Origin of the sequence: Sulfuritalea sp. (genome assembly GCF_031426875.1) — a bacterium.
GTDB lineage: Bacteria > Pseudomonadota > Gammaproteobacteria > Burkholderiales > Rhodocyclaceae > Sulfuritalea.
This window is the reverse complement of sequence record NZ_JASJPC010000012.1, coordinates 106,754-162,468: the sequence shown is the minus strand read 5'-3', so window position 1 is coordinate 162,468 and position 55,715 is coordinate 106,754. Positions and strand designations below refer to the sequence as shown.

At 64.9% G+C, this 55,715-nt stretch carries 55 protein-coding genes (2 of these 55 running past the window's edge); 27 read left to right on the top strand and 28 right to left on the bottom strand.

What is annotated here, in order from left to right; translation table 11 throughout:
- The 8 genes from RMO95_RS06420 to RMO95_RS06385 form a co-directional block, all read right to left on the bottom strand.
- On the bottom strand, positions 1-154 hold the 5' end (the start) of the coding sequence (locus RMO95_RS06420) for a VOC family protein (protein ID WP_310449769.1). It extends 284 nt beyond the left edge of the window; the window shows 154 of its 438 coding nt (coding positions 1-154); it begins with the start codon at positions 152-154; its stop codon lies beyond the left edge, outside the window.
- A gap of 53 nt (positions 155-207) precedes the next feature.
- Positions 208-567, bottom strand: coding sequence for a DNA-binding protein (locus RMO95_RS06415; RefSeq protein ID WP_310449768.1), 360 nt, complete (start codon positions 565-567; stop codon positions 208-210).
- Between the two features lie 239 nt (positions 568-806).
- Positions 807-1,130: a hypothetical protein gene (locus tag RMO95_RS06410; RefSeq protein WP_310449767.1), complete on the bottom strand. Its 324-nt coding sequence runs from the start codon at positions 1,128-1,130 to the stop codon at positions 807-809.
- A complete protein-coding gene (locus RMO95_RS06405) occupies positions 1,117-1,410 on the bottom strand; it encodes a toxin (RefSeq protein WP_310449766.1) in 294 nt (97 codons plus the stop codon). The genes RMO95_RS06410 and RMO95_RS06405 overlap by 14 nt, the downstream gene beginning before the upstream one ends.
- A gap of 353 nt (positions 1,411-1,763) precedes the next feature.
- Positions 1,764-2,177: a hypothetical protein gene (locus RMO95_RS06400; protein ID WP_310449765.1), complete on the bottom strand. Its 414-nt coding sequence runs from the start codon at positions 2,175-2,177 to the stop codon at positions 1,764-1,766.
- A gap of 139 nt (positions 2,178-2,316) precedes the next feature.
- Positions 2,317-3,681: a hypothetical protein gene (locus tag RMO95_RS06395; protein ID WP_310449764.1), complete on the bottom strand. Its 1,365-nt coding sequence runs from the start codon at positions 3,679-3,681 to the stop codon at positions 2,317-2,319.
- Between the two features lie 78 nt (positions 3,682-3,759).
- On the bottom strand, positions 3,760-4,494 hold the full coding sequence (locus RMO95_RS06390; protein WP_310449763.1) for a hypothetical protein: 735 nt from the start codon (positions 4,492-4,494) through the stop codon (positions 3,760-3,762).
- A 1,662-nt stretch (positions 4,495-6,156) separates the two neighbouring features.
- Entirely contained in the window at positions 6,157-8,640 is a 2,484-nt protein-coding gene (locus RMO95_RS06385; RefSeq protein WP_310449762.1) for a glycogen/starch/alpha-glucan phosphorylase, read from the bottom strand.
- Between the two features lie 158 nt (positions 8,641-8,798).
- On the opposite strand from RMO95_RS06385, the gene RMO95_RS06380 reads away from it, so the two are divergent.
- The 7 genes from RMO95_RS06380 (at position 8,799) to RMO95_RS06350 (ending at position 20,646) form a co-directional block, all read left to right on the top strand.
- The gene (locus RMO95_RS06380; protein WP_310449761.1) at positions 8,799-9,509 is read left to right on the top strand and encodes a flagellar brake protein; all 711 of its coding nucleotides are present in this window, start codon (positions 8,799-8,801) and stop codon (positions 9,507-9,509) included.
- Positions 9,510-10,121: 612 nt separating this feature from the next.
- Positions 10,122-11,291, top strand: a complete 1,170-nt coding sequence (locus RMO95_RS06375; RefSeq protein WP_310449760.1) for a CheR family methyltransferase — start codon at positions 10,122-10,124, stop codon at positions 11,289-11,291.
- Between the two features lie 157 nt (positions 11,292-11,448).
- Entirely contained in the window at positions 11,449-12,465 is a 1,017-nt protein-coding gene (locus tag RMO95_RS06370; RefSeq protein WP_310449759.1) for a chemotaxis protein CheW, read from the top strand.
- Between the two features lie 15 nt (positions 12,466-12,480).
- Entirely contained in the window at positions 12,481-13,953 is a 1,473-nt protein-coding gene (locus tag RMO95_RS06365; RefSeq protein WP_310449758.1) for a methyl-accepting chemotaxis protein, read from the top strand.
- 146 nt (positions 13,954-14,099) lie between these two features.
- Positions 14,100-16,331: a response regulator gene (locus RMO95_RS06360; RefSeq protein ID WP_310449757.1), complete on the top strand. Its 2,232-nt coding sequence runs from the start codon at positions 14,100-14,102 to the stop codon at positions 16,329-16,331.
- The gene (gene cheB, locus RMO95_RS06355) at positions 16,328-17,401 is read left to right on the top strand and encodes a chemotaxis-specific protein-glutamate methyltransferase CheB (protein ID WP_310449756.1); all 1,074 of its coding nucleotides are present in this window, start codon (positions 16,328-16,330) and stop codon (positions 17,399-17,401) included. The genes RMO95_RS06360 and cheB overlap by 4 nt, the downstream gene beginning before the upstream one ends.
- Complete coding sequence (locus tag RMO95_RS06350; protein ID WP_310449755.1) at positions 17,398-20,646, top strand: response regulator; 3,249 nt, start codon at positions 17,398-17,400, stop codon at positions 20,644-20,646. Before cheB ends, RMO95_RS06350 begins: the two co-directional genes overlap by 4 nt.
- Positions 20,647-20,684: 38 nt before the next feature.
- Here RMO95_RS06350 and RMO95_RS06345 read toward each other — a convergent pair whose 3' ends face one another.
- Positions 20,685-21,170, bottom strand: coding sequence for a DNA-deoxyinosine glycosylase (locus RMO95_RS06345; protein ID WP_310449754.1), 486 nt, complete (start codon positions 21,168-21,170; stop codon positions 20,685-20,687).
- A 181-nt stretch (positions 21,171-21,351) separates the two neighbouring features.
- On the bottom strand, positions 21,352-23,295 hold the full coding sequence (gene htpG, locus RMO95_RS06340; protein WP_310449753.1) for a molecular chaperone HtpG: 1,944 nt from the start codon (positions 23,293-23,295) through the stop codon (positions 21,352-21,354).
- A 187-nt stretch (positions 23,296-23,482) separates the two neighbouring features.
- On the opposite strand from htpG, the gene RMO95_RS06335 reads away from it, so the two are divergent.
- On the top strand, positions 23,483-24,763 hold the full coding sequence (locus RMO95_RS06335; RefSeq protein WP_310449752.1) for a cation:proton antiporter: 1,281 nt from the start codon (positions 23,483-23,485) through the stop codon (positions 24,761-24,763).
- A 299-nt stretch (positions 24,764-25,062) separates the two neighbouring features.
- On the opposite strand, the gene RMO95_RS06330 is transcribed toward RMO95_RS06335, so the two are convergent.
- Positions 25,063-25,719 (bottom strand): ABC transporter substrate-binding protein, encoded by a 657-nt coding sequence (locus RMO95_RS06330; protein WP_310449751.1) that lies wholly within the window; start codon positions 25,717-25,719, stop codon positions 25,063-25,065.
- 273 nt (positions 25,720-25,992) lie between these two features.
- Here RMO95_RS06330 and RMO95_RS06325 point away from each other — a divergent pair, with 273 nt between their 5' ends.
- Positions 25,993-26,628: a response regulator transcription factor gene (locus RMO95_RS06325; RefSeq protein WP_310449750.1), complete on the top strand. Its 636-nt coding sequence runs from the start codon at positions 25,993-25,995 to the stop codon at positions 26,626-26,628.
- A 10-nt stretch (positions 26,629-26,638) separates the two neighbouring features.
- Positions 26,639-27,073, top strand: coding sequence for a response regulator transcription factor (locus tag RMO95_RS06320; RefSeq protein WP_310449749.1), 435 nt, complete (start codon positions 26,639-26,641; stop codon positions 27,071-27,073).
- A 7-nt stretch (positions 27,074-27,080) separates the two neighbouring features.
- Here RMO95_RS06320 and RMO95_RS06315 read toward each other — a convergent pair whose 3' ends face one another.
- Positions 27,081-28,475 carry a CHASE3 domain-containing protein gene (locus RMO95_RS06315; RefSeq protein WP_310449748.1) on the bottom strand — a complete coding sequence of 465 codons (1,395 nt, stop codon included), beginning with the start codon at positions 28,473-28,475 and terminating at the stop codon, positions 27,081-27,083.
- Positions 28,476-28,648: 173 nt separating this feature from the next.
- Here RMO95_RS06315 and RMO95_RS06310 point away from each other — a divergent pair, with 173 nt between their 5' ends.
- Positions 28,649-28,957 (top strand): hypothetical protein, encoded by a 309-nt coding sequence (locus tag RMO95_RS06310; protein WP_310449747.1) that lies wholly within the window; start codon positions 28,649-28,651, stop codon positions 28,955-28,957.
- A gap of 104 nt (positions 28,958-29,061) precedes the next feature.
- Positions 29,062-29,376 (top strand): BON domain-containing protein, encoded by a 315-nt coding sequence (locus RMO95_RS06305; RefSeq protein WP_310449746.1) that lies wholly within the window; start codon positions 29,062-29,064, stop codon positions 29,374-29,376.
- Between the two features lie 323 nt (positions 29,377-29,699).
- Here the strand turns inward: RMO95_RS06305 and RMO95_RS06300 are convergent, their stop codons facing one another.
- Positions 29,700-30,179 carry a VOC family protein gene (locus RMO95_RS06300; RefSeq protein WP_310449745.1) on the bottom strand — a complete coding sequence of 160 codons (480 nt, stop codon included), beginning with the start codon at positions 30,177-30,179 and terminating at the stop codon, positions 29,700-29,702.
- 743 nt (positions 30,180-30,922) lie between these two features.
- On the opposite strand from RMO95_RS06300, the gene RMO95_RS06295 reads away from it, so the two are divergent.
- Entirely contained in the window at positions 30,923-31,192 is a 270-nt protein-coding gene (locus RMO95_RS06295) for a hypothetical protein (protein ID WP_310449744.1), read from the top strand.
- A gap of 112 nt (positions 31,193-31,304) precedes the next feature.
- Here the strand turns inward: RMO95_RS06295 and RMO95_RS06290 are convergent, their stop codons facing one another.
- From RMO95_RS06290 to RMO95_RS06255, 8 genes are all read right to left on the bottom strand, one after another.
- Positions 31,305-34,061 (bottom strand): molybdopterin-dependent oxidoreductase, encoded by a 2,757-nt coding sequence (locus RMO95_RS06290; RefSeq protein ID WP_310449743.1) that lies wholly within the window; start codon positions 34,059-34,061, stop codon positions 31,305-31,307.
- Complete coding sequence (gene nirD, locus RMO95_RS06285; protein WP_310449742.1) at positions 34,061-34,369, bottom strand: nitrite reductase small subunit NirD; 309 nt, start codon at positions 34,367-34,369, stop codon at positions 34,061-34,063. The genes RMO95_RS06290 and nirD overlap by 1 nt, the downstream gene beginning before the upstream one ends.
- Positions 34,353-36,842 (bottom strand): nitrite reductase large subunit NirB, encoded by a 2,490-nt coding sequence (gene nirB, locus RMO95_RS06280; RefSeq protein WP_310449741.1) that lies wholly within the window; start codon positions 36,840-36,842, stop codon positions 34,353-34,355. Before nirB ends, nirD begins: the two co-directional genes overlap by 17 nt.
- Positions 36,843-36,853: 11 nt before the next feature.
- Positions 36,854-37,642, bottom strand: coding sequence for an ABC transporter ATP-binding protein (locus tag RMO95_RS06275; RefSeq protein WP_310449740.1), 789 nt, complete (start codon positions 37,640-37,642; stop codon positions 36,854-36,856).
- Positions 37,643-37,644: 2 nt separating this feature from the next.
- Positions 37,645-38,547, bottom strand: a complete 903-nt coding sequence (gene ntrB, locus RMO95_RS06270) for a nitrate ABC transporter permease (RefSeq protein WP_310449739.1) — start codon at positions 38,545-38,547, stop codon at positions 37,645-37,647.
- Between the two features lie 31 nt (positions 38,548-38,578).
- On the bottom strand, positions 38,579-39,892 hold the full coding sequence (locus RMO95_RS06265) for an ABC transporter substrate-binding protein (RefSeq protein ID WP_310449738.1): 1,314 nt from the start codon (positions 39,890-39,892) through the stop codon (positions 38,579-38,581).
- Between the two features lie 482 nt (positions 39,893-40,374).
- Positions 40,375-40,950 carry an ANTAR domain-containing response regulator gene (locus tag RMO95_RS06260; protein ID WP_310449737.1) on the bottom strand — a complete coding sequence of 192 codons (576 nt, stop codon included), beginning with the start codon at positions 40,948-40,950 and terminating at the stop codon, positions 40,375-40,377.
- Positions 40,951-41,209: 259 nt separating this feature from the next.
- Positions 41,210-41,536 carry a TusE/DsrC/DsvC family sulfur relay protein gene (locus RMO95_RS06255; protein WP_310449736.1) on the bottom strand — a complete coding sequence of 109 codons (327 nt, stop codon included), beginning with the start codon at positions 41,534-41,536 and terminating at the stop codon, positions 41,210-41,212.
- Between the two features lie 112 nt (positions 41,537-41,648).
- Between RMO95_RS06255 and RMO95_RS06250 the strand changes: the two genes are divergently transcribed.
- Positions 41,649-42,068 carry a helix-turn-helix domain-containing protein gene (locus RMO95_RS06250; RefSeq protein ID WP_310449735.1) on the top strand — a complete coding sequence of 140 codons (420 nt, stop codon included), beginning with the start codon at positions 41,649-41,651 and terminating at the stop codon, positions 42,066-42,068.
- A 2-nt stretch (positions 42,069-42,070) separates the two neighbouring features.
- Positions 42,071-42,301, top strand: coding sequence for a hypothetical protein (locus RMO95_RS06245; RefSeq protein WP_310449734.1), 231 nt, complete (start codon positions 42,071-42,073; stop codon positions 42,299-42,301).
- A gap of 19 nt (positions 42,302-42,320) precedes the next feature.
- Here RMO95_RS06245 and RMO95_RS06240 read toward each other — a convergent pair whose 3' ends face one another.
- The 4 genes from RMO95_RS06240 to RMO95_RS06225 are packed head-to-tail and all read right to left on the bottom strand — an operon-like array spanning position 42,321 to position 43,946.
- Positions 42,321-43,022 carry a VIT family protein gene (locus RMO95_RS06240; RefSeq protein ID WP_310449733.1) on the bottom strand — a complete coding sequence of 234 codons (702 nt, stop codon included), beginning with the start codon at positions 43,020-43,022 and terminating at the stop codon, positions 42,321-42,323.
- Positions 43,019-43,462: a hypothetical protein gene (locus RMO95_RS06235; protein WP_310449732.1), complete on the bottom strand. Its 444-nt coding sequence runs from the start codon at positions 43,460-43,462 to the stop codon at positions 43,019-43,021. The genes RMO95_RS06240 and RMO95_RS06235 overlap by 4 nt, the downstream gene beginning before the upstream one ends.
- Positions 43,431-43,586: an SRPBCC family protein gene (locus RMO95_RS06230; protein ID WP_310449731.1), complete on the bottom strand. Its 156-nt coding sequence runs from the start codon at positions 43,584-43,586 to the stop codon at positions 43,431-43,433. Before RMO95_RS06230 ends, RMO95_RS06235 begins: the two co-directional genes overlap by 32 nt.
- A 33-nt stretch (positions 43,587-43,619) precedes the next feature.
- Positions 43,620-43,946, bottom strand: a complete 327-nt coding sequence (locus RMO95_RS06225) for a hypothetical protein (RefSeq protein WP_310449730.1) — start codon at positions 43,944-43,946, stop codon at positions 43,620-43,622.
- 184 nt (positions 43,947-44,130) lie between these two features.
- Here RMO95_RS06225 and RMO95_RS06220 point away from each other — a divergent pair, with 184 nt between their 5' ends.
- The 4 genes from RMO95_RS06220 to RMO95_RS06205 all read left to right on the top strand — a co-directional run bounded on the left by RMO95_RS06220 (position 44,131) and on the right by RMO95_RS06205 (position 46,450).
- A complete protein-coding gene (locus RMO95_RS06220; RefSeq protein WP_310449729.1) occupies positions 44,131-44,955 on the top strand; it encodes an alpha/beta hydrolase in 825 nt (274 codons plus the stop codon).
- Between the two features lie 221 nt (positions 44,956-45,176).
- Positions 45,177-45,650 carry a CHRD domain-containing protein gene (locus RMO95_RS06215; RefSeq protein ID WP_310449728.1) on the top strand — a complete coding sequence of 158 codons (474 nt, stop codon included), beginning with the start codon at positions 45,177-45,179 and terminating at the stop codon, positions 45,648-45,650.
- 24 nt (positions 45,651-45,674) lie between these two features.
- Positions 45,675-45,833, top strand: coding sequence for a DUF3309 family protein (locus tag RMO95_RS06210; protein WP_310449727.1), 159 nt, complete (start codon positions 45,675-45,677; stop codon positions 45,831-45,833).
- The gene (locus RMO95_RS06205; RefSeq protein WP_310449726.1) at positions 45,830-46,450 is read left to right on the top strand and encodes an alternative oxidase; all 621 of its coding nucleotides are present in this window, start codon (positions 45,830-45,832) and stop codon (positions 46,448-46,450) included. Before RMO95_RS06210 ends, RMO95_RS06205 begins: the two co-directional genes overlap by 4 nt.
- Here RMO95_RS06205 and RMO95_RS06200 read toward each other — a convergent pair.
- Positions 46,423-48,777, bottom strand: a complete 2,355-nt coding sequence (locus tag RMO95_RS06200) for a PAS domain S-box protein (protein WP_310449725.1) — start codon at positions 48,775-48,777, stop codon at positions 46,423-46,425. The two genes, RMO95_RS06205 and RMO95_RS06200, sit on opposite strands and share 28 nt — an antisense overlap.
- A 228-nt stretch (positions 48,778-49,005) precedes the next feature.
- Between RMO95_RS06200 and RMO95_RS06195 the strand changes: the two genes are divergently transcribed.
- From RMO95_RS06195 to RMO95_RS06180, 4 genes are read left to right on the top strand one after another with little or no spacing between them, the layout of a single operon-like run.
- Entirely contained in the window at positions 49,006-49,530 is a 525-nt protein-coding gene (locus tag RMO95_RS06195; RefSeq protein ID WP_310449724.1) for a hypothetical protein, read from the top strand.
- A 51-nt stretch (positions 49,531-49,581) separates the two neighbouring features.
- Positions 49,582-50,652 carry a flavodoxin family protein gene (locus RMO95_RS06190; RefSeq protein ID WP_310449723.1) on the top strand — a complete coding sequence of 357 codons (1,071 nt, stop codon included), beginning with the start codon at positions 49,582-49,584 and terminating at the stop codon, positions 50,650-50,652.
- A gap of 33 nt (positions 50,653-50,685) precedes the next feature.
- Positions 50,686-52,017 carry a sorbosone dehydrogenase family protein gene (locus tag RMO95_RS06185; protein WP_310449722.1) on the top strand — a complete coding sequence of 444 codons (1,332 nt, stop codon included), beginning with the start codon at positions 50,686-50,688 and terminating at the stop codon, positions 52,015-52,017.
- Positions 52,014-52,763 (top strand): MBL fold metallo-hydrolase, encoded by a 750-nt coding sequence (locus RMO95_RS06180; protein WP_310449721.1) that lies wholly within the window; start codon positions 52,014-52,016, stop codon positions 52,761-52,763. Before RMO95_RS06185 ends, RMO95_RS06180 begins: the two co-directional genes overlap by 4 nt.
- Positions 52,764-52,775: 12 nt before the next feature.
- Here the strand turns inward: RMO95_RS06180 and RMO95_RS06175 are convergent, their stop codons facing one another.
- Complete coding sequence (locus tag RMO95_RS06175) at positions 52,776-53,663, bottom strand: dihydrofolate reductase family protein (protein ID WP_310449720.1); 888 nt, start codon at positions 53,661-53,663, stop codon at positions 52,776-52,778.
- A 103-nt stretch (positions 53,664-53,766) separates the two neighbouring features.
- Between RMO95_RS06175 and RMO95_RS06170 the strand changes: the two genes are divergently transcribed.
- The 3 genes from RMO95_RS06170 to RMO95_RS06160 all read left to right on the top strand — a co-directional run bounded on the left by RMO95_RS06170 (position 53,767) and on the right by RMO95_RS06160 (position 54,962).
- Positions 53,767-54,177: a hypothetical protein gene (locus tag RMO95_RS06170; protein ID WP_310449719.1), complete on the top strand. Its 411-nt coding sequence runs from the start codon at positions 53,767-53,769 to the stop codon at positions 54,175-54,177.
- A gap of 8 nt (positions 54,178-54,185) precedes the next feature.
- Complete coding sequence (locus RMO95_RS06165) at positions 54,186-54,389, top strand: hypothetical protein (protein ID WP_310449718.1); 204 nt, start codon at positions 54,186-54,188, stop codon at positions 54,387-54,389.
- 120 nt (positions 54,390-54,509) lie between these two features.
- Positions 54,510-54,962 (top strand): hypothetical protein, encoded by a 453-nt coding sequence (locus RMO95_RS06160; RefSeq protein WP_310449717.1) that lies wholly within the window; start codon positions 54,510-54,512, stop codon positions 54,960-54,962.
- Here the strand turns inward: RMO95_RS06160 and RMO95_RS06155 are convergent.
- Positions 54,945-55,154 (bottom strand): hypothetical protein, encoded by a 210-nt coding sequence (locus RMO95_RS06155; protein ID WP_310449716.1) that lies wholly within the window; start codon positions 55,152-55,154, stop codon positions 54,945-54,947. The genes RMO95_RS06160 and RMO95_RS06155 overlap by 18 nt on opposite strands.
- A 191-nt stretch (positions 55,155-55,345) precedes the next feature.
- Between RMO95_RS06155 and RMO95_RS06150 the strand changes: the two genes are divergently transcribed.
- On the top strand, positions 55,346-55,715 hold the start of the coding sequence (locus tag RMO95_RS06150; protein WP_310449715.1) for an ATP-binding protein. The gene runs 1,553 nt beyond the window's last position; 370 of the gene's 1,923 nt are visible here — the first part of the coding sequence; it begins with the start codon at positions 55,346-55,348; the stop codon falls past the right edge of the window.

Below are 55,715 nucleotides of genomic sequence, written 5' to 3'. Positions count from 1 at the left end.
AGTACTGGATGTGGGAATCGCCGCCCAGGGTGAATGTGTTCTTGCGAAAGCCCAGCGCCTGGATGAAGACGCGGTCGTAGAACGTCTCCGATCGATCCAGGTCGGCGACTGCGATGAAGATATGGTCGATGCCGGTGACTTCGGTCATGGTCATGCAGGCTCCACTCCGCTTCCGCTCACCGGATTCACTTTGCCGCTTGCCGGCGGTCAAGCCGCGGACTTCATCACGAAGTCCGCGCGGATTTCATCGAAGGGCACAACGAGTTTGCCGTCGTCCGTTTTTTCCACCATGCCGATCTCGACCATCGCCGAGGCGTCGTCATGAACCCGCTTCACATCGCGGCCCAAGGCACGCGCCAGGGCACGCACACCGAGCGGTCCGGTGTTTTGCAGGCACTCGATCAGTTCCCAGCGCTTGGGCGTGAGAACGCGGAACAAGGCGGCAGGCGATTCGAAATCGAAATGCTCGCCCTTGTATTTCCCGCTGTTCCAAGCCGAAAGGAAGCCGGCAGGCACCGCCTTCAGCGACGCGTCGGCCTTGCGGATACGGATGCTTGCGGTCCTCATCGTCCTGCCCTCCAGTCTTCGACCTCACGCAAAAAATCGTCAATCAGCTTTTCGCCGTGTCGCCAGCGCCAACTCTTGACCCGGCTCAGCCCAGCGGATGCGGCACGGCCTCGACGTTGCAGATGGTTCTCGCATACTGGCCTATGGTGCGACCGGAGGAGAACTGGCCCATGCCGGCGACGTTGAGGATAGCCTTCTGCACTCAGGCCGCAGTGTTGGGCGTCAGTACCAAAGCCAATTCAGCTACCAGACGAAACGCGGCGCTTTGTTGCGGAGCGACTGGATTGCTTGGTGGCGCTCGGTTCAGCCAGACGGCCCGTAACGTACTTGTGGAGGACGCTGGCGATAAGCGTTTGGTACGGCACACCTTCTTCGAGCGCCTTGACTTGAATGTCGCTCAAATCGCCAGACGACAGGCGAATGTTGACCCGCCTATCCTTGATCGCCGTGGCGCGCGCTGCTGCCTTGAATTTCGCCAACTCGACCTTCGTGGCAACGGACTTCAATTGGCCTTTTTCAAAGGCGGCGAGGACTTCATGTTCGTAAGCGTCAATTTTCGGCATCGGTTTCACCTTGATTCAAATAGTCCCTCGTTGCCTTGCGGCTCGGGATCACGGTCTTGAGGAAGAAATACTCTTCCTCTTCGACAAACGGCACCAAATAGGCGTAGCTGTCGCACGCGACTACGAGAACGCGCTGTCTGGGGTATTTCGCCTGGTTCGGGTGAGCCAGGATGTCCAGCAAGCCACCGGCTTCGATTGATACAACAATGCTCTCAAACGAAATACCCCGCTCTGCTTTGACGGCCTCGTTCTTCTCCGGGCTCCAGCGAAATGGTTTCATAAAAACAGTCTACGCGACTGTGTGCCTTTTGTCACCACACTGCAGGCATGTCGCTTCAAACGCCAAACGTTCAAAGTAGCTGGCGCTGCGCGGCCATATTGCGATTAAACGCGTTGAACCTTCCAGGCTCGACCTGTTCGCCGTGTCGCCAGCGCCAACTCTTGAGGAACGATCAATGGCGCTCAAACCGAACCGAAGCTGACCTTTGGTCGCTTATGTCGAAGCTGACCCGTTTAGCTCAAGACAAAAGCTTCAAAACGCTTGCATAAAGTGGGGAAGCCCTTGTACGTAGAAGTCACCGGCGCTGCGCGGCTTTATCGCGCAGCAGTCCGGTGGCCTGCCGGGTTGGGCGTCTATTCGTGAAACAGTTGTTTACGGAGCGCCTCAACGAACGCATTTGCCTCTCCCCTAAGCCAAGGGAATCCCTTTGCTACATTGAGATCGTTCCCCGCCGTGTTGACAACTACAGAGGGCGATCCCCACAGAAGTAGCACGGCTAGGGCGACAACGACGATGCCGACAACCTTTATGCCACCGTCTGCTGCTAGGAGGCCAAGGCCGATCAGCAACAGTACAATTCCGCCAGCAACGCTTCGAGAAGTATCAAGACGAACAGAAGTTACGTGCTTCAAAGGTATGTCCTGCCTCGAACCACCACTAAACCATCCTTTGTTGCGGAAATAGACCACGCGCTTGTTTGTCACTGTGCCAAATGGATTGCTCACAAACTCTTGTTCTGTGGATTGCGCTGCAACTTCTGTTTCCATTTTGCTTCTCCCTTTGATGTAAAAAGTTGCCTGAAATATCCGAGCGACAGGCGGCGCTCATCTTGACGCCCAACGTTCAAGCTCAGGGGCGCTGCGCGGCTTTATCGCGCAGCGCCCCCTGGAGCGCAGTGTTGGGCCGCTAGGGCAACTTAACTGCTCGTACAAATTGCAGTCCTGCACTAGCGCGGCCGTCTGGGCTTTCAGGCTTTCCAATCGTTGGGAATGCGAAACCTCCACCGGGTGGAATTGATGGAGATTCGTACTGCCGCCCATACCTGCACGTGTTTTTCAGGTAACTCCAATTAGCGAATTTGTTTTGATAGGTTTCATCATCCCACTCCGGCTTTCCCATCGTATAACACCAAGTTACGCCAATTGCAAAACCGCAATGATTAACGAAAACGCTATTGCCATTCATCCTCAAGCAATCTCTTCGAACTACCTCGCTAATCTCTGATGGCGGTGCCGCCCCAGTAGTACTAGATGCCCCGGCGACGACACCGCCCTCGGATTGTTGCGCTGTCGTCGAGCTGTTGCTCGGTTCCGCTGGAGAGGATTTCTTAACCATCTTCCAAGTTCCTGAACCATTCTTTTGGTCCCATTTACCTGATACTTCACCGGTAGCACTTATAGCGCCTACAAACTTTCTACTGCTGCCATCACTATATTTGTAGCCAAAATTGATTTGTCTTCCGTCTACACTTCCACTTATATTGGAACTCCCGCCTCTTTCATAATACGTGCCTGTGATAACCGATCCATTCCTTGTTAAGTCAAGGTTAAAAGTCGCTTTATTTGTTGCCATCGGATTCACTATTCCCCCCAATTCCCATTCTCCAGACCATTTTCCGGACAGTTGACTGGCGATACCTTGGATGATTTTGTCTTTCCGCAATTCGTCCTCACGACGGGCGTTCTCCCTCAATACTTGCTCATCTGGAACGCTGTAAGCTACCCCCCCTCTTTTTCTAAGTTCGGTTAATACAGCAAAGGTCATGCCTTTGTTGGGGACAAATCGCCCGCTGAACGTTACTGAATCCCCTTTTACGATATTTTCGAGAGCCGTTCTCCATTTTTGGAGCGATGACTGGCTTTCAGGGTCGAATTTTCCCCACGCTGGATTTGTTATTTCGATAAATTGAAAGGCAATGTTGATCTCGCATGGAAGGGATATTCCTAACATGACACCCGGTCCGACGTTGTAATGCATAACCTCAAAGCTGGAGACCACGCCAGTGAAATTGGTGAACTGACGATGATTGGCAATCAAGAAGTTATTCAAATACGCTTCTCGTTGCTGATTGATTTGTCGAATCTGTTGCTGAAGTGAATTTTGCTTAAGAGGATTGCTCTCTTTCGCAATTTGCCGATTTAGTGCCCCTTGATTGTTTCGCGCTGTATTAAGCGTTGTGCATAGTTCACCCATCTGGTCTGCATGGGCTAGAGAAGCAGCAAATGCAAAGACCACACCAAGAACACCACGAACAGCCGAACCTACCTTCATTTTGCTTGCTCCTTATCAATAGAGGTTTGAGAGGCCCAACGTTTGCGTAGGTTGCCCCCTTTATTTCCCTTGCATCTGTTACCTCTTTTTGTCGGCTCGGTTCATCATCGTGTTGATGACAGCGTTCGAGACCCCTGTTGTCTTAAGGGCGACGATGCCTTCAGTGGAGAGATCGAAGTCGGTCGCTTCGGCAGCTTGGATTTTTGAGATGATTAGCTTGTCATCCAACCCGACTTTCACAAGGGAAAGGATGTCGTCGTTCCGGAGGGCCGTCTCGGCCCGCTTCGCGTTGCCGTTGCTTTTTGAGGTTGATGCCGGTGTTACCGTGCCCTGATTGAGCATCTCGGCTTTCTTCTTGTCCCGCGCTTCCTTGAAACAGGTATTGAAGACGATGTTCAATATGCCCTGGCTTGCAAACGGCGAGCATGTCTCACCGGTCCGTCTGGTTCCGCCGCAACCACACTCGTACGTGAACCTGGTCAGGTCTCCGGGATTCATCCAGCCCTGACGTTGATAAGCATTGCTGTTCTTGTCAGGCAGAAAGGCGACATGGACTCGACCGTATTCTTGGTCAAATCGCGGCTCTGTAGCGCCCATCCCCCAACCCAGCATGGTAATCCCGGCGACGCAATCGCCGACATCTACAGTGCCGACCACGTCGTTACTCTTGGAATTAGAGTAGATGGGAGCATTCGGAGTGATGCTGCAACCGCCTTCGCCCCTATCTGCCGCCATTGCAGGCGACGTGACGATGGCACCAGTTAGGACAATTATGAAGCTTATGGGTGTGATGACTTGAAGATATGTTTTCATGTTTTCCCTTTCACTCCCAATTCACTAATTAAGGTCACGACTGGAGAGGTAACCATGGCCCAATCGGGATAGGGGAAAGCCTCACGGCCCCCCCCTCCCACACCACCGGACGTACGGGTCACGTATCCGGCGGTTCGGCAGATTAAGTCGTTTGGCATGGCGGGAAGCATACCACCGCGCCATTCAACCGGAGCGTCATCTCCTACCGCACCAACGTCGGTTTCATTCCAGCCATGAGGCTTGCGCTCAATGGACTCGCCGAATGCAATACCGCGGTTCCTTGGCAAGCGACTTCTCCTCTCTTTCAATCCCCTCTCGGGGCACCGTTCGGGCCTTCATTGGTCAGCTTTGCCGCTCGTGCATATCCGGGGCTGCGTCTTTCAACATTGCAGTGCCTCATTAGCGTTGCCTGCCTTCCAATTACTATGCCTTCTGCTGACTTCTCCACGGTATTCAGCATCCGTTGCCAGATGCCCAGCTTCGATCCTCCGAAGCACCGGGGAGATATCCCGGGGTAAGACGCGTTACCTTCACTGCATAGACGCCGGATTTACAAAATGCACTCAACTGCCGCAGATGGAGGACTTCGCGGTCACGTGCCCGCTCGTCCCGAGTGCATCACGCCTCCTATCCGGTTTTTGTTCATCGTCCCGCAGCTTTGGATTGGGCTTCCTTCAGACCCCGCCTCGCGGCGACGCCCATACCCTTCTCCTTGCCTTCGGCTCTGCAATACCTGGCCATCGGACTTTCACCGACGAAGTAACGCGCCATGCCCGGCGCACACATGAATGTAACCGGCGCTGCGCGGCTTCATCGCGCAACGCCCGTGTTGACAGCCGGGTTGGGGCCAAAACGGTACGAGGGAAAGAAGCCTCCCGCCTGACCGAGGCGGCACCAAGCGAAGCTACGGCAAAGAGCGAAGCCGCAGGCGTGCGACGACGCGCGGAAGAGCGGCGCGAAACCACCGGCCATGAGCCAAGCGCGCGCTCTTTGTCTTTGGCCAAGGATGGGCGATGGCGTTGGCATTCCATGGGTTTCGCGCCCTCAGGCGCCAGCCAACAACTGACTGGCGTACAGGACATTGCCAACGCGAGAGACTTTGAGCAGGCCGATGCCGACGACACCGAGAGCTGTACTCGGGTTTGGCGGGAGCGTGAAAGTCGGCGCTGGTGGCACGGCGACGAGCATGCTACGAGCGTGCGCCATGGGACAACGGGAGTTACGAAACGCGGAAGACGAAACACGCTCACGATGTTGAGCCCCAACGTGAAGTCGGCACCTTCGAATACTTGCCAGATATGGCAGTTTGTTTCCATATGTGGAGATGGGTTGTTTGCCATATCTAGGCATTTTCTGGAACGACGCGATTATCGAGTTTCAGCTTGCGCACGGCCGCCTGGGGCAGCGACCAAAGTTTGCGCTGGCCGCGCGCCGCGCCCGATCTGCCCCAGCACGGAACCGCCCAGCGTGAATTCTCTTGCGGCTGGCGATCGCGGCAGCCGGCGTCCGGCGGTTGCAGTGGTCATGTCCATTTCTCCCCTCTTCCCGCAACGCTGCGGGCATTTTTTCGACAGCATAATCGGCCGCAACGCCGCTGGCAATGACGCCGCACTATTGCGCTGCGGCAATCGCCGTGCCGCCAGCGCCAACTCTTGACCCACCTCAGCCCAGCGGGCGCGGCACGGCTTCGACGTTCCAGATGGTTTTCGCGTACTGGCCTATGGTGCGGTCGGAGGAGAACTGGCCCATGCCGGCGACGTTGAGGATGGATTTCTGCACCCAGGCCGCCGGGTCGCCGTAGAGGGCGCCGACCTGCTCCTGGCAGGCGATGTAGGCGGCATAGTCGGCGAGCAGCAGGTAATGGTCGCCGTTGGCGGTCAGGTTGTCGAAGACCGGCTTGTAGCGCTCGCGCTCTTCGGGCGCGAAGAAGCCGTCGCGCAGCATGTCCAGGGTCTGCCGCAGTTCGCCGTTGCCGTTGTAATAGTCCCAGGGCCGGTGGCCGGCGGCGTAGGTCTGCGCGACTTCGTCGGCGGTGAGGCCGAAGATGAAAATGTTTTCCGGCCCGACTTCGTTGCGGATCTCGACGTTGGCGCCGTCGAGGGTGCCGATGGTCAGCGCGCCGTTCAGCGCCAGCTTCATGTTGCCGGTGCCCGAGGCTTCGGTGCCGGCGGTGGAGATCTGCTCCGAGAGGTCGGCGGCGGGGATGATGATCTCGGCGTTGGAGACGTCGTAGTTGGGGATGAAAACGACCTTGAGCCGATCCTTCATCAGCGGGTCGTTGTTCACGATGTCGGCGACGTCGTTGATCAGGCGGATGATCAGCTTGGCCATGCGGTAGCCGGGCGCCGCCTTGCCGCCGAAGATCACGCTGCGCGGCGGCGCGTCGCCGCCGGCGCGCAGGCGGTTGTAGAGCGTGATGACATGCAGCACGTTGAGCAGCTGGCGCTTGTATTCGTGGATGCGCTTGATCTGCACGTCGAACAGCGAATCCGGATCGAGCCGGATGCCGAGCCGCTTGTCGACCACCTGCGCCAGACGGGCCTTGTTGGCGCGCTTGACGCGCACGAACTCGTCGCGGAAGCCGGCGTCGGCGGCCAGCGGCGTCAATTGCCGCAACTGGTCGAGATCCTTGAGCCAGCCTTTGCCGAGATGGCCGCTGATGAGTTTCGACAGCGCCGGGTTGGCCTGGTTGAGCCAGCGCCGCGGCGTCACGCCATTGGTCATGTTGACGATCCGGTCGGGCCACAGGCGGTGGAAGTCGGCGAAGATGGTTTCCTTCATCAGGCGGGTGTGGATCGCGGCGACGCCATTAACCTTGTGGCTGCCGACGATGGCCAGGTGCGCCATGCGGATGCGTTTGCCCTTGGCCTCGTCGATCAGCGACATGCGCTGCCACAGCGCCGGGTCGCCGGGGTAGTGGTGCATCACGTCCTTGAGGAAACGGTGGTTGATCTCGTAGATGATCTGCAGATGGCGCGGCAGCACGCGCTCGAACAGCGGCACCGGCCAGGTTTCCAGCGCCTCGGGCATCAGCGTGTGGTTGGTGTAGGCGAAGGTGCGCGTGGTGATGTTCCAGGCCCGCGCCCAGTCGATCTGGTGCAGGTCCATCAGGATGCGCATCAGTTCGGCCACGGCGATCGACGGATGGGTGTCGTTGAGCTGTATCGCCACCTTGTCCGGCAGCGCGTCGAGCGGCGTGCCCGACTTGGTGAAGCGGTAGAGCATGTCCTGCAGCGAGGCGGAGACGAAGAAGTACTGCTGCTTGAGGCGCAGCTCGCGGCCCATCTCGGTGGTGTCGTCGGGGTAGAGCACCTTGGACAGGTTTTCCGAATCGTTCTTGTCCTCCACCGCGCGGATGTAGTTGCCCTCGTTGAAATACTTGAGGTCGAAGTCGCGGCTGGCCTTGGCCGCCCACAGCCGCATGTTGTTCACCGTGCCTGTGTCATAGCCGGGAATCGGGTAGTCGTAGGCCATGGCCATGACGTCGTCGGTATCCACCCACTGGAAATGCTTCTTGCCGTGCTCGTCGGCAAAGTCCACCACGCGGCCGTGGAACTTCACCTGGTACAGCACCTCGGGGCGCGGGAACTCCCAGGGGTTGCCGTAGCGCAGCCAGTTGTCGGGGTGCTCGACCTGCTGGCCGTCCTCGATGCCCTGGTGGAACATGCCGTATTCGTAGCGGATGCCGTAGCCGTAGCCGGCGACGCCCATGGTCGCCATCGAATCGAGGAAGCAGGCCGCCAGCCGCCCCAGGCCGCCGTTGCCCAGCGCCGCGTCCTGCTCCATTTCGCGGATGTCGTCCGGCTTGAGGCCGATGCCGATCACCGCCTCCAGCGCGTCCATGAACTCCTTGTCGCAGCAGATGTTGAGCATGGAGTTCACCATGGTGCGGCCCATGAGAAATTCCATCGAGAGGTAATAGACGCGCTTGCGGTCCTCGACGTAGTAGCTGCGCATGGTTTCCATCCAGCGCTCGATCATGCGTTCGCGCAGCACCGCGGCAGCGGCGTAGAACCAGTCGCGGTCGGTGGCGGTGATCGGGTCCTTGCCGATGGTGTAGACCAGGCGATGGACCAGCGAGCGCCGGATCGAGGCGGCGTCGAGAGCGGGATGGTCGAGCTCGGGCAGTGCGGCTGGCTTCTTCATGGCGGGCTCCCTGAACAATACGAACAGCATGATACTCGCCGGCCGCGCGCTGCGCCGGGGCGGTCGCGCCGGTGGCGGGGCCGCCGCCGGGGTTCAAGCTTTTTTTCCGGATGTGGTGCATCCCCGGGATAATAGTCGGCCCGGGAAAGGTCAGCCGAATGGAAAGCAATCAAGATCACGCGCACGAAGAACCCACCGAAAGCCTGCTCACGCTCGAAGAGGCCCGCCTCACGATCGGCGACCTGATCAGCCTCCAGGCGCACCGGAACGAGGTCGTCGAACGCTATACGGTGCGGCTGATCGGGATGTCCAAGGGACGCAGCGTGCTGGTCACCACGCCGATGGTCGACGGCCACTACCTGCTCATGCGCGAAGGCCAGGCACTGATCCTGCGGGCCTTCTCGGGCAGGAGCGCGTATGCCTTTCCGACCCAGATCCTGAAGAACGTCAATACGCCCTACCCTTACCTGCACCTCGGCTATCCGCGCCAGGTGCGCTCGCTGGTGGTGCGCCGCGGCGCCCGCGCCGACGTCCGGGTCGTCTGCGCCATCACCCATCGCGACGGCGTCCCGATCGAGGCGGCCGGCACCATCATCAATCTCAGCATCGGCGGCGCGCTGATGACCACCAAGAGCATACCGGGCAAGAAAGGCCAGCGCCTGACGCTCAAGTTCAAGGTGGTGCTCAACGGCATCGAGGCCCTGCTGGAACTCGAAACCGTGATCCGCGCCATCAACGTCGACCAGAGCGGCGATACCGAGACGCCCTACCAGATCGGCATCCAGTTCACCGACGTCTCCGCCGAGGACTCTATCCCGCTGCTGGCCTTCGTCTATCAGGCCTTGCTGGAGCAGGTGCCCGGCGCCTGAGGCCCAAGCCGCTCACTCAGCCAGTCAGCCAGCCGGTCAGCGCATCGCATCGCGCCAGCGCGCGAGTTTTCCTCGAAGCGCATGCCGGCGTTGGCCGGTAGGGATGACCGGTCTGTAGGGCCGGCTTCAGCCGGCCGGGGCGATTGGCCGACTAAAGTCGGCCCTACGTCGGCCCTACGTCGGCCCTGCGTCGGCCCTGCGTTGGCCCGCTCGCCGAGGAACTTGGCGATCTTCCCGGTCGGCTCCTTGAACTCGCCGGCGGCCGACTCCTGTTCCTGCTTCCCGGCGTCGTCCGCCAGCTTGCCCAGATCGAGACCGCCTGCCAGCCGCAAAGTCCGGCAATCTCGCCGACCGCATGCGATTTTGACGTGGATCAACATCGCGGCAGGCAGGATGCCCAGAATGCTGTCATAAATGGCTTGTTGTACCGGCTGCGTGCAGGAAGGCGGGTGGCACTATGGCATCACCAATCGCATCGCACGATCCCACGCCAGGCGGCGCTGGGCCGTCGCATACGCGAGGCGCATCGAGCCGATGCGGCAGACGCATTTTCTGGCGGCTTCGTGGGTTTTTCTGCCGGCGCCCAGAGGTGTCGGGAAGATGATGTCCGCGGTGATTGAACCGACACCGCGCACCAGCGGTGAAACCTACTTCTTCCGCGACCGCGGCCAGTCCGACCTGCTGCGCCTGCGCCTGCTGCCGGAGTTGATCGGGCGTCGCCGCGCGGCAAAAACCCTGCGCCTATGGAGCGCCGGTTGCGCCAGCGGCGAGGAAGCCTATTCCCTCGCCATATTGGTGGACATGTTGTTGCCCGAGCGCGACGGCTGGGACATTTTCATTCTCGGCAGCGACATCAACGCGACCGCGCTGGCCAAGGCGCGGCGCGGTCGCTATGGCCAATGGTCGTTCCGCATCACGCCGCCCGAACTGCAACAACGCTACTTCCGGAGCAGCGGCGACGAATGGGAACTGGACGAGCGCATCCGCCGCATGGTGAGCTTCCGCGCCGGCGACCTGGTCAGCGAGCCATGCCCCGGCGGGGAGCTGCGCGACATGGACCTGATCCTGTGCCGCAACGTATTCATCTACTTCGGCACCGATGCCGTACGCGCCGTCGCGGACAAACTGGCCGCCGCGCTGAGCGAAGGCGGCTACCTGATGACCGGCCACACCGAGCTCATGGGCCATCGCGTGCGGAATCTGCAGAGCAGGCTGTTCGTCGAGGGCGTGGTGTATCGGCGGCTTGCGCCGCTCGTGCCGCTTCCTGCCGGACACCGGCCGCCGGCCCGCGTCGCGCCGCCGCCAGCCGTGGCGCAACGCGCGCCCGGCGTGCCGCCGCCGGCTGCAGCGAGTGCGGAAGACCTGCTGGCGACGGCGAGGGAATTAGCCGACCGGGGCGAATACGCCGGTGCCGAGCAGGCCTGCCGGCGGGCGCTGAGCGTCGCCCCGCTGGCACCGGGGCCGCATTTCCTGCTGGCGCAGCTGGCCCAGCTCGGAGGCGATTTCGAGCGCGCCGGAAAACTGCTGGACCAGACCCTCTACCTCGATCCCGGCTGCGTGGCCGCCTGCCTGGAACTGGCGGCGCTTTGCGAGCGCACCGACAAGCTGCCGCGAGCGCGGGCCCTGCGCCGCGCGGCACTGGACATCGTGCGCGCGCTGCCCGGCGACGCGACGGTCGAGCCGTATGAAACGACTGCGGCAGAGATGGCGCAGTGGCTCGCGCAATGGTCGACCGCGCCGGCCGCGCCGCAGAGTGCGCCTTCACCCTCTCGCGCCAGCTAGCCATGCCAGCCATTTCCCGGCCCGGGAGACCTAATACGAAAGTCATAACCTCTGAGGGTTGCCGCCTGTTGCTGCCTGCCCGGCGAGGCCGAATGGCATTGACTTCGCTCCGCGGCCGCCTATGCTTTAAATTCGTATCGCATGACAGCGTGGCTGCATGAACGCCCTTTCCTTCCTGATTTTCGAGCTTGACGGCGCGCGCTTTGGCCTCGACGCAACGCAGGTGCGCGAAACCATCTGGCTGCCCGAACTGACGCCGGCCGAGGAGGCGCCGCCCTGGATCGTCGGGCTGTTCAGCCTGCGCGGGCGGATCGTGCCCGTCGCCGACCTGCGCCTGCGCTTTGGCCATCCGGCACGGCGCTACAGTCCCGGCGATCAGGTCGTGGTGACGGAAGCCGGCGGCCTGCCGATGGGGCTGATCGTCGGCGAAGTGATCGACGTGATCGAACTTCCCGCTGAATCCATCCAGCCGCCACCCCAGTTCGATACCGCGGCCCCTGGTCTCGACCATCTGGTAGCGGGCGAGGCGCGTGCCGGCGACGGACTCGTGACCCTGCTCGACATTTCCCGCCTGGCCCGGCTACCGGAATGGCAGACGCTTGCCGCAGCGGCACAGCTGCCCCACGGGCCGGCGCCGGCCGGCCGTTTCTGCCCGGACGCCAGCGCCGCCGAGCGCACGCTGTTCCGCGCCCGCGCCATGGCCTTGCGCGAAGCCGCAGTCGGGGAGGAGAGCGGCCGCCTCGGGCTGGCAGTGGTGCAGCTGGGCGGCGAATACTTCGGTGTCGAGCTTGCGGCCGTGCTGGAATTCTGCGACATCGCGCAATTGAGCCCGATTCCCTGCTGTCCGCCGCACATCCTGGGCGCCATGAACCTGCGCGGCGACCTGCTGACCCTGATCGACCCACGCGCCGCGCTCAGCCTGCCGCCGGCGGCCAGGGGCGGCAAGGCCGTGATTGCCCGCCTTGGCGAGCAGGCGGTGGGAATCGCCGTGGATGAGGTGCACGACATCGTCTACCTGCGGGGCGAGGAATTGCAGCCGCCGCCCGCTGCGCTGCGCGAGCGCTGCGGGGCGGAAATCACCGGCACCGCGCTCTATGCCGGTCGGATAGTTACCGTAGTGGACCTTCCCGCGTTGTTGGCGCGGGAGGCCTGGATCGTGAATGAGCAGGTGTGATCGAAGGGAAATGCCATGTTCGCAAAAATGAAGCTGCGCCAACGCATCCTGTTGGGTTACCTGGTTCCAGTCCTGCTATTGGCGGCTGTGATGACAGTGGCCTATTCCAATGCGCGCACTGCAGCCCTGGAAATTGCGGAGCTGAACGAAACAGCCCCATTTGTCGCTGACGTCCTGGTCGCTTCTGGAAGCCTGGTGCGCATGCAGCGCGCTTCCTTTGCCCATGTCCTCACCAACGGTGGAGCCTACAAGGGGGGGAGCATGTATCCAAAGAAAATCTACAGCGAGAGCGCGCTAAAGTTTCAGGAAATAACGAAGAAGCTTGAGCGCTCGGCCGACAAGGTCGGGCAACGGGATGCGCTGCGCCAGATGACCACCATCGGCAACAACATCGCCCAGGTGACCCAGCACTACATTGAACTGATCGCCGCGGGCAAGGAAAAGGAGGCCATTACAGAAGTGCGCCGCGGCGAGAGCATCAGGCTTTCCAGCCAGATCGACCCGCTGGTCGATACCATCGTCAGGACGGAAGAGGCGCGCAGGAATCATCATCGAGCGGAGCTGACGAGGACTATAGACGAAATGCAGAACACGGTTGTTGCCGGGACGCTGCTGGCCATTGTGCTGATGGTTGCGTTGGGCCTCTGGCTCGCATACGCGGTGAGCCGCAACATCACCGCCAACGCCACCCAGCTTTCAGCCGCCGCCAGCGAGATCGCCGCCACCATCACCCAGCATGAGCGCACTGCCAGCCAGCAGGCGGCCGCGGCCAACGAAACATCCGCCACCATCGACGAACTATCCGCCTCCTCGCGCAAATCGGCCGAGCAGGCGGCGAGCGCGGCGGCCGTGGCGGAAAAGGCCGGCGCCGCGACAAGCCAGGGCGACGAGGCGACGCGCCAGGCGGTGCTGGCGATGGCCGGCCTCAAGGACAAGATCGGCGCCATGGCCGAGCAGATTCTGCATCTGGGCGAACAGACCGGCCAGATCGGCAACATTGCCACCGTGCTCAAGGATCTGGCCGGGCAGATCAACATGCTGGCATTGAACGCCGCGGTGGAAGCCGCCCGCGCCGGCGAGCACGGCAAGGGCTTCGCGGTGGTGGCGGGCGAAATCCGCAAGCTGGCCGACGAGAGCAAGAAGTCGGCGGAACAGACTGCGGTGCTGGTGGCCGATACGCAGAAGGCCACTAATTCATCCATCATGATGACCGAAGAGGGCACCCGCACCGTCGCCGAAGTCACCCAGCTGGTGCAGAAGGTGGCCGAGCTGTTCGTCAATCTGGCCAGCCTGGCCGACAGCGCCAACGAAAACGCCCAGCAGGTGATGCTCAACGCCAGGCAGCAATCCGCCGCCTTCAGCCAGGTGGTCGAGGCGACCACCAGCATCGCCTCCGGCGCCAGGGAAACCGCCGCCGGCATCAGCCAGACCAAGATAGGCGTGCAGCAACTGAACGAGGCGGCGGACAACCTCAAGGCCATTGCGTGAGCTGACAGACTAGTACGCAGACATGTTGAAACCGATGGATGTAGGAGCGAGCTTGCTCGCGACAACGGCTTATCGCGAGCAAGCTCGCTCCTACAGGGAATGCGCCTTTTCCTTGTTGACCGACTACTAGGCAAGCGGGAGCGACCATGATCGAAGACCCGGAACTGTTCCGGCTGTTCAAGGCCGAAAGCGAGGAGCATCTGGCCCGCCTCGACGATGGTCTGCTGCGCCTGGAGAAGACGCCCGCCGACCCGGCGCTGCTGGAAGAAGTGTTCCGCGAATCCCACAGCCTGAAGGGCGCGGCACGCATGCTGGGGCTGGCCAGGGTCGAGACCGCCTCCCACGCCCTGGAAAGCATCCTCAACGCGGCGCGCCGGGGCGAGGCGCCGCTGACGCCGGAAACCATAGCGCACATGAATGCCGGCCTGGTCGATCTGTACCGGCGCGTGCAGGAGGCGCTCGCCGACGCGCCGCCGGCAGCCGCCGTGCCGCCAGCGGCAACTCTTGCGGCCATGGCGGAAAACCTCATCGGCTCCGAATCCCCCGCCCAAGCTCTGCAACCGCCCGCGCCATCCGTCACGCCGCCGGCGACAGCGCCAGCCGCCGCCGGCAAGCCTTTCCGCATCGAGACCGTGCGTGTGGAAACCCGCAAGCTGGACGATCTGCTGACCCAGGTGGGCGAGCTCTCGGTGATCCAGGGACGGGCGCAGCACCGCCTGGCGCTGATGGAAGAACTGCTGGAGCAGTGGCTGGTGCTGGAGCGCGGCCGCCGCCGCGCCTGCCCGTCGGCGCGGCACGGGGCGCAGGGCGCGGCGCCGCTGCGCTTCGGCGTCCTGCTCAAGCAGGCGCGCAACGCGCTGTTCGATGACAGCGCGCGCATCGAATCCACCGTCGGCCTGCTCGAAGACCAGGTGCGCAACATCCGCCTGCTGCCGCTTTCCACCGTGTTCGCGCTGTTCCCGCGCATGGTGCGCGACCTGGCTGCGGCACAGGACAAGGAAGCGGAACTGGCGCTCGAAGGCGGCGAGATCACCGTCGACAAGCGCATCCTCGAAGAAATGAAGGACCCGCTGATGCACCTGATCCGCAACGCCATCGACCACGGCATCGAGCCGCCCGCCGAGCGCGAACGCCTGGGCAAGCCGCGCGGCGGCACGGTGCGGCTTTGCGCCAGGCGCGAAGATTCCCATGTACTGCTGGAAGTGGTCGACGATGGCCGCGGCCTGGACCCGGCGGCGATCAGGCAGGAAGCCAGGAAGCGCGGCCTCGACGACGAGGCGGCGCTTGCCGCGATGCCCCTGGTGCAATTGCAGCAGTTGATCTTCCGGCCCGGGTTTTCCACCAGCAGCCATGTCACCGAGCTGTCCGGGCGCGGCGTCGGGCTGGACGTGGTGCGGGTCAATGTCGAACGCATGAAGGGCGGCATCCGCCTCGAATCCGCCACGGGCCGCGGGCTGGCGGTGCAACTGCGCCTGCCCGCGAGCCTCGCCTCCACGCGGCTGCTGCTGGCCAGCGCGGGCGGCCGGCTGTATGGCCTGCCGGTCGAGTTCGTCCATACCTCGCGGCGCGTGCGCGAGGCGGATGTATTCACCCTCGAAGGCCGGCTCGCCGTCCTGCTCGACGGCGCGCCGGTGATCGCCGCGCGCCTGGCCGACCTGCTCGAACTGCCGGCCGCCGAGTTGGCCATTACGGTGGCCACCTCAGCGGCCAACTCGGCGGCCAACTCGGCGGCCGCGACGCCCGACGTCCAGGCCTGCATTTTTCTCCAGCTGGGCGACGGCCAGCCGGGGCGGCTGGGCCTGCTGGTGGACGATCTGCTGGCCGAGGAGGAAGTGGTGCCCAAGCCGCTCGGTGCGCCGCTGCAGCGCGTGCGCAACGTTTCCGCCCTGGCCATGCTGGGCAGCGGCGAGGTCTGCGCGGTGCTGAATCCCGCCGATCTGTTGCGCTCGGCGCAGCAGGCGGGCACTCCCGTGCGCCGCGAGGAACACGCTATCCGCAGCGAGGCCGTCCGGTCCGCCGTGCTGCTGGTCGAGGACTCTGCCTTGATCCGCGCCATGGAGAAACGCATTCTCGAGGACAACGGCTATGAAGTGGTCACGGCAGTGGACGGGGTGGACGCGCTCAACGCCCTCGGCAGCCGCCTCTTCGCCGCGGTGGTGTCGGACATCATGATGCCCAACATGGATGGCCTCGCCCTCACCCGGCGCATTCGCGCCGAGCCGCGCTACAAAGAGCTGCCGGTGATCCTGGTGACGACCCTGGCCTCCGACGAGGACAAGCGGCGCGGCCTCGACGCCGGCGCCAGCGCCTACATCCCCAAACCCGCGTTCGACCAGCGCGTGCTGCTGGACAGCCTGCATAGGCTGATCGCGACATGATCCGCGTGCTGCTGGTCGACGACTCCCCCATCGCGCTGCACATCCTGCAACGCCTGCTGGCCCGCTCGGCCGGCATCCAGGTGGTGGGCACCGCCGCCAACGGCAGGGAGGCGCTCGACCTGCTGCCCGCGCTCAATCCCGACGTCATCTGCACCGACCTGCACATGCCGGTGATGGACGGGCTGGAATTCACCCGCGCGGTGATGAACAAATATCCGCGCCCGATCCTGGTGCTGAGCATATCGGTGGAGCCGGGCTCGTCCAACGTGTTCCGCCTGCTGGAGGCAGGTGCGGTGGATTTCTACCCCAAGCCGCGCGGCATCATCGAGGCGGATCACGAGAAACTGGCCAGGGAACTCGCCAGCAAGATTCGCGTCCTCGCCGGCGTGCATGTGTTTCGCCGCACCGGGGCGGCGACGGGCGACGCCCAACTGCCGGTCAGGCTTTCGCTGCGGCCCCGCGCGCCCGTGCGCATCGTGGCGATCGGCGCATCCACCGGCGGTCCGCAGGCCTTGCGCGAAATCCTCTCCCACCTGCCGGGCGGCTTCCGGGTGCCGGTGGTGTGCGTGCAGCACATCGGTGCGGACTTCCTGCCCGAGATGGTGGCCTGGCTCGCCGAAGTCAGCCCGCTGCCGGTGCGCGTGGCGGCCCAGGGCGAAGTCCCGCAAGCAGGAGTGGCTTATTTCGCCCCCGGGAACGCCCACCTGGACCTGGATGACGGCGGACGCTTCGATCTCTCCGAGGCGCCGCCTTGCGGCGGTCACCGGCCCTCGGTGACGGTGACCCTGCGCGCGGTGGCGCGCCACTACGGCGCCAGCGCGGTGGGCGTCCTGCTCACCGGCATGGGCCGCGACGGCGCCGAGGGCATGGCCGAGATCGCCGCCGCCGGCGGCATCACCATCGCCCAGGACGAGGCCAGCAGCGTGGTTTACGGCATGCCCAGGGAGGCGGCGGCGCTCGGGGCGGCGCAGCAGGTGCTGCCGCTGCAGCAGATCGGCCCGGCCCTGGTGGCGCTGACGAACCAGCGCAAAAATGCGGACGCGGCGCCCGGACGGAAGGAAGCGACATGACGGAACCCACCGACCGCGGCCGCGCCCCGCCCGAAATCCTGATCGTCGAAGACAGCGCGGTGGAGGCGGAGCTGCTGCGCCGCGTCCTCGCCAGGGCGGGCTACGCGGCAAGCGTGGCGCACGACGGCGAGGAAGGCCTGCGCATGGTGCGCGCGCAGCGTCCCGCACTGGTGATGAGCGACATCAACATGCCGGTGATGAACGGCTACCAGTTGTGCCGCGCCATCAAGTATGACGACCAACTCTGGAGTATCCCGCTGATCCTGCTCACGGTGCTGTCCGAGCCGGAAGACATCATCGAGGCGATCAATTGCGGCGCCGACGCCTACATCGTCAAGCCCTATGGCGAAGCCAAGCTGCTGAACCGCATCCGTGCCCTGGTGGATGCGCCGATCGAGAGGCGACGGGCAGAGGAGCGGCGCGAGGAAGTGGTGGGCTACGGCGGCAAGCGCCACGCCATCGCCGGCGGCGGGCAGCAGATACTCAACCTGCTGCTTTCGCTGTACGAGAATGTCCTGCACCAGAACCTGGAACTGGTGGCCACCCAAAACCAACTCAACCTACTGAACGAGAACCTCGACCGGCAGATGCATGAGCGTACCAGTGCGCTGCGCGAAAGCGAGGCACGGTTCCGCAATCTGGTGGAAACGACCAGCGACTGGATCTGGGAAATTGACGAGAATGCCGTCTATACCTATGCGAATCCAAGAATCCACGACATCCTCGGCTATCTGCCCGAGGATGTGATCGGAAAGGCGCCGTTCGACCTGATGCCCGCCGATGAGGTCCAACGCGTGGCAAAGCTGTTTGGCGCCGTTGCCTCGGCGCACAAATCCATGGTCAACCTCGAAAATATCAACCTCCACCGGGATGGCCATCGGGTCGTTCTCGAAACCAACGCTGTTCCCATCTTCGACCTGGATGGAAATTTCCGCGGCTATCGCGGCATTGATCGCGACATCACCGAACGCAAGGCCGCGCAGGAGCAGGTGCGCAAGCTTTCGCTGGCCGTCGAACAGAGCCTTGATTCCATCGTCATTACCGATCTCAATGCCAACATCGAATACGTCAACGAATCCTTCGTCCGGGTGACCGGCTACAGCCGCGAGGAAGCCATCGGCCGCAATCCGCGCATGCTGCAATCGGGCAAGACGCCGGCCACGGCCTACGCCGAGCTGTGGCAGGCGCTGACCGCCGGCCAGTCATGGATGGGCGAGTTCCACAACACGCGCAAGGACGGCAGCGAATACATCGAGTTCGCCATCATCACGCCGCTGCGCCAGCCCGACGGATCGGTCAGCCACTACGTGGCAGTCAAGGAAGACATCACCGAGAAGAAGCGCCTGGGCATCGAACTGGATCACCATCGCCACCGCCTGGAGGAACTGGTGGAGAGCCGCACCACCGAATTGCTTGCGGCGCAACAGCAAGCGGAGGCCGCCAACCTGGCGAAGAGCGCCTTCCTGGCCAACATGAGCCACGAGATCCGCACGCCGCTGAACGCCATCATCGGCCTCACCCACCTGCTGCGGCGCGCCGGGGTCTCGTCGCAACAGGCCGTGCGGCTGGACAAGATCGACGGCGCCGGGCAGCACCTGCTGGCGATCATCAACGACATCCTCGACTTGTCGAAGATCGAGGCCGGCCGGCTGCAACTGGAAAACACCGACTTCCCCCTGGCCGCCATTCTCGACAACGTCGCCTCGATCATCGGCGATCCGGCGCGGGACAAGGGGCTGCAAGTCGAAGTCGACGGCGATGACGTTCCCCTATGGCTGCGCGGCGACCCGACGCGGCTGCGCCAGGCGCTGCTCAACTATGCCGGCAACGCCGTCAAGTTCACCGAGCAGGGTTCCGTCGCGTTGCGTGCCAGACTGCTGGAAGACAGCGACGGCGAATTGCTGGTGCGCTTCGAGGTCGCGGACACCGGCGTCGGTATCGCGCCCGACGCGATGGGCCGGCTGTTCCAGAGCTTCGAACAGGCCGACGCATCGGTCACGCGCAAGTACGGCGGCACCGGCCTCGGGCTGGCAATCACGCGGCGCCTGGCGCGACTGATGGGCGGCGAAGTCGGCGCCGACAGCACGCCGGGACAAGGCAGCACCTTCTGGTTCACGGCCCGCCTGCAGCGCGGCAGGGGCATCATGCCCACCGCCTCGGCGCCCGCGGGTACCGTCGATGCCGAAACGCTACTGCGTCGCTACCATGGCGGCACGCAGCTCCTGCTGGCCGACGACAACGTCATCAACCTCGAGGTGGCGCTGGAGCTGCTGCACGGCGCCGGCCTGGCGGCGGACACGGCCCGCGATGGGCGGGAAGCGCTGGAAATGGCCGGTGCCACGGCCTACGACCTGATCCTGATGGACATCCAGATGCCCGACATGGACGGCCTCGAAGCCACCCGCGCGATCCGCGCCATGCCGGGTTGTGAAAACACGCCGATCCTGGCGATGACGGCGAATGCCTTCAATGAAGACCGCCGGGCCTGCGAGAAAGCCGGCATGAACGATTTCATCGCCAAGCCAGTGGATCCCGATGCATTGTTCGCGACGCTGCTGAAGTGGCTGCCGCAGCACGCGATACCTGCCGCCGAGCGGCCGGCGCCGGCTGCCGCAGCAACCGGGGCGGCGGCGGGCAACGATGCCGAATGGGAGCGCCGCCTGGCGACGGTCCCCGGCCTCGACCTGATGCGCGGGCTGGAAATCATGCACGGCAATGCGGCCAACTATGCTCGATTGCTGACCATGTTCGCCGACGGCCACGCCGAAGACTTGCGCCAGATGGCCGAGCGGCTGGCCGCCGGCGACCTGCCGCAGGTGCAGCGCCAGGCCCATAGCCTGAAGGGCTCCGCCGGCAACGTGGGAGCGATGCGGGTGTCCGCGGCGGCCGACGCGCTGCATGCGGCAATTCACCGGGATGCCGCCGGAAACGAGATCGGACAGCTCATCGCCGATCTGGCGGTCGAGTTGCAGCCGCTGATCGCCGCCATCCGCAAACTTCCGGCCGATGCATTCGATGCGCCGGCGGATGTCGATCCGGCGCGCGTCGACGCCGTGCTGCTGCGCCTGGCAGCCTTGCTGAAAACGGGCGACGTGGCAGCCAACGACCTGGCGCAGCAGGAGACCGGGCTGCTGCGCGCGGCCCTCGGGACGGTCGCCGATGACTTCCTGCACCGCATCGCCGTCTTCGACCACGAGGGCGCGCTCAATGCGCTGCGCGCCATCGAAACGGAAAGGTCGACCTGAAAGAGCGGGGCGCGCCCGCCACCAACGCAATCGCTGCCTCACTTGCCGGGCAGCAGCGCCTCCCGCCACGCCGCCAGCTTCCTGTCGAACGACCAACTGGCATGGGCCGGACTGGTCGAGGGCAGCACCACCGCTTCGAAGCCCAGGGCCTCGACTTCGCGAACGCGGCGTGCGGCCATGCGGCCGTTGAAGCAGATTCGCCGTAGCGCCGGTGCCAACTCTTTGATTTCTCCCAGCGGGTTCGGCAGCGCAGCGCGGATCGCACTGTCGAGGCTGCCGGCGCGTTCGCAGGAGGCATAGACGTCCCAGATCGCGATGCCGGCGTCCTGAACCGCGGCGATGCGCGCCGGGTAATCCATCGCCGGCAGCGGCTGGCCGAGCACCGCGCCGAGGATGCGCCAGAACTGGTTTTGCGGATGGGCGTAGTACTGCTGCGCGGCCAGCGAAGCCGCGGACGGAAACGAGCCCAGGATCAGCACCCGTGCTCGCGCGTCGATGACGGGCGGCAGGCCGTGGAGAATCAAAGCCGCTTAGCTGAAGAACGCTCCCTCCCCTTCAAGGGGAGGGTTGGGGTGGGGATGGGGTGCGTGAGTGACATGAGCGGCTTCCCCCATCCCCCCTCCATCTCCCCCCTTGAAGGGGGGAGAGCAAGCTTGGCTGGCGTTTCGCTTGGGCCGCGGAACTTCACGTCCAATTAGGTGCCGATCAACTACCGCTCATCTCCAGCATCAGCTGGTTCATGCGCTTGACGAAGGTCGCCGGGTCGTCGAGCTGACCGCCTTCGGCCAGCAGCGCCTGGTCGAACAGCACCGCGCACCAGTCGTCGAACTTCTTGTCTTCGTACTTGAGGCGCAGCACCACCGGGTGATGCGGGTTGATTTCGAGGATGGGCTTGGAGGCCGGCGCCTTCTGCCCCGCCGCCTTGAGGATGCGCGCCAGGTTGCCGGAGACGTCGTGCTCGTCGGCCACCAGACAGGCCGGGCTGTCGGTCAGGCGGTGCGTCACGCGCACTTCCTTGGCGCGCTCGCCGAGGCTCTTGGCGATCTTCTCGGTGAGTTCCTTGAACTCGCCGGCGGCGGTTTCCTGTTCCTTCTTCTCGGCTTCGTCTTCGAGCTTGCCCAGATCGAGCCCGCCCTTGGCCACCGACACCAACTGCTTGCCTTCGAACTCGGTCAGGTGCGACACCACCCATTCGTCGACGCGGTCGGAGAGCAGGATCACTTCGATGCCCTTCTTGCGGAAGACTTCAAGGTGCGGGCTGTTCTTCGCGGCGTTGAAGGTCTCGGCCGTGACGTAGTAGATCTTTTCCTGCTCGGGCTTCATGCGCGCGATGTAGTCGGCGAGCGAGACGGTCTCATCGGGCGTGTCGGCGTGGGTGCTGGCGAAGCGCAGCAGCGCGGCGATCTTGTCCTTGTTGGCGTGGTCTTCGCCCATGCCTTCCTTGAGCACCTTGCCGAACTCGCCCCAGAACTTGGCGTACTTTTCCTTTTCGGCGGCGTCCTCGCTGCTGGCAAGGCTTTCCAGCATGCCGAGGACTTTCTTGGTGCAGCCATTGCGGATCGATTCGATGTCCTTCGATTCCTGCAAAATTTCGCGCGAGACGTTGAGCGGCAGGTCGGCCGAATCGACGATGCCGCGCACGAAGCGCAAGTAAAGCGGCATCAGCTGCTCGGCGTCGTCCATGATGAAGACGCGGCGCACGTAGAGTTTCACGCCGTGCCGCGCGTTGCGGTCCCACATATCGAAAGGCGCGCGCGCCGGCACATACAGCAGTTGCGTGTACTCGGTCTTGCCCTCGACGCGGGCATGGGTCCAGGTCAGCGGGTCCTCGAAATCGTGGCCGACGTGCTTGTAGAACTCGGTGTACTGTTCGTCGGTGATTTCGCTCTTGGGGCGGGCCCACAAGGCAGACGCCTGATTGACGGTCTCGTCCTCGTCGGTGGCGACCTGCTCGTGCTTCTCCTCGTCCCATTTCTCGCCCTTCATCACGATGGGCTGGACGATGTGGTCGGAGTACTTGCGGATGATGGATTTGAGCTTCCAGGAGGACAGCAGGTCGTCCTGGCCTTCCTTCAGGTGCAGGGTGATCTCGGTGCCGCGGCTGGGCCAGTCGGCCATCTCGATGGTGAATTCTCCCGTGCCTTCCGCGCCTTGGTCACAGTTCCAGCGCACGCCCTGGTTGGCTTCGGCGCCGGCGCGGCGGGTGTACACCGTGACCTTGTCGGCGACGATGAACGACGAGTAGAAACCGACGCCGAACTGGCCGATCAGGCTGGCGTCCTTCTTTTCGTCGCCCGACAGCTTGGAGAAGAACTCGCGCGTGCCCGACTTGGCGATGGTTCCGAGGTTAGTAATCACTTCCTCGCGGCTCATGCCGACGCCGTTGTCGGCGATGGTCAGGGTCTTCGCAACCGGATCGAAGGAAACGCGGATCCTGAAGTCCGAATCGCCCTCGAACAAGCCGGCGTTGTGCAGGGCCTCGAAGCGCAGCTTGTCGCAGGCATCCGAGGCGTTGGAAATCAGCTCGCGCAGGAAAATTTCGCGGTTCGAATACAGCGAGTGGATCATCAATTGCAGCAACTGCTTGACCTCGGTCTGGAAGCCGAGGGTTTCGCGCGACGCGGGCGCGGTCTGGGTGTCGGTGGTCATAGTGAATCCTCTTGTGGAACGTGGAACAACGATCAAGAGGCCGATATGGGGGCGGCCAAGGCCGTTTCAAGAGCAGGGACATAGCCCGCGTCGCCCGCTGTCGGTACGCTGGCGTACAGCGCACAATGCCGAAGCCGATCATGCTGAGCGACCGAGCACCCATCCATCGAGGAAAACCCAAGGAACAATGACTACCGCGCAATGGTTTCTGCTCATCGGCGGCCTGCTGCTGGCCCGGGGGGCCACGGCTACCCTGCTGGCGCGGCTGCCGGTCACCCCGGCCATCATCTATCTGGCAGTGGGAATGCTGGCCGGACCCACGGTACTCGATGCCTTTCACTTCAATCCGCTCAGGCAATCGGCCCTGCTGGAAGTGCTGACCGAGGTGGCGGTGCTGATTTCGCTGTTCGCCGCCGGCGTCAAGATGCCGGTGCCGGTCAGCCTGGCGCGCTGGCGCACGCCTGTCCTGTTGGCCACCGTATCCATGACCGTCACCGTCAGCCTGGTCGCGGCCTTTGCCTGGTATCTGCTCGATCTGCCGCTGGGCGCGGCCATCCTGCTGGGCGCGATCCTGGCGCCCACCGACCCGGTGCTGGCGACCGACGTCCAGATCCGCCACCCCGGCGACCGCGATCAGTTGCGCTACACCTTGACCTGCGAAGCCGGCATGAACGACGGCAGCGCCTTTCCCTTCGTGATGCTGGGCCTGGGGCTGCTCGGCTTGCACGATCTCGGCGAATTCGGCCTGCGTTGGGCGCTGTACGACGTGCTCTGGGCCACCGCGGCAGGCGTCGCCATCGGGCTCCTGTGCGGCGCCGCCCTGGCTCACCTGGCGTGGAAGCTGCGCGGCAAGCCACAGGAACACAAACTGATGGACGACTTCCTCGGCCTCGGCCTGATCGGTGTCGTCTATGGCCTGAGCGTGATGGTCGACGCCTGGGGATTTCTCGCAGTATTTTTCGCCGCAGTCGCCTTGCGCCAGACCGAACTCAAGCTCGCCGGCTCAGCACCGCAAGCGGCCGGCGCCGGCGCCGACAGCGAGCTGCCGCCGACCGTCAGCGGAGGCTCGCTGGTGTTCAAGGAACATCTGGAGCGGCTCTCGGAAATAACGCTGATCCTGCTGATCGGCGGCACCATGTTCCTCGATTCCTGGAGCTGGCGGGCGGTGGCGCTCGCGCTGTTCCTCTTCGTCGTGGCGCGCCCGCTGAGCGTCCTCATAGGCCTGCTGGGCACCCGCAGCTCGTGGCCGATACGCGGCATGGTCGGCTGGTTCGGCGTGCGCGGCATCGGGTCGCTGTACTACCTGATGTATGCGATCCAGCGCGGCCTGCCCGAAACCCTGGCGCTGGAACTGATCCAATTCACGCTGATCGTCGTATCGCTGTCGATCCTCGCCCACGGCACCAGCGTCAAGCCGCTGATGGGCCTTTTCGTGCGCCACCGCAGGAGCCTGCCGCCGCCCCAGTAGTCAGTCAACAACAAGGAAAATGCGCAAGGAAAAGGCGCAAGGAAACGGCGCATTCCCTGTAGGAGCGAGCTTGCTCGCGATAAGCCGCTATCGCGAGCAAGCTCGCTCCTACATCCATCGGTTTCAACATGTCTGCTTACTAGCCGCAGCGCCGAGCCCAAGAGTTGGCGCTGGCGCTACGGCGTGGGGGCTGTCGCGAAGCATGCTTCGCGCCCACGCCGGTCGGCTGGCCATGCAGGGCCGGCCGAGGGCCCCGATCAGGGGCCGAATTGAGGGCTGTCGCGAAGCATGCTTCGCTTCTATGCCGCGCTCCACGAGGGCTGTTCCAGTCGCGGCGGAAGTGTCGCGGTTTCGGAACGGCGGTTCTTTTCCTGCAGGGTTTTGATCAGGCCGTCGATGCCGCCCTTGCCGACTTCGCTGGCGAAGCTGTTGCGGTAGTTGGTGACCAGGCTGACGCCGGCTATGGCCACGTCGAACACCTTCCAATCGCCTGCGGCGCTGGCCAGGCTGTAGTCGAGCGAGATCGGCTGGCCTCCCGGTTTGTTGATCTGGCTATGCACGGTGACCTCGTCGCCCGCGCCTTGCCTGGGCGAGGGCTTGAAGCTCACCGTCTGGTCGCGATAAGAAGTCAGCGCGTTGGCGTAGGTGCGTACCAGCAGGCTGCGGAATTCCCCGACCAGCACCTTGCGCTGTTCGGCGTTGGCCTGCTGCCAGGGACGTCCGACGGCGAGGCTGGTCATACGGGCAAAGTCGAAATGCGGCGCGACCTTGGTTTCGATCAGGGAGACGGCCCGCTGGCGGTTTCCGGACTGGATGCCCTTGTCCTCGCGAAGGATTTTCAGCACCTCTTCGGTGACGCCCTTTACCAGTGTCTCAGGTTCGCTGGCCGCGGCCGGCGCGAGCCACGATGCCAACACAACAACAGCCAACAGCCAACTCAAGCGTTTGCGGATCATGATTGCCTCCATTGCAAGTTGTGACCCGCGGATGGGGCGGAAATCGCCCCACCACCCTACCGGGGGAAGAGTCCGCGGGTTGATTGCAGCCTAGATCCGCATTGGCGCCAAAGCTGTCGGACGCCGCCGATTCGCTTGTAGGACACCGCCGACATCGGCGCGCCAGGCGCCAAGCTCCATGCGCCAGGCGGGCAGCGAAAGAACGCCGGCGCCCTGAACTCCGAGAGGCGATGGCGGGTCAGACGCAAGACAATATCGAGCGGAGTGTCACTCATGCTGCGAGTTGCGATAGTCGATGATCATGCGATTGTCCTTGCCGGTTTTCGCGAGATGCTGGCCGACGAAGTGGGCATCGTCGTGGCCTTCGAGGCCGCTTCCGGCGAGGAGGCGCTGGCACTGCTGCAGGAAACCGGCTGCGATGTGTTGCTGCTGGATCTCGCACTGCCCGGACAAAGCGGGATCGATGTGCTGCGCACCCTGCGCCTGCACCATGCCAAGCCGAGGGTGCTGGTCCTGACCGGCTTTCCCGAAGAGCGTTATGCCCTGGCGATGATCCGCAACGGCGCCGACGGCTACCTGTGCAAGGAATGCGGACGGGACGAACTGCTGCGGGCCGTGCGCACCGTCGCCCAGGGCCGCCGCTACCTCTCGCCGCGCATGGCGGAGCTGCTCGCCGACGAGGTGGCCGGCGCCGGCCCGGCGGTGCCCCATCGGCAACTCTCCGAGCGGGAGCTGCAGGTCTTTCTGCGCCTTGCCCGCGGGCAATCGGTGTCGGAGATCGGCGAGGCGCTCAGGCTCAGCGTCAAGACGGTGAGCACGTATCGCTCACGCCTTCTGCAAAAACTCGGAGTGGGCAGCAATGCCGAACTGGCCGCCTATGCCGTGCGCAACAGCCTGATGCTGGAGTGAAAGCGCGAACATGGACCGCACCGGACAGATCCCGCCGCTGAAAGTGGTGCTCATCGAAGATTCGTCCATCCTGCGCCAGACCCTGGGCGCCGCGATCGGCGAGCTGGCGGGCGTGGAAGTCGTGGGCGAGGCGGAGGACGAATCCGCCGCGATCGAACTGCTGCAGCGCCAGCAGCCCGACCTGGCGATCGTGGACCTGCAGTTGCGGGCGGGCAGCGGCATCGGGGTGCTGCGGGCGATCTCGCTGAACCCGGACCGGTTCGGCCGCCCGCGCGCCGTGGTGTTCACCAATCATGGCCAGGTCCTGATCCGCGAGCGCTGCCTGGCGCTCGGCGTCGAGGGCTTTTTCGACAAGGCCAGCCAGATGGGCGAATTACTAACCTACCTGCGCGCCTGCCTGTGCGCCCACCTGCACGCCCACCAGCGGCAGGCGACGCCTTCCTGATCCGCGATCAGGCGCCGGACGGGGAAGCCGTAAGCGGAATCCGCGCCACGATGCGAACCCCGGCTCCGGGCCGGCTGTCGAGAATGAAATCTCCGGCGCACATCTGGACGCGGTGTTTCATGCCCGCCAGGCCATGATGCCGGCGCGATGCTGTACCGGTTTGGAATCCCTGGCCGTCATCCTCGATTTCCAGCTCCAGCCCTTTGCCCTCCATGACCCGCAAGGCGAGCTTCACCCGCCGCGCGCGGGCGTGCTTGCGGATGTTGGTCAAGGCTTCCTGCGCAATGCGAAAGGTCGCCAGCGCCGGCGCCGGGGCAAGCTCCACGTCCTCGGCCGGCAGGTCCAGGCTCAGCCTGGCCTCGGCGTCGCGGGCGAACTCCTCGCCGAGGACGCGCAGCGCGCTGACCAGGCCCAGCATTTCGAGCAGCGGCGGGCGCAGGTCGTCGATGATCCGGCGCTTCATGGCGATGCCGTCGTCGAGCAGCCGTTCCAGCCGCGCCAGGCGTTCCTGGCAGGGCGCGAGCGTGTCGCCGTCGACACCGTCGAGTTTGCGGGCGATCCATCCGGATTCCATCTTGGCGGCGGTGAGCAGCGCCCCCAGTTCGTCGTGCAGTTCCCGCGCCAGGCGCGCTTTCTCGGTTTCGCGAACATTGGTGAGGTAGCTCGCCAGCTCGCTCAACTCGGCGGTTCGCTCCTGCACGATGCTGTCGAGGCGCTGGTTTTCGCTGCGCAGCAGGCTCGCTAGCTGTTCCCGCAACTGCAGCTGGCGTTCGAGGACGAAGTACAGCAGGACCATCAGCGCCACGGCGCCGGCGGCGAGGACGACGACCACCGCGCGGGTCTGCTCGAGATCGCGCGTCGAGCGCTCGAAGGAGACTCGCCCCTGCGCCATCAGTTGTGCCTCCAGCCCCAGGATCAGGTCGCGGATACGGTCGGTGTAACGCTTGCCCTGGATGCGCGTTTCCTGGCCGGCTATGCCGCGCTCGACCGCCTGGTCGAGGCTGCGCAGCTTGATCGCCACCAGCCCCGAAAGATCGGCGATGACATCGTCGTTGGCGGGGTTCGTCGCGAAGTCGCGGCGAATCTCCTCCAGGCGTTCGTCTATCGTTGCCAGGCTCTTGTCGTAGGGTTCGAGATGGGCGCGATTGCCGCTCAGCAGATAGCCGCGCACGGCATTTTCCGCGTCCATCAACTGCATCAGCAAACTGTCGAGGCGCTCCACCCGTTCGGCCTGCAGCTGCAGGCCGTCGAGGGCGTCCAGGCTGTCGCTCGCCTGCCGGTGGCTCGACCCCAGCAGGAGCAGGACGAAGACGCAGCCCAGGGCGAGGAGCAGATGGTGCCAGTCCTTGCGGACGATGCGCCCGAAGCGGGGCGCCAAATAAGACGGGATGCTTGCTTGCATGGCATGCCTCCTTCCCCAGGCCGGAAAGCCGCCCGGGTACGCAGGAATTGTCCTACACGCGTTTCAGTCAAGTCTGACAGCGGCTTTGCCGCGGGGTTCCTATGATGAAACCAACTCCCGCCAGAACACCGCGAAGGAGTGTTGATATTTCTACATTTTCCAAGGAGATCGCGATGAAAACCAGGACCCGTCTTGCAACGCTTTGCGTCGTTCTTGCCACCCTGCCGCTCGGCGCGATTGCCGCCGACCCGGCGCCACCCATGAGCAGCACGCCGGCGCCCGCCGCCACCCCCGGCCCGGCCGCTACCGGCGCGCAAGCGGCGCCGATATTCGAGCAGTTGGACGGCAACCGTGACGGCTTTGTGACCAAGGACGAGGCCAAGCGCTCGGCCGACGTCACGGCTCGCTTCAAGGAGCTCGATGCCGATCGCGACGGCAAGATTTCCGCCGTCGAATTCAGGAAGACCATGCCCGCGAAGTAAATATCGGGAATGGAAGTAGCACGAGAACGGTTCGATTGCGCCGCCGACACTTGCTCCCCGGCAGACGATCCGACCGGCCACGCAACCGTAAAGGAGAAACCACGATGAACGCCAAATCCACCAGCGCCGCGGTCCTGATGGCACTGCTGCTTGCCGCCTGCGGCGGCAGTCCGACCAGGGAAAGCACCGGCGAGTACGTCGACGACAGCGTCATAACCACCAAGGTCAAGTCCGCCTTCATCCAGGACAAGGACGTCAAGGCGAGCGACATCAAGGTCGAGACCTTCAAGGGCGTCGTCCAGCTTTCCGGCTTCGTCGCCAGCCGCACCGAACTCGAAAAGGCCTCGCAGGTCGCCAGCCAGGTGCCGGGCGTCAAGGCGGTACGCAACGACATCCGCCTCAAGGCCACCGACGGATGACCCGTCATTGCCGCTCCCGAATGCGGACTAGTACGCAGACATATTGAAACCGATGGATGTAGGAGCGAGCTTGCTCGCGATAGCGGCTTATCGCGAGCAAGCTCGCTCCTACAGGGAATGCGCCTTTTCCCTGTTGCCTGACTACTAGGCCAACGAGCAGGCGCAACTAACCGCCTGAAGAGTTGGCGCTGGCGACACTGCGTGGGAGCTATCGCGCAGCACTGCTGCGCGACAGCTCCCACGCCGCTCGGCTGTCCATGCACGGCGGGCCGAGGTTCCCGGCCGGCAGAACAGGACGCTCAATGCACCTCAACCAATGCGCGTCAACCGCGCCGGGCCGCTTCGATCGCAGCGATGTCGATCTTTCCCATCTGCATCATCGCCTCGAAAGCGCGCTTGGCCGCCGCGCGATCAGGATCGGCGATCGCGGCAATCAGGGCGCGCGGCGTGATCTGCCACGACAGGCCCCACTTGTCCTTGCACCAGCCGCACTCGCTTTCCTGGCCGCCGTTGCCGACAATCGCATGCCACAAGCGATCGGTTTCGGCCTGGTCGTCGGTCGCAACCTGGAAGGAGAAAGCCTCGCTGTGCTTGAACGCCGGCCCCCCGTTCAGGCCGAGACAAGGGATGCCCATCACGATGAACTCGACCGTCAAGACATCGCCCTGCTTGCCATCGGGATAGTCGCCGGGCGAGCAATGGATCGTTCCCACCGCGCTGTCCGGAAACGTCTCGGCGTAGAACTGTGCGGCTTCCACTGCGGTGCCGTCGAACCAGAGACAAATTGTGTTCTTGCTGAGCATTTCAGTTCTCCGATAGATGAAGTGAATGGATCAAACGCAGCAGCGGTCACATTTGGCGCGGGACGGCTGCCTGGCGTCGCGATGGGCGGGGTACTTTGCATACCCTGGAGCGGGATTGCTGCCGCTCGACGATTGCGTCGGATACTCCGAAGACGAGGGCTGCGGCCCGATATGCATTCCTTCGACGATGGGTGTGACTTGCGGCACGGCTATCTCCTCGAAAGTTGACGGTGGCGATCCCCTACGGTGAGGGGATCGCACTCTGTAGTCGATCGGCTTTGCCTGAATTCGACATCGTCCGTGCGCAGTTGTTCGATTCTGCCGGCCGCCTTCGTTAAGACCGGTCGCGCAAGAACCCGGGGCCTTGCGGCATGGCGGGGGTTTCCAGCGCGCTCCAGTCGGCTAATACCCGTCATTCCGGGGCCGCGAAGCGGAACCCGGAATCCAGTGTCCTTGCTCAAACGCCGCTGGATTCCCGCGTTTGCGGGAAAGACGGCAACTGGCACCGAGCACTCTCCCGCCGGTGAAGGAAATGGCCATTCGATGGTCTGACTGACTCAACGGCAGCAACCTGCTGGACAACGGCCATTCACCTGACCCGGGGCCAACGGCGACAGTGGCCGGCAAACGGAAGTTCGCGCCCCACCTTCTGAACGGCTCTTGGCGGCCGGCAACAGCCTGCCGACGAGCCATGGCACTGCGTAGGATATAGTCGCCGCTTCGAGAATTCGCGAGCCAGAACCATGCTGATTGCGCTTGTAGCCATCGCCCTGCTGATTGCCTCTGTCGGTGCCATCTATTTCCTTTTGAAGAGCATGGGGCAAGACGGCGTGGAAATCGCCGCTCCCGGCAGTTGCCGGAGCGGAAGATGCGGCGTCAGGAACGCCGCCGGCGCCGAAGCGGGATGCCACGAGCAAAAATCCGGGCCAGGTGAAACCGCCGAAATCAACGAGGTGGCCAACCTGGATCGAGAGGATGCGGTGGCGGAACAGCCGGACAAGCGCCCGGGCTGAGCCCTGTTCTTGCGTCGGGTGAAGATTCCATGCCGGGCGCTTCGTCCGACGACCCGACCATAACGCCAGCCCGCCGCGACGCTCCCCGCGCCACGCGCAGCCGCTGCAACAACTATGCCACCGTCACCATCGCCTGCGCCGCCATGCGCCGCAACTCGGGCAGACAGGAGCCGCAGGAACTGCCGCATTTGAGTTGCGCCTGAACTTGCTCCAGAGCCAGGCCTTGCCCTAGCAGCGCCTTGATTTCGGTATCGGTGACGCCGAAGCAGTTGCATACCGTGCGCCCGGCCGGGGCCAGGCCGGCGGGCGGCTGTGCTGTCGGGGCGAACAGCCAGCGGCGCAGGTCGCCCAGCGGGCGGCCGCTTAGCATCAGTTCGCGCAGCCAGTCGGCGGCGGCGGTTTCGCCGGCCAGCAGCAGGCCCGTGAGCTGGTCGCCGACGGCATCGATGCGGGCCATCTTGACGATGCCGCGGCGCGGGTCGCGATAGACGGTGCTGTCGCCCAGATCGAGTGCGGCGACCAGCAGTGCGAGCCTGTCGTCGGCCACGGCTTCGGCGCCGGCGATGCTCAGCGCCAGCAGCGGATGATCGCGCCCGGCCAGGGTCAGCGCGGCGTAGTCGAATTGCGGCAGGAAATGCGCCAGGCGCGCGCGCCAGACCAGCAGCTCTTCTTCCGGCGCGGCCGTCTCGGCGGCGCGCAACAGCACCAGGCGCCAGGGCAATTCGGCGCGCTCGACGCGGATCGCGGCGTGCTTGAGTTCGGGCTGTTTCGAGACCGGGTCGGTGGCCGCGAGCATCAGTTGATTGACGCCGGCGTGGGACAGCGAGCGCCCGCCCCAGTGCATCGCGGCGAAGGCCTGGCCCGGCTTCAGTTCATCGCTTGCCGACACGGGCAGGACGATCTCGCCGCGCCGGCTGGTCACCCGCGCCAGGTCGCCTTCCTTGAAGCCGCGCCGATCGAGATCGGCCGGGTGCAGCAAGAGGCGCGGCGCCGGCTCGTGGGCGCACAGGCGCGCCGTGCGGCCGCTGCGGCTCATGCCGTGCCACTGGTCGCGCAGGCGGCCGGTGGTGAGGCGCAGCGGGAAGCGCGCATCGGGCGCTTCGGCGGTCAGGTTGAAGGTCAGCGGCACGAAGCAGGCGCGGCCGTCGGCAGTGGCGAAGCGGTGATCGGCGTAGAGGCGCGCCTGCCCGCTCGTGGCGCCAGCGGGATATGGCCATTGCTGCGGGCCGCGCTGCTCCAGCACCGCATGGCTCAAGCCGCCGATGTCGAGGTCGCGGCCGCGCGTGGTGGCGACGTGTTCGGCGAATACCTCGGCGGTATCGGCAAAAGCGAACTGCTTCGCCGTGCCGCCAACGCCAACTCTTGTGGCCAGCCGCCGCGCGAAATCGGCGGCGATTTTCCAGTCGGCGCGGGCCTCGCCGGGCGGCGCCACCGCCGCGCGCACACGCGAGATGCGGCGCTCGGAATTGGTCACCGTGCCTTCCTTCTCGCCCCAGCTCGCGGCCGGCAGCAGCAGGTCGGCGTAGGCCGCGGTTTCGATGTCGGCAAAGGCGTCCTGGACCACGACGAATTCGGCCTTCTGCAAAGCCTCGCGCACTCGGGTCTGGTCGGGCAGCGAATGCGCGGGGTTGGTGCAGGCGATCCACACCGCCTTGATCTGGCCTTCGCGCAGCGCGTCGAACATGTCCACCGCGGTCTTGCCCGGCGTCGCCGGAATCGCCGGCACGCCCCACAGCGCGGCGAGTTCCGCGCGGTCGGCGGCATCGCTCGGCGCGCGATGGCCGGGCAGCAGGTTGGCCATCGCGCCGACCTCGCGCCCGCCCATGGCATTGGGCTGGCCGGTCAGCGAGAACGGCCCCATGCCGGGCCGGCCGATCTTGCCGGTGGCCAGATGCAGGTGGATCAGCGCGGCATTGTTGGCGGTGCCGTGGCTGGACTGGTTGAGGCCCTGGCACCACATCGACAGCGGCGCACGGGCGGCGCCGAACCAGCGCGCCGCGGTGACGATTTCGTCGGCGGAAACCCCGCAACTGGCGGCTGCCGCGGCGGGCGTCAGTTCGCGCAACTGCGCGCGCAGGGCGGCGAAGCCGCCGGTGTGCGCGGCGATGAAGGCCTCGTCGACCAGGCCTTCCCAGAGCATCACATGCAGCATCGCGCTGTAGAGAATCGCGTCGCTGCCCGGCGTGATCGCCAGGTGCAGGTCGGCCATCGCCGCGGTGTCGGTGCGGCGCGGGTCGACGACGACGATCTTGAGTTCCGGGTTGGCGGCCTTGGCGTCCTCGATGCGGCGGAACAGCACCGGATGCGCCCAGGCCGCGTTGCTGCCGGCCAGCAGGAACAGGTCGGCCAGGGCGATGTCCTCGTAACTGCAGGGCACCGCGTCGGCGCCCAGCGTGGCCTTGTAGCCGGCCACGGCCGAGGACATGCACAGGCGCGAATTCGAGTCGATGTTGTTGGTGCCGACCACGGCGCGCGCGAGCTTGTTGAAGACGTAGTAGTCCTCGGTCAGCAGCTGGCCGGAAACGTAGAAGGCCACGGCGTCCGGCCCGTGTTCATTGATGATCGCGGCGAAACGCTCGGCCGCCGCGTCGAGCGCCGTGTCCCAGCTCACCGGACGGCGCGCCTCGTTACGCGCGGCGCGGTATTCGGGCACCAGGGCACGGCCGGTGAGCCCGGTGGTCAGGTGCAGGCTGGCGCCCTTGCTGCACAGGCGGCCGAAGTTGGCCGGGTGCTCGGGATCGCCGCGCACGCCGACGATTTTCGCCGCAGCGCCAGCGCCAACTGTCTCGATGATCACGCCGCAACCCGTGCCGCAGTAGCAGCAGGTGGAGCGCGTCTCGCGCAGCAGGGGTTCGGGCGCGCCCATCATCAGAGGGCGAGGAAAACCTCGCCGTCCTCCACCCGCGTCTCGTAGCGACGGGCGCAGCCGTGATCCGGCGCGCAGGCCTCGCCGCTGTCGAGTTCGACGTTCCAGCCATGCATCGGGCAAGTCACGCGATGGCCATGGACGATGCCCTGCGACAGCGGGCCGCCTTTGTGCGGGCAGACATCGCGCAGCGCGAAAACGTGGTCGTCGGCGGCGCGGAACACCGCGATGCTGCCCGCCCCGTGCGGCACGACGCGGCTGCCGCGTGGCGGAATCTCTTCGAGGCGGCAGACTTTATGCCAGTTCGACATGGTGTTCTCCATTGATATCGATCGGCGCCGGCAGCGGCGCGAACTCGTGGCGGGCGACGCCCTGGGTGCGTTCCAGCCAGGGATCGATGGTGCCCTGCAAGGCATACAGCAGGCGCTGATGCAAAGCCTTGCGGTTTTCGGCGTCAGCGACCACGCGCTGCTTGATGCTTTCAAGCCCGACGCGCTGCACCCAATGCACGGTGCGCTCCAGGTACCAGGCTTCCTCGCGATAGAGCTGGAGGAAGGCCGCGGAATATTCGAGCACTTCCTCGCGCGTACTTACCTTGCAGAAGAACTCGGCGACCTCGGTCTTGATGCCGCCGTTGCCGGCGACGTAAAGTTCCCAGCCGGAATCCACGCCGATCACGCCGACGTCCTTGATGCCGGCCTCGGCGCAGTTGCGTGGGCAGCCCGAGACGGCGAGCTTGACCTTGTGCGGCGACCACATGCCGAACAGCATCTTCTCCAGCTCGACGCCCATGCTCATCGACCTCTGCGTGCCGAAGCGGCAGTGCTCGGAGCCGACGCAGGTCTTCACCGTGCGGATGCTTTTGCCATAGGCATGACCCGAAGGCATGCCGAGATCCTGCCAGACGCCGGGCAGGTCTTCCTTCTTGATGCCGAGCAGGTCGATGCGCTGGCCGCCGGTGACTTTCACCGTCGGCACCTTGTATTTCTCGGCGACGTCGGCGATGCGGCGCAGTTCGTCGGGCGTGGTCAGGCCGCCCCACATGCGCGGCACCACGCTGTAGGTGCCGTCCTTCTGGATGTTGGCGTGCGCGCGTTCGTTGATGAAGCGCGACTGCGGATCGTCCTGCGCCTCGTGCGGCCAGGTCGAGATCAGGTAGTAGTTGAGCGCCGGGCGGCAGGTGGCGCAGCCATCCGGCGTGCGCCAGTCGAGCGCCTTGAAGGCGGCGTCCATCGACAGCAGTTTCATCGAGCGCACCGCGTGGCGCACCTCGTTGTGGTTGAAGTCGGTGCAGCCGCAGACCGGCTTGGTGCTGCGGTCGGCGGCCTGGTAGGCGCCGCCGACGGTGGACGCGAGAATCTGCTCGACCAGGCCGGTGCAGGAGCCGCAGGAGCTCGACGCCTTGGTGTGCTTCCTGACGTCCTCCAGGGTGAACAAGCCGTGCTCGCGGATAGCCTTGACGATAGTTCCTTTGCATACGCCGTTGCAGCCGCAGACTTCGGCCGTATCCGCCATCGCCGCCGCCTGCGAGGCGCCGGCATGGCCGACGTCGCCGACGTGGTTGTTGGCGAAGGCGTCGCCGAACATCAGGTGGTCGCGGATCGCGCCGATGTCGCGGCCTTCCTTGAGCAGTTGGAAATACCAGCCGCCGTCGGCGGTGTCGCCGTAGAGCACGGCGCCGATCAGCTTGTCCTTCTCGATCACCAGACGCTTGTAGATGCCGCCGTTCTTGTCATGCAGCACGATGTCCTCGGTGCCGTCGCCGCCCGTGAAGTTGCCGGCGGAAAACACGTCGATGCCGGTGACCTTGAGCTTGGTCGAGGTGACCGATCCCTGGTAGCGGCCGATGCCGTGCTGCGCCAGATGGTTGGCGCAGACCTTGGCCTGCTCGAACAGCGGCGCGACCAGGCCGTAGGCCGTGCCGCGATGCGCCGCGCATTCGCCCACCGCGTAGATTTTCGGGTCGTAGGTTTGCAGCGTGTCGGTGACCACGATGCCGCGGTTGCAATAAAGGCCCGCGCTTTCGGCCAGGGCCGTGTTGGGACGGATGCCGGCGGCCATCACCACGAGATCGGCCGGAATCTCCGCGCCGTCCTTGAAGCGCACCGCGCCGACGCGGCCTGCATTTCTTCCATCGGGCGCGGCCGTCAGCATTTCGGTCTGCTTGCCGAGCAGGAATTTGAGGCCCTTGGCTTCCAGCGAGGCCTGCAGCATGTCGGCGCCGGCCTGGTCCAGCTGGCGCTCCATGATCCAGTCCAGCAGATGCACCACGGTGACGTCCATGCCGCGCAGGCGCAGGCCGTTGGCGGCCTCCAGGCCGAGCAGGCCGGCGCCGATCACCACGGCGTGCCTGTGGTTCGTCGCGGCGGCGATCATCGCCTCGGTGTCGGCGATGTCGCGGTAGGCGATCACGCCGGGCAGATCCTTGCCCGGCACCGGCAGGATGAAGGGCGTCGAGCCGGTGGCCAGCAGCAGGCGGTCGTAGGGCACCGCCAGATCATCCGCAATGACCAGGCGCTTGACGCGGTCGATCTTCGTCACCTTCTTCCCGGCGTGCAGCGTGATGCCGTTGTTCTTGTACCAGTCGAGGTCGTTCAGCACGATGTCGGCCAGCGTCATCTCGCCGGCCAGCACCGGCGAAAGCAGGATGCGGTTGTAATTGCCGTGCGGCTCGGCGCCGAACACGGTGATGTCGTAGAGATCCGGGGCGAGCTTCAACAGCTCCTCCACGGCACGGATGCCGGCCATGCCGTTGCCGACGACGACGAGTTTCTGTTTGTCCATGATCGTGGCCCTCAGGCTGCCTTCAACTGCTTGCGGTAGAGGAACTCGAACACCGCGGCGCGGTAGTCGGCAAAGCGCGTGTCGTGCGCCAGTTCCAGCCGGTCGCGCGGGCGTTCGAGCTTGACTTCGACGATCTCGCCGATGGTCGCGGCCGGGCCGTTGGTCATCATCACGATGCGGTCCGACAGCAGCACGGCCTCGTCGACGTCGTGGGTCACCATCACCACGGTGGCGCCGGTCTTGGCCATCACGCCGTTCAACTCGTCCTGCAGCGCGGCGCGGGTCAGGGCGTCCAGGGCGCCGAAGGGCTCGTCCATCAGCAGCAGCCGGGGTTCCATGGCGAAGGCGCGGGCGATGCCGATGCGCTGTTTCATGCCGCCGGAAATCTCGTGCGGGTACTTGTGCATGGCATGGTCCATATGCACCATGTCGAGCGCCGCGGCGACGCGGGCCTTGAGCTTGGGCACGCCTTCCTTGCGGCCGAAGACGCGCTCGACGCCGAGCATGACGTTCTCGAAGCAGGTCATCCAGGGCAAGAGGCTGTGGTTCTGGAACACCACGGCGCGCTCCGGCCCCGGCCCGGCGATTTCGCGGCCGTCGCAGAGCAGCACGCCGGAAGTCGGCAGCGTGAGTCCCGCAATCAGGTTGAGCAGGGTGCTCTTGCCGCAACCCGAATGGCCGATCAGCGTCACGACTTCGCCCTCGCTGACATCGAGATCGATGTCGCGCAGCGCGGTGAATTTGCCGCTCTTGGTGCTGAAGGTCTGGCCGACGTTTTCGATCTTGACGATGGGCTTCATGATTAGCGACTTTCGTAGGTGAAGCGTTTGGCGATCATCAACAGCAGGGTTTCCAGCACCAGGCCGACGATGCCGATGACGAAGATGGCGATGACGATGTGCTCGACCTTGAGGTTGTTCCATTCGTCCCAGACCCAGAAGCCGATGCCGACGCCGCCGGTGAGCATTTCCGCGGCGACGATGACCAGCCAGGCGGTGCCGATCGACAGCCGGATGCCGGTCAGCATGTAGGGCAGCACCGCGGGAAACAGGATCTTGGTGATCACCTTGGCTTCCGACAGGCCGAGCACGCGCGCGACGTTGAGGTAGTCCTGCGGCACGCGCTGCACGCCCTGCGCGGTGTTGAGGATCATGGGCCAGATCGAGCAGATGAAAATGGTCCAGGTCGCCGCCGGGTCGGCCTTCTGGAACACCAGCAGGCCGATCGGCAGCCAGGCCAGCGGCGAGACCGGACGCAGCAGGCTGATGATGGGCTCGAACATGCGGTTCATGAAGGCGAAGCGACCGAGCAGAAAGCCCATCGGAATGCCGACCAGGGCGGCGAAGCCGAAGCCGATGCCGACCCGCTGCAGCGAGGAGAGCACGTTCCAGCCTATGCCCTGGTCGTTCGGTCCGTTCTGGTAGAAGGGATCGGCGAACAGTTTCACGGCGGCGACCCAGGTCTTGTCCGGGCCGGGAATGTTGCCCGACTTGATTGCCACCAGCGCCCAGATGCCGATCAGCAGCGCGACACCGAACAAGGGTGGGATCACGACGCGCAGTACCTCGCGCAGGCGTTCGCCGGGCCGCGTCGCCGGCTCGACCAAAGCCGGCTCGGGAGCCGGCGCCGGCACTGCGGCGGCCTTGACGGGCACCGGCTCCACTTTGACCGGCGCTTCCACCAGTTTCAATGCTATGGCACTCATGTCGTTCTCCTTTTCCATTCCCGACGATCGATCAGGCATGCACCTTGAACGAGCCGGCGTATTTCTTCGGGTCCTTGCCGTCCCACACCACGCCGTCGATCAGCTTGTGGCTGCGCATGTCGCTCTTCGGCAGGCTTACGCCGGCGGCGGTGGCGGCCTGTTTGTAGATGTCGATGCGATTGACCTTCTTCGCCACGGCGAGGTAGTCGGGATCGTCCTTGAGCAGGCCCCAACGCCGGTGCTGGGTGAGGAACCACATGGCATCGGACAGGTAGGGGAAGGTCGCGTTGCCGTCGCTGAAGAACTTCATCGCGTTCTTGTCGTCCCAGGTTTTGCCAAGGCCATTGTTGTAGCGGCCGAGCATGCGCGCCACGATCACGTCGGCATCGGTATTGACGTAGGCCTTGGAGGCCACGGTGTCGGCGGTCTTCTGCTTGTTGGCAAGCGAGGCATCGATCCAGCGGCCGGCATCGATGATGGCCGCCGTCATGGCGCGCGCCGTGTTGGGGTTCTTGGCGGTCCACTCGGCCGTGGTGCCGAGCACTTTTTCCGGATGGTCGACCCAGATGTCCTGCGTCGTCACCGCGGTGAAGCCGATGTTGTCGACGATGGCGCGGTTGCCCCAGGGCTCGCCGACGCAGTAGCCGTCCATGTTGCCGACGCGCATGTTGGCCACCATCTGCGGCGGCGGCACGGTGATGGTCTTGACGTCCTTGAACGGGTTGATGCCATGCGCCGCCAGCCAGTAGTAGAGCCACATGGCGTGGGTGCCGGTGGGGAAGGTGTGGGCGAAGGTGTAGTCGCGTTCCTTCTTCGCCACCAGCTTGGCCAGCGAAGCGCCGTCGGTGGCGCCCTTGGCCTTGAGCTGGTTCGACAGCGTGATGGCCTGGCCGTTCTGGTTCAGGGTCATCAGCACGTTCATGTCCTTCTTCGGCCCGCCGATGCCCAGTTGCACGCCATACACCAGGCCGTAGAGCACATGCGCGGCATCGAGTTCGCCATTCACCAGCTTGTCGCGCACGGATGCCCAGGAGGCTTCCTTGGTCGGGATGATCTTGATGCCGTACTTCTCGTCGAACTTGTTCACGGCGGCCATGACCACCGAGGAGCAGTCGGTCAGCGGGATGAAGCCGATGCGCACTTCCTTCTTCTCCGGCGCATCGGAACCGGCGGCCCAGGCGCCGGACCGGACTCCGGGCGGCACCAGGCTCATGAGCGCGGCTCCGCCGGCGAGCTGGAGGAAGTCGCGCCGCGAAGGTCCCGTAGCGGTGGGTGCCGCAAGCTCGACAGTCTGGGTGGCGACGCTGGTCGCAAGGTCGGTTGTGTGCAAGTCGTCATGGCTCATCTCGATCTCCGCTGTATTGATATCCCACCCGGGGATACCGTCTCCAGCTTTCGCCGGAGACATAAAAAAACGGCGCCCGTTGCGCATCTCCGGGAACAGATCCCCAGTGACGCAACAGACACCGTTGTCATTTGCACCGAACCGCCTTTGATTCGGCACTCAGGCTCTATTTAGCAACCGCTGTGCCAGCTTTCGCGAAGCTCCCGGAAACCCTTGTCGCGACAGCACCTCAGCCCGAAGAGTTGGCGCTGGCGATACGGCAATGCACATCGAGAGGCGAATGTTGCTGCACCGCAATAGCGCGCCAATGGCGCACGACGCACCGGAACGGGGCGCGAACTCGCTGTCGGATAGAGTTCTGGAGGTCCTGTAGGGCCGGCTTCAGCCGGCCAAGGGTGGATGGCGCTGTAGGGCCGGCTTCAGCCGGCCGGTTTACGATGGCGGACTGAAGTCCGCCCTACAAGTCCGCCCTACGGCCCGCCCTACAGCAGCAGCTTGGCCATCTCGATCAGGTCGCCGGCGATCTTGCCGATCGGCTGCGCCCTTTCCATGGCCAGCTTGCGCAAGGCGGCGTAGGCCTGGTCCTCGTCGAGGCCGCGGGTCTTCATCAGGATGCCCTTGGCGCGCTCGACCAGCTTGCGCTCGGAGAGCTTGTGCGTCACCGTCGCGAGTTCCTGCTTGAGTTTCTGGTGCTCCTCGAAACGCGCAATGGCCACATCGACGATGGGCTTGAGCCGCGCCAGGTCGAGGTTATCGACGACATAGGCGGAGACGCCGGCCTTGAACGCGGCGCGCATCACCTCGGCATTGCCCTCCTGGGTCAGGATGATCACCGGGCGCGGCATCTCGCGGTTCATCACCGCGAGATTCTCCAGCGTGTCGCGCGAAGGCGAGTCGGTCTCGATCAGGATCACGTCGGGCCGGATGGTCTCGATCTGGGCCGTCAGGTCGAGCGCCGAAGGCAGCACGGCCGCCACCTGATGGCCGGCCATGGCCAGGCCGGCGCAAAGCTCGCCGGCGCGGGCACGGGATTCGTCGATGATGAGGATGCGCAGCATGGGAGTAATCATGCACGCAAAAGGCGTGCCGCTGCGCATCGTGGCAGGTTCAACCGGCCGGGATGGATGACGTTGCAGGGCCGGTTTCAACCGGCCAGCGGTGGATGGCGTTGTAGGGCGGTGTAGGGCCGACTTCAGTCGGCCAGCGGCGGATGGCGCTGTGGGGCCGACTTCAGTCGGCCGGGGGGAATGGCGGACTGAAGTCCGCCCTACAAGTCCGCCCTTGTCCGCCCTTGTCCGCCCTTGTCCGCCCGTCCGCTTAACCGGTGCTCCAGCCGCGCGGACGCTTCATGCCGGATATCTTGCAGGCCTGCTTGACGTAGCCGTAGGGGAACAGCTCGAAAATCATGTTGCGCGAAGCCGCGCCGAAGCGTGTCGCCAGATGCCGGGCGACGAAGCGCACGTCGGGGATCACTTGGTGCTCCTGATAAAACTCGCGCATGAAGCGGATCGCGTCCCAGTGGGCATCGCTCAGCTCGATGTTCTCGCGCTGCGCCAGTTCCACCGCGAGCTCTTCGCTCCATGTGCCCGGATCGACCAGATAGCCTTCATCGTCGGTCGCCGGCAATTCCATTGTGGCCTCCATCGCGCTCCTCCATGGTCATCAGAACAGACAGTGATTCGAATAATACATCACGTCGTGATAGAAGCACAATATGATATGTTTGCAGTGTTGCGCATTGGGGATGAACCAGCCCATGTCCGGAAAGAGCCTTAGCAAAAAAGAATTCGAAACCCTCTCGGAGTTTCGCTATCGCCTGCGGCGCTTCCTGCGCTTTTCCGAACAGGTGACGCGCAAGAACGGCATCACGCCGCTGCAGTACCTGCTGCTGCTGCACGTCAAGGGTTTCCCCGGGCGCAACTGGGCGACCGTGGGCGAACTGGCGAATCGTTTGCAGGCCCAGCATCACGGCGTCGTCGCGCTGATCTCGCGCTGCGAGAAACTCGGCTGGGTCGAGCGCAGGCAGGGCCAGACCGACCGGCGCGAGGTCGAAATCCATCTCACGGCCGGCGGCGAGCGCATGGTGGGCAAGATGGCGTCCCTGCACCGTGCCGAACACCTGAATCCCGAAGGCAGTTTCCTGCTGCCCGAGTTGCACGATCTGCAGGAGGAATGAGCATGGTCACGCAGGACCCGCGACAACTTGCCGCCGCGGTGCGCGCCGCCTGCATCCAGGCGGCACTCGAAGGCTATGAACGGGCGCAGATCGCCGGCCTGTGCCAGGAGGGCGCCTGGGAATGCGCCGTCGATGCGATGCGGATGGTCGACCTCAAGGCAATCCTGCAGGACCCGGCCATAGCGGCCGCCGCCTTGCAGCAACAACGCGACCGGGGTACTGCAGCGGCTTGAACCGTGCGGCAGCCCGGTGTCAGCCGGTCGTGCCGAACAGCATGCCGACAGCGGCAGTGATCGCCATCGCCAGGGCACCCCAGAACGTCACCCGCCATGCGCCGGGCAGCGCACTGGCGCCGCCCACCCGGGCGGCGACGGCACCGAGCAATGCCAGGAAGGCAAGCGAGCTTCCCGCCACCAGTGGAATCAGCAGCGCCTCGGGCGCCAGCGCCGTCACCGCCAGCGGCAGCAGCGCGCCTACCGCGAAGCTGGCGGCTGAGGACAGGGCGGCCTGGATCGGCCGTGCGCTGAGGAGTTCGGAGATGCCCAGCTCGTCGCGCGCATGGGCACCCAGGGCATCGTGCGCCATCAGTTGCTCCGCCACCTGTTGCGCCAGGCCGGACTCCAGGCCGCGGCCGACATAAATGGCTGCCAGTTCGCGCCGTTCCGCGACGGGGTCCTTGTCCAGTTCGGCGCGCTCGCGCGCCAGATCGGCCTGCTCCGTATCCGCCTGGGAATGCACCGATACGTATTCGCCGGCGGCCATCGACATGGCCCCGGCCACCAGCGCGGCGACGCCGCTGAGCAGAATGCCGGCGTGGCCGGCACCGGCGGCGGCGACGCCGACGATCAGGCTGGCGGTGGAGACGATGCCGTCGTTGGCGCCCAGCACGGCGGCGCGCAGCCAACCGATGCGATCAGTTCGATGGCGCTCGGCATGGCGACGCCACGAGCTCACGGACGCTCCGCCCCGGACCTCGCCGGCGCAGGGGCCGGCGTAGCGACCCGCCCTGCCCGCGCCTTGACGGCGGGCGCCATCAGGTCGGTGTTTTCCTGACCCACCAGCGGCGCCTTGAGCCGTTTGGCCAGCGCCTTGCCGCCCTGCACCATGATCTGCGCATGGTTGCGGATGAATATCGCGCGCGCCACCGGTGCCACCAGATTCATCCACCAGCGCTTGCTGTGCACATGCCATTCGTAGTGCACGACGGTGAGCTTGCCCCGGGAGGAAAAACGCCAATGCCCGCTGCCGTCCAGGTCGCCCGTGGCGACGCCTTCGATGGCGACGTTGTGTTCGATGCGCGTGGCGCGCACGTCGAATCGCACCCGGTAGGGCAATCTGCCCTGCCAGACATAGCGGCGCACGCTATCGATGCCATTGGCATTTGCCGGCGGCAAGCTGTTCGACCTTGCGCACGCTGGGCCACCAGTCGGGCCAGCGCAGCGAATCCTCGATCGCCGCGTACACCTCGTCCAGCGGCGCCTCGATGCGCCAGACGGTCAGCAAGTGATATTCGGCCATGACGCCCTTACCGCCGCCGACTCAGGCCACGGTTCAAGCCAGCTTGGCCCAGATGATGCACCACGCCTCGGGGCTGATCTGGCCTTCGACCAGCGCGCAGGTGTTCGACGCGGCGACAAAGTGCCGGCAATTGCCGCACTTCTGCTCGCCCTTGGGCGTCAACTGGTACTGCACCCCTGTCTGTTTCGCTTTCATCTGGGCGGGCGGTGCGGCAGCATTGGGCGGTGCGGCACCGGACGGCGGCGAGCTGGCGCCCGGCTTCGAATCGCAGCCGGACAGCAGCAGCGGCAGGCACAGCCCGCAACCAACAGCCAATGCGCCGCGCAACACCAGGCGGCGGGATGGGATGTCTGCATTCATGGTGATTCTCCTTTGTTCGCTGCTCGCTTCAATCGCTCGAAGCATGCCCACCACCGGCGCCTGCCGCTGTGCGCCAACGCACACAAGCAAGGTCATCCTGTGTGGGTTGGCGCACCGATGCGATGCGGCGACCGGCGCAAGCTGACGACGACAATCGCTATCCCCCACAGAAACGAGGCCGGCAATGAGCACGATCACGACGCAGGATGGCGCCCATATTTTCTACAAGGACTGGGGCACGGGACCCGCCATAGTGTTCAGCCACGGCTGGCCGCTGAGCGCCGACAGCTGGGAATCCCAGATGCTGTTCCTCGCCGGCCATGGCTATCGCTGCATTGCCCATGACCGGCGCGGCCACGGCCGCTCGACCCAGACCTGGCAGGGCAACGACATGGATACCTACGCCGACGACCTGGCGCAACTGATCGAGAGCCTCGACCTCAAGGATGTCGTGCTGGTCGGCTTTTCCGCCGGCGGCGGCGAGGTGGCGCGCTACATCGGCCGCCACGGCACTGCGCGGGTGGCCAGGGTCGCCCTGATCGCCGCCGTGGTGCCGCTGATGCTGAAAACCGCGGCCAATCCGGACGGCCTGCCGCTGGAGAAGTTCGACGAGATCCGTGCCGCGTCGCTGGCCGATCGTTCGCAGTTCTACCGGGACCTCGCCAGCGGTCCGTTTTTCAACGGCAACCGGCCGGGAGTCAAAGTCTCGCAGGGCATGATCGACACATTCTGGCACCAGGGCATCATGGCCGGCCACAAGGGAACCCTGGACTGCATCAAGGCCTTCTCGGAGACGGATTTCACCGAGGACCTGAAGAAGTTCGACATCCCGACGCTGATCATTCACGGCGACGACGACCAGATCGCGCCCATCGCCGCGTCGGCGCTGCGCGCAGCAAAACTGGTCGCCAACTCGACGCTGACCATTTACCCCGGCGCACCGCACGGCCTGGCCGACACGCACAAGGACCAGCTCAACGCCGACTTGCTGGAATTCCTCAAGGGCTGAGAGCAGCATGGCCCGCCTCCGCCGCCTCCGCCGTCCCCTCGGCGCGATCGTCGCCGCGCCGGGCGACGATCGAGATGAGGATTCAGATGCGGATGGTAGGCGGTCTCTGTGTGCGATAGCGAACGGAATCGAGCCGGCGCGCGGCGCATCGTGGAGGCTCGGGTGCAAGGTCTTGCCGCTGCGGCGACTGCCCCTGCCGTTTGGCCAGTTCAGGAGTTGCCATGACTAATGCATTGAAGTTATCCGGCCGCATCGTCGGCCGCGGTGTCCCGCTGGCCCTGCTGTTGCTGGCCTCGATCAATCTCTACGCGCAGCAGCCGATGGCGATCATGCTCAAGGGTGTTGCCGAGATCCCTGCGGTGAAGACCGCGGCGACCGGCACCGGGCAAATCACGGTGCTGCCTGACCAGACCGTAAGCGGCAGCATCAGGACCGCCGGGCTGGTGCCGACCGCAGCGCACATTCATGCGGCCGCCTCGGGCCAGAACGGACCGCCGATCATCACCCTGACCCGGACTGCCGGCGACAGCTTTGCCGTCCCGGCCGATGCCAGGCTGACCGATGCCCAGTACGCGAGCTTCAAGGCGGGTGAGCTGTACGTCAATGTGCATAGCGCGCGACACCCGAACGGCGAGATTCGCGGACAGTTGCTGCACATGGAAATCGCCGATACGCCGGTGCGTCCGGCCAATTGAACGCAACACCTTGAGGAGAACACCATGAGCCTTGGAATGATTCTTTTGATTGTCCTGATCCTGATGCTGCTGGGCGCCATACCGACCTGGCCGCACAGCAGAAGCTGGGGCTATGCGCCCAGCGGCGGACTGGGTCTGGTGCTGGTCATCATCATCGTGCTGTTGTTGATGGGCCGACTATGACGACGGGCGCATCACCCGGGCTCGAACCGCATTACGCGCCGCAGCAGCTCGGCGACCGCCTGGCCCTGGGCCTGGTCAAGCTGTTGCGCTTTTTTGCCGATGCCTTCTTCGCCCGACGCTATGGCCATCGCGCCGTGGTGCTGGAGACTGTTGCCGCGGTGCCGGGCATGGTCGCCGGCTCGCTGCAGCACCTGCGCGCGCTGCGCCGCATGGAAAGCGATCAGGGCTGGATCCGCAGCCTGCTCGACGAAGCCGAGAACGAGCGCATGCACCTGATGACCTTCATCCAGGTCGCGCGGCCGACGCAGTTCGAGCGTCTGCTGATCCTGGTGGCGCAGGGAATTTTCTACAACCTGTTCTTCCTGCTCTACCTGGTGTCGGCAAGGACCGCGCACCGCTTCGTCGGCTATCTCGAAGAGGAGGCGGTGTACAGCTACACCGAGTACCTGGCCGGGGTGGACGACGGCAGCTATCGCAACGTTGCCGCGCCCGACATCGCCATCGACTACTGGAAGCTGGCGCCCGATGCGCGCCTGCGCGAAGTCATCATCGCGGTGCGCGCCGACGAGGCGCATCACCGCGACGTCAATCACGAATTTGCCCGCGTGCTGGGCTGATTCGGCATCGCGTCCGGGGTCGCACCCAGGGTCGCGTCCGGGCTTGCCGTGCCGTCAGCGCCAACTCTTGCCGGTCGGAGCGTCGCATCGAAGAACCGAATCAGGTTCCGCCCGGCTTCCTTGGCCTGGTACATCGCCGCATCGGCCCATTTCAGGATGTCGTCCTGACTTCCCTCATGGTCGAGGAATACGACGACACCGATACTGATCGTGCAATGGTGCTCGACCCTTGCTTCCGCCTTGCCCTCCTGCCTGAACGTGAGCAAATAGGGCTTGTCCAGCGCCGCGCGAAGCTTCTCGGCGACGACGCGCGCCTCGGCGACCGACTTGGCCTTGTCCACCTCCAGCTCATTGAGGATCACCACAAACTCGTCGCCGCCGAAGCGCGCGACGACATCCACTTCGCGCACACAACTGCCGATGCGGCGCGCCGCTTCGATCAGCAGCAGGTCGCCGACGTAGTGCCCTTGCGTGTCATTGAGGGTCTTGAAGTTGTCCAGATCGAGGAACATCAGCGCGCTGTAGCGGCCGCTGCGCTTGCCGGCGGCCATGGTGTGGCTCAGGCGCTCGTTCAACAGGCGCCGATTGGGCAGCCCGGTCAATGAATCATGCAAGGCCAGATTGAGAATTTGCGCCTCGGCCTCCTTGCGCTCGGTGATATCGCGCGCCGCGACAAACACGCCCTGCAAGCGCCGGCTCCGATCGTAGTAGGTGGTGGCATTGAAGGACACCACGGTTTCCTTGCCGTGACTGGCGCGCACGGTGAGTTCGTAATTGGTGACCCGCTTCTTGACCAGCGCTAGCTTGATGCTGGCCTCGGCCCGCTCCATGTTGGTGAAGTGGTTCTTGAACGGCGCGCCGATCAGCTCGTCTCGGGTCCAGCCGGTGAGCGCTTCCATCTGCTTGTTGACGTCGGTGATGATGCCGGCGGGATCGGTGGTCATGATCGCGTCGATGTTGGATTCGATCAGCGAGCGCGTGTAGAACTGCTGGTCGCGCAGGCGCTGGTCCAGCTTCTTCTGCTCGTCCTCGACCTGCTTGCGCGCCGTGTTGTCGGTACCGATCAGCAGATAGCCGATGATGGCGTTCTGCGCGTCGTGCAGCGCGGTGACCGAAACGATGGCGGGAAAGCGGCTGCCGTCCTTGCGGATGTAGGTTAGCTCGTAGATGTCCTCGATGCCGCGCGAGGCTTTGAACACCAGGGCCTCGAAGCCGGGCGTGATGGTGGTTTCGAGTTCCAGGCTCAAGGCTTCGGCACGCGCGATGACTTCCTGCGGATCGGAGATGTCGGCCGGCGTGATCTTGTTCATCACCTCGGCGGCGGCATAACCCAGCATGCGCTCGGCGCCGACGTTGAAAATCTGGATCACGCCCCTGGCGTCGGTGGCGATGCTGGAAAAATTGGCGCTGTTGAAAATCGCGCTTTGCAGCGCGCCGGCCTTGAGCAATGCCTCCTCGGCCTGCTTGCGCGCGGTGTTGTCGGTGCCGATCAGCAGGTAGCCGATGATGGCGTTGTCCGCGTCGCGCAGCGCGGTGACCGAGACCACCGCCGGGAAGCGGCTGCCATCCTTGCGGATGTAGGTCAGCTCGTAGATGTCCTCGATGCCGCGTGAGGCCTTGAACACCAATGCCTCGAAGCCCGGCGCAATCGGGGTTCCGAGTTCGGTGCTGAGCGCTTCGGCGCGCGCGATTACTTCCTGCGGATCGGAAATGTCGGCCGGGGTGATCTTGTTCATCACGTCGGCGGCGGCATAACCCAGCATGCGCTCGGCACCGACGTTGAAAATCTGGATAACGCCCCTGGCGTCGGTGGCGATGCTGGAAAAATTGGCGCTGTTGAAAATCGCGCTTTGCAGCGCACCCGCCTTGAGTAGGGCTTCTTCGGCCTCCTTGCGCGCGGTTTTGTCGGTGCCGATCAGCAGGTAGCCGATGATCGAATTTTGCGCATCGCGCAGCGCGGTGACCGAGACCACGGCCGGAAAGCGACTGCCGTCCTTGCGGATGTAGGTCAGCTCGTAAATATCCTCGATGCCGCGCGAGGCCTTGAACACCAAGGCCTCGAAGCCCGGCGCGATCGGCGTCTTGAGTTCCTTGCTCAAGGCCTTGGCGCGGGCGATGACCTCCAGCGGGTCCGAAATGTCGGCCGGGGTGATCTTGTTCATCACGTCGGTGGCGGCATAGCCCAGCATGCGCTCGGCGCCGACGTTGAAAATCTGGATCACGCCCTTCTCGTCGGTGGCGATGCTGGAGAAGTTGGCGCTGTTGAGAATCGCATTCTGCAGGGCCCCGGTTTTGAGCAGGGATTCCTGGTGCCGCAATTCGGTCATTCCGCCGGTCTGGGTTGCATCATGGACCAAATTGGGAGCCGTTCGTGACTTAGGCATTGCCGATTCCCGTCAAATAGTTCCCCGAGGAGAAGCGGCGCCACTCCAGAGGAGAATCCGGATAGTGAATGCCTGTACCCGAGGCGTCCGTGCGATGGCGCACAGAGGCTATGCGCTGCGGCGCGTAGCGTTGAGCATCGTCCCCCACGAGCCAACCCCAGGAGAAACGCCATGAACCCCTACCGCCACCATGTATCGGGCTTTTTCGCCCACCGCGAAGAAGCCGACACTGCGCTTGCCCGGCTGGTCGAACTCGGCTTGCCGCGCACCCGGCTGAATCTGCTGGATGCCGAGTCCGTACCGCCTGCCCCGGCACCGGGATCGACCGACAACGAAGTGCTGACCAATGTCCTGGTCGACGGCGCCGTCGGCGCCGCCGTTGGCACCGGCATCGGCGCCCTGGCCCAGGTGGCGATCGTCGCCGGCAGCCTGAGCCTGTTCATTGCCAGCCCGCTGGTGGCCCCGTTGGTCATGCTCGGCTGGGGTGCCAGCCTCGGCGGCCTGATCGGCGCCGCAGCGGGAGCCCAGACCGGCGTCAAGCACAAGGACGGCTGGTTTTCGGACCTGGTCCGCGATGCGATCGCCAGCGGCCAGGTGGTACTGGTCGCGGAAACCCTGACCGAACAGGAAACCTCCAGCGCGCGCGAAGTCATCGAGGCAGCGGTCGGCGCGGCCAAAGACGTCAGCATGGCGTGAGCATGAACCAACCCACCCGGCAGGCGATGCCCGGCGCACGCTGGAATCGCCGTGATTGAGATTCGCCGCGGCCAGGCGCCGGCACCGCTGCTACGCGCCGAGTTCGGCCTGCGCTTTCGCGCCTCCTTCGTCGATCCGGCCTTCCGTGCCGAAGACCCATCCCTTGCGCGGCTCGAAGAAATTGCCTGGCAGGCCTACCGCGAAGGCCGTAAGGCGCCTTTCACGCAGAAGGCCGGGCCGGGCCATGCCGATCCCGACTACGAATTGTCGACCGAGTGGCTTGCGACCAAACAGCACATCGACGCTGCGCAATTGCGCTGGGCCGATCCGCTGTCGCCCTCGCGGGTGCTGCTGATCTGCGGCTCGGCGCGCAACGACGGCACCTGTCCGGGCGAGATCTCGAAAACCTTCCGCCTGCTGGGCCTCGCCCGCGAAACACTGGAGCAGGCCGCGATCGAAACGGATGTGCTCGACCTGAGCCTGCTCACCTCCGACTACGGACGCAAGATCCACCCCTGCAAGGGCTGCGTGTCGACCGCGATGCCGCTGTGCCACTGGCCCTGCAGTTGCTACCCCAACCACGCGCTGAACCAGACCAACGACTGGATGGCGGAGATCTACGAACGCTGGACGGCAGCGCACGCGGTGATCATCGTCTCGCCCGTGTACTGGTACCAGAGCCCCAGCCCGCTGAAACTGATGATCGACCGCCTGGTCTGCGCCGATGGCGGCAACCCGGACCCGACCTCGACCGGCGGCAAGAAGGCCGCCATGGCCAAGCAACTCGAACTGGCCGGCTGGGACTACCCGCAGCATCTGGCGGGACGCGCCTACGGCCTGATCGTGCACGGCGACGTGGCCGGGGTCGAAGACTCGCGCCGCGCCCTGTCCGACTGGCTCGACTGGATGGGCTTCATCGACGCCGGCGCGCCGGCGCGGCTGGACCGCTACATCGGCTACTACGAACCCTATGCCAGCAGCCACGAGGCGCTGGACCACGACCCGGCGGTGCAGGAAGAAGCTCGCAATGTGGCGCGCGCGGTGGCCCAAGCCGTGGTCGAATTGCGTGCCGGCCGGCTGCAGGCGGTACAGCCTGTTGTTTCGCGGCCGCGGCGCAAGTAAGTGTCTGGCTGCCGGCCGTGGAGGACAAGGTTCATGAACAGGAAATTTCTGCTGGTGCATGCCCTGGCGACCTTGTCGCTCGGCGCCTGCGGTGAAATGGCCACGCTGCCGATCGCCGCCGGCACCGGACCGCAACCGACGCTGCCGGCGCCACAGCAAACGCTGATTCCAACCGTGAATATCGCGCCGGCGATCGGCTGGCCGGCCGGCGTCACGCCGCAGGCGGCAGCCGGCACCCGCGTCGCCGCCTTCGCCCGCGACCTCGACCATCCGCGCTGGCTGTATGTGCTGCCCAACGGCGACGTGCTGGTGGCCGAAACCAATGCCCCCGCCGCGCCCGAAGCCGACCAGGGCATCAAGGCCTGGGTGGCCGGCCTGGTGATGAAGCGCGCCGGCGCCGCCGTGCCCAGCGCCAACCGCATCACGCTGTTGCGCGACACCGATGGCGACGGCATTGCCGATCTGCGCGCGGTGCTGCTGGCCGGCCTCAATTCGCCCTTCGGCATGGCGCTGGTCGGCGACAGCCTCTACGTGGCCAACGCCGACGCGGTGCTGCACTTTCCGTATGCGGCGGGTCAAACGCGCATCACCGCGCCCGGCACGCGGCTGGTCGCACTGCCGGGCGGGCCGATCAACCACCACTGGACCAAGAACTTGATCGCGAGCCGCGACGGCACCCGGCTCTACGTGAGCGTTGGCTCGAATAGCAATGCGGCCGAGCGCGGCATGGATGTCGAAACCGGACGCGCCGCCGTCTGGGAGGTGGACCTCAGGAGCGGCGCACACCGCATTTTCGCCTCTGGCCTGCGCAATCCCGTCGGCATGGCCTGGGAGCCCGACAGCGGCGCCTTGTGGACCTCGGTAAATGAGCGCGACGAGCTCGGCAGTGACCTGGTGCCCGACTACATGACCTCGCTGCAGGACGGCGGCTTCTACGGCTGGCCCTACAGCTACTACGGCCAGCATGTCGACGTCCGCGTGAACCCGCCACGGCCGGAGCTGGTGGCCCGCGCCATAGTTCCCGACTACGCCCTCGGCCCGCACACCGCCTCGCTCGGCCTGGCCTCCGCGGCCGGCGCCGCGCTGGGGCCGGCTCTTGCCAAGGGCATGTTCGTCGGCCAGCACGGCTCCTGGAACCGCCGCCCGCACAGCGGCTACAAGGTGATCTTCGTCCCCTTCGCCAAGGGCAAGCCGGCCGCTGCGCCGCTCGATGTGCTGACCGGATTTCTCAGCGAGGACGGCAAGGCCTACGGCCGCCCGGTCGGCGTCGCCATCGACCGCCACGGCGCCCTGCTGGTCGCCGACGACGTCGGCAACGTGGTCTGGCGCGTCAGCGCTGCCGAGCCGGATGGACGCAAACCATGATTTTCCGCCAGTTGTTCGAGCCGCTGTCCAGCACCTATACCTACCTGCTCGGCTGCAGCGAAACCGGCCAGGCGGTATTGATCGATCCGGTCATCGTCGCCGTCGAGCGCGACCTGGCCGAACTCGGCCGCCTCGGGCTGCGCCTGGCCTTCACCGTGGAAACCCACATCCACGCCGACCACATCACGGCCGCGCTGGAACTGAAAAAGCGCAGTGGCAGCCGGATCGCCGCGCCGGCCTGCGACCGTCTGCCCTGCGCCGACCTCGGCATCGAAGCGGGCAAACCGTTGCAATTCGGCGGCATCGAACTGCAGCCCTTGCACACGCCGGGACACACCGCCGGCCACTTTTGCTACCTGGCCGCCGACCGCGTGTTCACCGGCGATGCGCTGCTGATCGACGGCTGCGGCCGTACCGACTTCCAGGACGGCGATGCCGATGCCCTGTACCGCAGCGTGCACGAGAAACTCTTCGTGCTGGCCGACGAGATCCTGGTGTATCCGGCACACGACTACAAGGGCCGCCACGTTTCCTCCATCGCGCAGGAAAGGCAGGGCAATGCGCGGCTCGGCGGCGAGCGCAGCCTGGAAGGGTTCAGAAAGCTGATGGCCGACCTGAAACTGCCCTATCCCGATTTCATCGACTATGCCGTGCCCGGCAACCGGCTCTGCGGCGTCTGCCCCGGCGAGCTGCCCGATGAGCTGGAAAAGTACTGCCGGCAGATGACGTCGAGCCCGCAGGGCTGACTTCCGCCCGCGTCAGGCGGGTACACCCGGGAACGAGTAGCGCAGATACAGGTGGCTGCCGCCGCGGCGCAGGTCGGTGAGGCGGCCCCACAGCGCGTCGTCCGGCGCGAAGGTGCGGCCCATGACCAGGCTGAGCCGCCGGTCATCGGCAGCGCGCCCGGCAATCTGCGGCGCGAGCGTGAGGAACTGTTCGTCGATCAGGCGCGCGGCGTAGAAGTCGCCGAGCAGGCGCGGCCCGCCCTCGACCAGAATCCGTCGGGCGGGGCGCACCCGGCATACCGCGTCGAGAATCGCCGGCGCCGGGATCGCGCGCCCGCTGCGACCCGGCGTGCGGATCGTGCGGATCGCGCGGATCTCCACCGAAGCGGGCACAGCCTGCCGCAGCAAGTGCTTCGCACCCGCGGTCGTGGTCAGGATCAGGGCCTGCACCTTGCCCGCAGCGAATACGGGCAGGCCCAAGTCCAGCGTTCCGCTGCCGCTGACGATGACATGCAGTGGTGTCTCGCTGCTGCCCAGCGCCGCGCTGAGTTGCCGGTAGTCTTCTGCAAGGCTGGGAAAGATCGCCGCGGCGGTCCACAGGTGCCGACTGTCGGCACCCAGCGTGCCGGCGCCGATGATCACCACATCGGCCAGGGCGCGCAACAGACCCATCACCATGCGGTCCTGGGCGTTGAAGCCGCTGATGTCGCCGCCGCTGGCGTGGCCCGTTTCATTGAGCGAGACGACGCCATCGAGCGTCGTTACAAAATTGCTGAAGACGCAGGGGCGCCCACGCTGCGACGGGACGCGCAGGCTGCCGTAAAGGCGTTCCAGCCTGGGCGGCAGCGCCACCCGCTGGCCGCACCGGGTTGCCAGCAGCGTCGTCAGCGGCGCGGGCACCGCGGTGGCAGGCCGGGGCAACGAGGCCTCAGCGCAGTCCGAAAAAGGACAGGACCGCCAGGACGACGACGACCAGGCCAACGATGTAAATGATGCTGTTCATGAGATTGTCTCCATAGGTCGCGTGAGCGCATCGGATGCCGAGGGCACCGCCGTTCACGGATTCGACACTACGCGTCGCGGGGCGCGGGCACTGTACGTTGCCGCACCCCGGTCCGGACGCAAAGCCGGCGCCGGATCGGTGCCTGAAGGCGGCGCGCCATCCGATGAATCTTGCCTGGCCGATTACCGGGCGAATTACCCGGTCATCCGGCGAGTCGATATGTTCGACAGCAGACATATCGAGCACGCCATTGCGGGTAGCCTGCGGATTGGACTGCTTCCCTTTCGGGTTGCCGGCCAGTCGCCGAAGGAAATGCCAATGAGCCTCAAACTCGTCACACTCGTCGCCCACGACGGGAGAGCACTGATCAAGGTCAATCCGCTCCGGGTGAATTACTTAGTATCCCTGGAGCAGGCGCTCAGCGCTGTCTAGGCCCCGAAATGGACACCCGCACGATCATCTTCTACGTGGCACTCCTGCTCATTGTCGGCACTGTTGCCGAGCTCTACGTGCGCATCATGGGGATAGGCGGAAATGTCGAGAAACTGCGCGGCGTCGTCGTGCCCAAAAAGCCGATACTGAGCCCTCCCGTCCTGCTCCTGATCGCCGCCGTCATCGCCGCCGTCGTGACCCTTCCGCGCTGATCGATCCGACCGGCGGTCGCCATGGCCCGGTCGTCGATGGGCGCCTGCAACGCCGTATCGCCAGCGCCAACTTTCGACCAGAGACCCGCAGTTCAACCAGACAACCCGGACCGAAAACCCATGAAACCGATCTCCGCCGCACTACTGCTGTTCGCCCTGGCCTGGTTGCCGCCGGCCCTGGCGATGGACCCCTGCGATTGCAGGGGCTACACCGGCCAGGGCGGCGCCTGCGATTCCGGATTGGGCGGAGCGGCCTACTCCGGACCCGGCGGACCAGCTTCCGCCGGCCATGAAGGCCCCTGCTATGCCGGACAGGGCGGCCCGCGCTATGCCGGACCGGGCGGCCCTCTTTACGCCGGACAGGGCGGCCCGCGCTATGCCGGTCCCGGTGGAGCGGCCTATGCCGGACCGGGCGGACCGGCGGATTCCGCGCCCGGCGGGCCGGCCCACGCTGGACCTACGGGGCCTGCCTACGCAGGGCCCGGCGGCGCCTGCTATGCCGGACCGGGCGGGCCGTGCTACGCCGGTCCCGGCGGCACCGGCCACGGCTGTGCCTCAGTCTGCCGTCGATGAGTCGTCGGCACCGGCACCACCCGGCGCCGCTTCCCGGCCCTGCTTCTGCCTGAGCCTTTGGTTCTTGTCGTCGTTGGCGAAAACGAAGCGGCCATGCAGCACACAGCCCTTCATGCCCGGGTCGCAACGCAGGTGATTGACCTTCGAGCACAGGTCGTCGGTTTCGTGTGGGCAACCCCATGAGCCGGCCATGATTCGTCCTGCAGGATTGATATCCGAAAAAGCATAGCACGCGAAACCGCGTTTGCCGCCCCCTGCGCCGGATGCCGCTTGCCGCGGCTGCCCGGCGGCTTTGCGCTAGATCAAAACTCCGCGATTGACAGCCCTCTCAAGACCACAATAAGTGTATGGTTTTGATTCCAATCGGCCACGGAAACAAGGCAATGAATAAACATCGGTGGGATATTTTTCGCTCGTCCGCCGTAATTCACTATGCGCTGTTCGCCGCGGTCGCCTGGATGGCGATTTCGGCCGGGTCGATAGCCTGGTACCTGCAGGACAGCGACCGCCAGGTGCTCGAAATCGCCCACCACGAGGCCTCCGCGTATATCGGCAAGGATCTGGCCTTCCGCGCCTGGGCCACGTCCCATGGCGGGGTGTATGTGCCGCCGACCGAGAAGACGCCGCCCAATCCCTACCTTGCGGGCACGCCGGATCGCGACGTGGTGACGACCACCGGCATAAAGCTGACGCTGATGAATCCGGCCTACATGCTGCGCCAAGTGCAGACGCATTTCGCCGGGCCGTTCGGCG

Excerpts from the sequence above, each read along its gene's own strand:
- RMO95_RS06295 (WP_310449744.1), top strand. The coding sequence starts at position 30,923 with ATGCTGATTGCGCTTGTAGCCATCGCCCTGCTGATTGCCTCTGTCGGT.
- RMO95_RS06165 (WP_310449718.1), top strand. The coding sequence starts at position 54,186 with ATGGACACCCGCACGATCATCTTCTACGTGGCACTCCTGCTCATTGTC.
- RMO95_RS06255 (WP_310449736.1), bottom strand. The coding sequence starts at position 41,536 with ATGGAGGCCACAATGGAATTGCCGGCGACCGACGATGAAGGCTATCTG.
- RMO95_RS06195 (WP_310449724.1), top strand. The coding sequence starts at position 49,006 with ATGAACCCCTACCGCCACCATGTATCGGGCTTTTTCGCCCACCGCGAA.
- RMO95_RS06320 (WP_310449749.1), top strand. The coding sequence starts at position 26,639 with ATGGACCGCACCGGACAGATCCCGCCGCTGAAAGTGGTGCTCATCGAA.
- RMO95_RS06205 (WP_310449726.1), top strand. The coding sequence starts at position 45,830 with ATGACGACGGGCGCATCACCCGGGCTCGAACCGCATTACGCGCCGCAG.
- RMO95_RS06380 (WP_310449761.1), top strand. The coding sequence starts at position 8,799 with ATGGAAAGCAATCAAGATCACGCGCACGAAGAACCCACCGAAAGCCTG.
- RMO95_RS06180 (WP_310449721.1), top strand. The coding sequence starts at position 52,014 with ATGATTTTCCGCCAGTTGTTCGAGCCGCTGTCCAGCACCTATACCTAC.
- htpG (WP_310449753.1), bottom strand. The coding sequence starts at position 23,295 with ATGACCACCGACACCCAGACCGCGCCCGCGTCGCGCGAAACCCTCGGC.
- nirD (WP_310449742.1), bottom strand. The coding sequence starts at position 34,369 with ATGTCGAACTGGCATAAAGTCTGCCGCCTCGAAGAGATTCCGCCACGC.
- RMO95_RS06305 (WP_310449746.1), top strand. The coding sequence starts at position 29,062 with ATGAACGCCAAATCCACCAGCGCCGCGGTCCTGATGGCACTGCTGCTT.
- RMO95_RS06370 (WP_310449759.1), top strand. The coding sequence starts at position 11,449 with ATGAACGCCCTTTCCTTCCTGATTTTCGAGCTTGACGGCGCGCGCTTT.
- RMO95_RS06400 (WP_310449765.1), bottom strand. The coding sequence starts at position 2,177 with ATGGAAACAGAAGTTGCAGCGCAATCCACAGAACAAGAGTTTGTGAGC.
- RMO95_RS06245 (WP_310449734.1), top strand. The coding sequence starts at position 42,071 with ATGGTCACGCAGGACCCGCGACAACTTGCCGCCGCGGTGCGCGCCGCC.
- RMO95_RS06385 (WP_310449762.1), bottom strand. The coding sequence starts at position 8,640 with ATGAAGAAGCCAGCCGCACTGCCCGAGCTCGACCATCCCGCTCTCGAC.
- RMO95_RS06210 (WP_310449727.1), top strand. The coding sequence starts at position 45,675 with ATGAGCCTTGGAATGATTCTTTTGATTGTCCTGATCCTGATGCTGCTG.
- RMO95_RS06310 (WP_310449747.1), top strand. The coding sequence starts at position 28,649 with ATGAAAACCAGGACCCGTCTTGCAACGCTTTGCGTCGTTCTTGCCACC.
- RMO95_RS06155 (WP_310449716.1), bottom strand. The coding sequence starts at position 55,154 with ATGGCCGGCTCATGGGGTTGCCCACACGAAACCGACGACCTGTGCTCG.
- RMO95_RS06415 (WP_310449768.1), bottom strand. The coding sequence starts at position 567 with ATGAGGACCGCAAGCATCCGTATCCGCAAGGCCGACGCGTCGCTGAAG.
- RMO95_RS06410 (WP_310449767.1), bottom strand. The coding sequence starts at position 1,130 with ATGCCGAAAATTGACGCTTACGAACATGAAGTCCTCGCCGCCTTTGAA.
- RMO95_RS06300 (WP_310449745.1), bottom strand. The coding sequence starts at position 30,179 with ATGCTCAGCAAGAACACAATTTGTCTCTGGTTCGACGGCACCGCAGTG.
- RMO95_RS06365 (WP_310449758.1), top strand. The coding sequence starts at position 12,481 with ATGTTCGCAAAAATGAAGCTGCGCCAACGCATCCTGTTGGGTTACCTG.
- RMO95_RS06315 (WP_310449748.1), bottom strand. The coding sequence starts at position 28,475 with ATGCAAGCAAGCATCCCGTCTTATTTGGCGCCCCGCTTCGGGCGCATC.
- RMO95_RS06250 (WP_310449735.1), top strand. The coding sequence starts at position 41,649 with ATGTCCGGAAAGAGCCTTAGCAAAAAAGAATTCGAAACCCTCTCGGAG.
- RMO95_RS06260 (WP_310449737.1), bottom strand. The coding sequence starts at position 40,950 with ATGCTGCGCATCCTCATCATCGACGAATCCCGTGCCCGCGCCGGCGAG.
- nirB (WP_310449741.1), bottom strand. The coding sequence starts at position 36,842 with ATGGACAAACAGAAACTCGTCGTCGTCGGCAACGGCATGGCCGGCATC.
- RMO95_RS06230 (WP_310449731.1), bottom strand. The coding sequence starts at position 43,586 with ATGGCCGAATATCACTTGCTGACCGTCTGGCGCATCGAGGCGCCGCTG.
- RMO95_RS06265 (WP_310449738.1), bottom strand. The coding sequence starts at position 39,892 with ATGAGCCATGACGACTTGCACACAACCGACCTTGCGACCAGCGTCGCC.
- RMO95_RS06335 (WP_310449752.1), top strand. The coding sequence starts at position 23,483 with ATGACTACCGCGCAATGGTTTCTGCTCATCGGCGGCCTGCTGCTGGCC.
- RMO95_RS06185 (WP_310449722.1), top strand. The coding sequence starts at position 50,686 with ATGAACAGGAAATTTCTGCTGGTGCATGCCCTGGCGACCTTGTCGCTC.
- RMO95_RS06405 (WP_310449766.1), bottom strand. The coding sequence starts at position 1,410 with ATGAAACCATTTCGCTGGAGCCCGGAGAAGAACGAGGCCGTCAAAGCA.
- cheB (WP_310449756.1), top strand. The coding sequence starts at position 16,328 with ATGATCCGCGTGCTGCTGGTCGACGACTCCCCCATCGCGCTGCACATC.
- RMO95_RS06360 (WP_310449757.1), top strand. The coding sequence starts at position 14,100 with ATGATCGAAGACCCGGAACTGTTCCGGCTGTTCAAGGCCGAAAGCGAG.
- RMO95_RS06350 (WP_310449755.1), top strand. The coding sequence starts at position 17,398 with ATGACGGAACCCACCGACCGCGGCCGCGCCCCGCCCGAAATCCTGATC.
- RMO95_RS06215 (WP_310449728.1), top strand. The coding sequence starts at position 45,177 with ATGACTAATGCATTGAAGTTATCCGGCCGCATCGTCGGCCGCGGTGTC.
- RMO95_RS06330 (WP_310449751.1), bottom strand. The coding sequence starts at position 25,719 with ATGATCCGCAAACGCTTGAGTTGGCTGTTGGCTGTTGTTGTGTTGGCA.
- RMO95_RS06395 (WP_310449764.1), bottom strand. The coding sequence starts at position 3,681 with ATGAAGGTAGGTTCGGCTGTTCGTGGTGTTCTTGGTGTGGTCTTTGCA.
- RMO95_RS06275 (WP_310449740.1), bottom strand. The coding sequence starts at position 37,642 with ATGAAGCCCATCGTCAAGATCGAAAACGTCGGCCAGACCTTCAGCACC.
- RMO95_RS06390 (WP_310449763.1), bottom strand. The coding sequence starts at position 4,494 with ATGAAAACATATCTTCAAGTCATCACACCCATAAGCTTCATAATTGTC.
- RMO95_RS06290 (WP_310449743.1), bottom strand. The coding sequence starts at position 34,061 with ATGATGGGCGCGCCCGAACCCCTGCTGCGCGAGACGCGCTCCACCTGC.
- RMO95_RS06200 (WP_310449725.1), bottom strand. The coding sequence starts at position 48,777 with ATGACCGAATTGCGGCACCAGGAATCCCTGCTCAAAACCGGGGCCCTG.
- RMO95_RS06160 (WP_310449717.1), top strand. The coding sequence starts at position 54,510 with ATGAAACCGATCTCCGCCGCACTACTGCTGTTCGCCCTGGCCTGGTTG.
- RMO95_RS06325 (WP_310449750.1), top strand. The coding sequence starts at position 25,993 with ATGCTGCGAGTTGCGATAGTCGATGATCATGCGATTGTCCTTGCCGGT.
- RMO95_RS06225 (WP_310449730.1), bottom strand. The coding sequence starts at position 43,946 with ATGAATGCAGACATCCCATCCCGCCGCCTGGTGTTGCGCGGCGCATTG.
- RMO95_RS06220 (WP_310449729.1), top strand. The coding sequence starts at position 44,131 with ATGAGCACGATCACGACGCAGGATGGCGCCCATATTTTCTACAAGGAC.
- ntrB (WP_310449739.1), bottom strand. The coding sequence starts at position 38,547 with ATGAGTGCCATAGCATTGAAACTGGTGGAAGCGCCGGTCAAAGTGGAG.